Source organism: Nostoc sp. FACHB-888 (genome assembly GCF_014696655.1).
Classification (GTDB): Bacteria; Cyanobacteriota; Cyanobacteriia; order Cyanobacteriales; family Nostocaceae; genus Nostoc.
Window position 1 is genome coordinate 1 of sequence record NZ_JACJQM010000016.1, and the last position, 57,671, is coordinate 57,671.

The window sequence follows — 57,671 nt, forward strand, 5'->3', positions numbered from 1 at the left end:
AGCAACTAAAACGTCCGAATGTTCCCATGTTTATTGCCTAGTTGTTTGGCGCACGGCGCGGCTACACCGCGCCATTGCTTGTGACAGTTGCGTAAGTCCTGGCTAGGTGAACATAACTTGATACAAGAAGCAAGCTTGAGAGTTGATCGCTCTTATTATGTCACGCTTGTATTGGGGAATAGGGACTGGGAAGATTTGCTTGATATTAGCTCAATCTTGAATCCTTAATCCCCATTACCCTTATTCCCAAAAGGGGCATCGAGTTTCCCAATCGCTAATTTCCAGTCAAAATGCCTAATCAAATTTGGTTATCACAGTTGCAAAAACATCGGGTGATCGCAGTCATCCGCGCCCCTAAAATCGAAGTGGGACAGCAAATGGCAATGGCTGTAGCATCTGGGGGAATGCAGTTAATTGAGATTACCTGGAATAGCGATGGCGCTGGGGAATTAATCAGTCAATTACGTTCAGAATTACCAGCCTGTACCATTGGCACTGGTACGCTATTCAATGTGCAGCAGCTACAAAAAGCAATCGCATCTGGGGCGCAATTCCTCTTTACACCCCATGTTGACCCAGAAATGATTAGAGCAGCACAAAAAGAAGATGTACCCATCATCCCAGGAGCTATGACTCCTACAGAAATTGTTACCGCCTGGAGTCAGGGCGCTAGTTGTGTAAAAGTGTTTCCTGTGCAAGCAGTGGGAGGAGTAGACTATATCAAAAGTTTGCAAGGGCCACTAGGTCAGATTCCCTTAATTCCTACTGGCGGCGTGACTTTAGAAAATGCTAAAGAATTTTTACAAGCCGGAGCGATCGCTGTCGGTTTGAGCGGTGAATTATTTCCCAAAAAGCTTGTCACAGAGGAGAATTGGGAAGCGATCGCATCTGGAGCGAAAAAGCTGGTACAACAGTTAGGTTAACTTAGAATCAAATCATCAAAAGTTCACGTCTATTAAAGTAATAGATAGGGAAATAAAGGTGAAAACTGATAAGTTTCTCAAGACTTGATGATTTAAGTGTGAGTGTATCTAAAATGAAAAAACTGATTTATTCTGACTGGGTGCGTCGCTTACAAATCCTCCTCACTGGTACAGCACTGTCCGTAAGTGTTTTTACTACTACTGGAACCAGTGAAGTTTGGGCGAATTCTAAAAATCAAGTGATTGCACAAAAAATCCAGACATTACAACAATCGGATAAACGCTGGATTCAAATTGATCTTTCAAAGCAACGATTAATAGCTTGGCAAGGTGACAGAGTGGTTTATGGAAGTGCTATTTCCTCTGGCAAAAAATCCACTCCCACTCTTATTGGTACTTTTAATATTCAATCCAAGTTCAAAACTACACGGATGCGGGGAAGCGGCTATGACGTTCCCAATGTTCCTCATGCAATGTTTTACCAAGGTAATTACGGTATTCACGGAGCTTACTGGCATAAAAGGTTTGGCACTCCAGTCAGCCACGGCTGTGTAAATCTCGCACCGAAACATGCTAAATGGCTATTTGAGTGGGCATCGGTAGGAACACCAGTAGTAATTCAGAAATAGTAGGTGAAGCAACCAAAAAGCAATTTAGAGAAAATCATTAATAACAACAAATCAAGACAATTGAGTGATTCCCAGCAATATTTTATGCTGGGAATCTTCGGAGTCGGAATTACGGAATTTGAAATAAAATATAGAAAAGGGCATTTAACGATTTGCCCAATAAAATAAGCGTGAATCCTGACAATTACTGTGTGAAATTAAAAATGCAAATATAACTTTGGGGAAAGTTTGTATTTAGGCATTTAAATGACAGATTTTTGGTAAAGGTTGTCCTTTGTAATTAGTCATTAGTCATTGGTCATTAGTTAGAACTCATCATTTGATCAAGGACAAATGAAAAATGTGCAAATTGGATGCAGATTAGCTTAGGACTTGTTTTGAAAAGCATTAGCGGATGAATTGCGTAAATCCTCAACAGAAAGTGAGTAGCCGATCTGGAAATTTGTAATTTTCCAGAAAATTACTTCACTTCATAATTTTTGCGTAGTTTATAAGGCAAGGCATAATGCAATATTGGATTCGCAGTGGTAGGATTCGTTCTTCAGGAACTTTTTGTACAGGCGTGGCCCTGATGATGACAACTTTATTTTCTTGGTCACCACCTTTAGCAGGTACACCGAACTTTAGTACAGCAACAGCCGCGTCAACGAATGAAAACAACATCACTGCATCTAATATTAGGCAAACATCCCAAACTCGCTGGATTGAAATTGATTTGTCAGAGCAACGCTTACGTGCATGGGAAGGTAAAAGACTTGTTTATTCATATCGCATTTCTGGAGGCAAGCGATCGACCCCTACACCTATAGGTAGATTTCGGATTAATTCTAAGTATCGCACTCACCGGATGCGAGGCAGAGGCTACAATATTCCTGATGTTCCTTACACAATGTATTTCTACAGAGGCTATGCCATCCACGGCGCTTACTGGCATAATCGTTTTGGAACTCCAGTCAGCCACGGTTGCGTGAATTTACCCGTTAAGCAAGCACGCAATGTTTACAACTGGGCTAGGAATGGAACTTTAGTAGTGGTGCGGAAATAATTCGTAATTAAGAGTTGCAATTCTGCCTTTAATGTAGGGTGCGTTACACTCGGTAAACGCATCCTAAGCTAATCGTCATTTAAATTGCACCATTTTTAGGGTGATAAAAGCTGCAAACCCTCTCCCCTGCTCCCTGCCCCCTGCCCCCCTGCGATCTCAATGTGCAAATTAAATGCGTAACAGCTTACATCACTCCTAGACTAAAAACACATCTTCGAGGGATTTAGGAGCTATGAGCTACTCAACTACTCAACTACTTACCCTGGAGGAGTTTCTGAAGCTCCCAGAAACAAAGCCTGCAAGTGAATACATTAACGGTAAGATTCTTTCTAAGGCAATGCCAAAAGGGAGACACAGCCGCTTGCAAGGCAAACTCGGTGCTGTTGTTAATGAAGTCACAGAGAATCAGAAAATTGCCTATGCATTTCCCGAATTACGGTGTAGTTTTGGGGAACGGTCAATTGTACCTGATGTAGCTGTATTTCAGTGGGGACGCATACCGTTCACCGTTGATAATGAAGTACCTGATAATTTTGAACTTCCACCGGACTGGACGATTGAGATTCTTTCGCCAGAACAAAAACCCAACAAAGTAATTGGAAATATTCTCCACTGTCTAAAGTATGGTAGCCGCCTTGGATGGTTTCTTGATCCTGATGATTTCAGTATTTTGGTATTTCTACCAGAGCAACAACCAGTGTTACTCCAAGGAGAAGATTTTTTGCCTGTATTACCAGAAATTCAACTTGCATTAACCGTCAATCAAGTTTTTGGATGGTTAAAAATGGGTGGTTAGAAATAACTCGCCTGGAATGATAAGGTACGACGGCAAATAGCTCATCGTAGACATCGCTCTCTGGCGAAAAACAAATATAGATATAAATCATGTCTATAATAGACATGATTATGAATAAAAGAGGTAGGAGAATGAACTGGAGAATTGCAGAAGCGAAACAGAGGTTCTCCGAACTAATTCATGCCGTAACTAAAGAACCGCAACTCATCTATAACCAAAATGAACTGGTGGCTGTTGTTGTCGAAGCTGAGATGTTTGAAGAATTTTTGAAGTGGCGCAAGCAACGCGAAAAGTTTTCTTTAGCTGATGCCTTCAAAGAACTACGTCAGATAGCTGCCGAAGAAGATTATATTCTCGAAGTACCCTCCCGCCAAGACCGTCTTAAGCCTTTCGCTGATGCCATCGATAACTTTTCTCTGTGACACTAACATTATCAGCGAATTAGTAAGAGTACAACCTAACTCTGGTGTACTGAAATAGGCAGAAAGAGTTTCTTCAATAGTTCTGAGTGCAATCACTGTTGAAGAAATATTTTACGGACTGACATCCAAGCCTAACCCTAGAATTCAAATATGGTTTGAGAGTTTTTTAGAAAATAACTGTCAAGTATTGCCTATCACCATTGAAATTGCCAAGCGCTCCGGTGAATTGCGAGGTCAACTAAGATTAAGTGGGAAAACACATACCCAAGCAGATATGATAATTGCTGCTACTGCTCAAATTCATCAATTGACTTTAGTAACGCGCAACATCCGGGATTTTGATGGCTGCGGTATCCCACTTTTAAATCCTTTTAGTTAATTAACTCAACTGTGCCACAAGTTGATTTTCCAACAGCGTATCATTGGTTAACAAGTCTTCAACGGTGATTCGCAAAAAGCGCTGTTCATCAACTTGAAAGAGGATTTTTATACGATCGCTTCCAGGATATCCAGCTGGTGTCAGTTGGGCAATTGTCCTCGCACCTTCTTGATCGTTGAGGGGTTTGACGCTGGTTTCAGTATTGTCCATCCGGCGAGTAATTAAGCGATCGCCATCAAAATAAACTTCAGTACTACCCGTATCTGCTCCCAATTCTCCCATAATTAGTTCAATGCTGGGCTGATTTTCCACTGAAGCGCCTAAGACTAATTCCACTGGTTGACTCATCGGATATGCTTGCCCAGCTTTAATCAAAGAATGCCATTTGTGACGCTGATTGCGGTGATCCCAGTAGCGAATACCATAACTATGGTATAGAAAGTCTTTAATTTGTATCCCTTGTGCTAATTGTAATGCACCTTGAGCGATCGCTTCAAAGGGACGTTCACAACGGATTTTTTCTGGTTCAAAATACTGTTTGATCCATGTCTGCACTGCTGGTAATTGCGCTGTCCCACCAACTAACAAAACTGCATTAATATCAGGAAGTTCAATTCCTTGCCGTCTTGCTTGCTGCAACAGTGTCGTCATCGACTCATCTAGCAACTCAAAAAATGCGTGTTCTTTGAGGATATTTTCAAAAGTATCACGGTTTAATTCCAGTTCATAGCTTTCAAATGTCTCATCATCAAAATAAACTTCACTAGCTTGATTTTGAGTTGATAGCTGAATTTTTACCCGTTCTGCCAATCTTGTTGTCAAGGGACTTATCGCCAATTCCTGAGTTTTGGCAAAGTAATCTACCAACCAATTATCAATATCAGTACCGCCCAAATTTTGCCCAGCTTTCGCCAATACACGGGCAGTTTTGACTTTTTGCTTTGAATCTTCAGCCAGAGACTTATTACCCCACTTGAGGAGAAATCCGAGCGGCTTTGTGGTTGCTTGCACGCTTTGATCTAACCGGACAAGGGATAAATCTAAAGTTCCACCGCCAAAGTCAATCACTAAAAGAATTTCTTGATCTGCCAAGCCATAACCCAAGGCGGCGGCTGTGGGTTCATCTAGCATTCGCACCTGTTCGACCGGAAGGGCTTGACAAACTGTCCCCAACCAGTGACGATAAGCTTCAAAACTGTCTACAGGTACGGTTAACACAAGAGAATCTAACCCCCCTTCCAAGGGTGCTAGTTCTTCAATTACTTTGGTGAGGAACCATTGCCCTACTTGCTCAAAGGTGACAATTTGCCCATCTAATTCGGGTAAGAAACCTTGGATATCTGCACCGATACCGCGTTTGAAGCTGCGGAAAAATCGGGTTTCCCCTTTGAGGTCAAGACCGCGATCGCGTACTTGTTGCCCTACTAAGACTTGATTTTTTGTTGCGTCTTCAACATAAACCAAGCTGGGAATCAGTGGTGGATTGAGACTTTGTTTAATTGATAAACCTGGTAAATTCAGGGTTTCTGGCTGCTGGGTTACAGGGTTCCAACGAGCAATGACTGTGTTGCTAGTACCAAAATCGATTGCGATCGCCATATTTTATATTTATTCTCTTGCACGAAGAGGCCAAGATTACTTTATTTTTGATTATTCTCTATAAGCCATCAACAATGCAATTGATAATCCAACGGTCGTTTGGCAAAATTAAACAGGCGATGCTTACGGTGGCAAGCTACGCAAAAAATAATTTGATGCAAAATCAATAGTTTTGCTATAGCTACCACCACCTTTAAAGCTCTATTCCTAACTTTTAACTCAATCTTCATGCCGTAACTGCCATGCTGCGCCGCAAGCGGCCCCAGCCCCAGCTACCAATCCGGTACTCATTCCTAGTATAGTTTTTTGCATTGGATCTTGGGTTAGACATTCACTTGTAACCTTAGTGTCTTCCAAGCAGAGATTACTTTCTGCCCAAGCAGCAGTACCCCCTAAAATTACACCAGTTATGCTACAGCAAACAACTAGCAGCAAAAGACGTTGCGTTTTTCTAACCATAGATAGATGTGTCAAAAATTAGAGATAGTGATTCACTCTCAATTACTTTACACATACTTGCTAGCAAATGTCAGCTGGTTTTAAGAAAACTGGTTGCTGTTCAAAACCTAGACAACTATTAAAAAATCTGATTAGACATCGCATCTAAAAAAAATAACCCCTGGGGAAGGGATATCACCAGAAGTTTTTAATAAAGGCATTGGAATAGGCAACTATTATAAAAATAAATTTATCTTTTGCCAACACTGCTTTCTCCTTCTCAAAAACAGGTCAAAGTTAACTTTGCCTGTAATTAAGGATAAAAATTGGACTGATAAATCGCATAGCTGATATTTTTACCTCTTTTGAGGCACTAATACAGGTAGTTGATGGTCACCTGCTACGGATTTGGCGTGTTGTCCAACAGTCAAAACATTAAACTGACTGGATATAAGTTCTAAACTTTTGTTCACTATTGCTAGCTTCTTGTACGTGGGGAGACTCATTCCAGGGAAGAATGATAGCTCTGGCACATCCTCTTGACTTACAAAGTCTGTAGGATGGAATAGCAAAGAAGGCTGGACACGCATAAGTTTACACAGCCACAGGGCAATTCGCAGGTAGAGTAACGCTACTTCCGAAGAAAATGTACTTAGGTACATTATGTAACTGAAGTGAATTGGCACTTTAAAAATTGGCATCGTCGTAACGGGAATTTCAGTGAGTTTATCCTTACCCATGTTCCACTGATAAGGTTTCAGAGGCTGCAAACCCTCTTTGAAACCGCCAAATAGGGCTTCCCGTTTCTTCCGTTCTTCCTTGCTCAGTTTACAAGTCATCAAATAATACGCTCGTGCAATAGGCCCCAAAAATGTGGGAAAAGTTGAAGCATCATATTCGTATCCCCGTCGTGCTAAAACTTTCAATACCGCAGGAGAAAAACTGTATCCAGGCCCCCGGAAGCCGATAGGATGTTGATGAGTGACGCGCTTGATATGTTTCTCGGCCAAGGCGATTTCTTCTTCAATCTCATTCTCTGAATACAGATGTAGCCAAGGATCATGGTAGAATGAATGATTGCCAATTTCGTGGCCTGCGATCGCGATCGCTTGTAATGCCTTGGTGTTCTTTTCCAGCGCCGCATCCTGGCCCACAATGAATACTGTAATTGTCAAATCCCATTGCTGAAAAATATCTAAGAAACGAGGAACTGCAATATCTAAGTAAGAGGGGAAAGTCTCCCAACCCGGAGCGCCCTGATTTTTTAGAAAAGACCAAACATTATCCAAATCTAAAGAAAGACTAGCTATTGGTTTGTTTCCTTGTCGCTTGGTTTTCATCATGAGTTTAAGTATTTGGATAATTATTAAAGGTAAATATAGATAGTATTAGATTTGGGCTTTATCGCTCAAATTTTGTTCTTCGACCCAGCGCTGGTTTTAGGATAAATCTCAGGTCATCAATATATCATAACCAAGACACATTTAAAAGTATAAGTAAGTTTTAGCGTAGGCGTAGCCCGTCGCAGACATCGCACTAGATTATAGAAGTAATTGATGATTTGGATGCTCAATTTATATCATTACTTCCAATAAAAAGCGATCATACAAAAAATATTTTACACATTCTATATATTGATTTGTTGCCTCTGGGTAAAACACATTGCAATTCCCTTTTCGTAATAAGCTGCCTCATTAATAAAAATCGGCCAAACGGTAGATGCGCCTTCATAAACAATTGTTTTACCATCAAAAGTTATAAAAATCGGATCTCCTGGGTTCAAGGCTTGATAATCCTTATCCTGAAGCTCTGGATGAATCATCCCAAAGATTTTACCATCCTGTTGTTTTGGATAGTCCACAACTGATAAATGGTCATAGAGAATCAACGTTTCGTTAGTTGATGGAATTGCACCCTGGTTCAACCCTTCTATATAGTCCAGAACCGTAGAAATAAGTTCCTCTGTTTGTTGAAATAGCTCCGCTTTTAAGAGTCTTTGGGCAATGGGGCCAACCTCGATCGCAAAGCCTAATTCGCACAGGGAATTTACAAAGGGGTTTTCTTCAATTGATTTAAAAGAGCAACGATAAACCCTAACTAAAGGATTAATCTGGCTCAGATAAGCAGCCAATTTCAAGTTTAAGGGATGACTGTTTACCAAAATAATTGTCAGGCCCATATTAGCTGTACTGCTGTGTAAGTCTAAGATAAAATCTGCTTGTTTATCCCTGTTTGATGCTAGAGTATCCTGTATTGATTTAGCTTGTAATTCTTCATAACTGCTCAGAGTCGGATCTTGTAAATCTTGCTTGAGAAAACAGCGATTTAAATCCTTCTCTACATATCGTCTCCCCGCCGCAAAAGCGTTAGGATTTGCTAACAGAGTGACTGTCTCAAAACTTGGCCTAGCAATCAAGTCAGGAAACTGGGCAAATTTTTGGATTAAGTATGCCCCCGTAAACTCATTACCATGAGTTCCACCGACAATTGCAACTCGATTAATCTGGTTCACGATTACACCAACTCCAGAATACAGCCATCGAGGTATCAGTTCTCAATGTACCTTATGAAGCATTCACCGTACCGATGCGATCGCGCCCATGTGGTTGATAAAGATAAGACATATCAGGCCCATTGGGAATGATCCCGCCCGGATTGAGTGGGAATAGGTTTCCGTAGTAGTCTCGCTTTACACTCTCTACATCGCAGGTGTCAGCGACACCTGGAAGCTGATATACATCGCGTAAATAAGCTCCCAGGTTATGATAGTCTCGAATTCGCTGCCTATTGCACTTAAACAAGCCATAATAGGCGCTATCAAACCGAAATAACGTCGTGAATAAACGGACATCTGCAAGCGTGAGATTGTCTCCACACAGATATCGACTAGTGTGCAATACAATGTCAATCTCATCGAGAGTTGCAAACAGTTCATTACAGGCTTGATTGTACGCTTCCTGACTTTGGGCAAAGCCGCAGCGATACACACCATTATTTACCGCGTGATAAATCTTCTCATTCCACCAGTCAATTTTTTCTTTGAGTGCTTCTAGATAAAGATCGAGCGTGGGATTGTTGGCGAACTCGTTAAATTCAGAGTTCAGCATGACGATAATCTCTGAACTCTCATTATTGACAATAGTTTTTGTTTGGTTATCCCATAGGATTGGAACTGTAGAGCGTCCACTGTAACCAGGTTCTGCCAGTTGATAAAATTCAGCCAGTGTGCGACAACCTTCTTCTTCCTCGTTGAATATCCAACCGCCTTCAATGGGAGAAGGAGAGACGATACATACTGATATTACTGCTTCGAGTTTTTTGAGCGATCGCACAACTAAAGTTCGGTGCGCCCAAGGACAGCCCAGCCCAACATAAAGTTTGTAGCGCCCTGCTGCTGGTGGGTAAGGATTTCCTTCTTCTGTGCCAATGAACTTCCGAAACTGGCTATTAGGACGAATATAAGCTCCCGACTGATTACTAGGAGCAAGCTTTGACATCATGATCTGCCACATAGTCGTCCAGACAAACTTTCCCAGCCAAATGATCAGCTTGGGAGGGAGTGTCCTGCCCTTTTTTTTGGGACGATTTTTCTGGTCATTCATTGGAGTTGAGTTGTTCATGGCGACAATCTTGCTTTGGGAGCGATTGACGTTACCACTGTTTCTACTAAGTAGGTTTCGATTTTTACAACCCACTCTGAGCTTTACTACTCTACTTTACTATGCTTTGTATCATCCTGATTAGAAAAATCTCTCGCCTCTGAGCGTAATCATCTCAAATTTGCGTAGGCAAAGCCCATCGTACCCCTACGGGGAAGCAAGCTACGCGTAGCGTTCCGTAGGAAAGGTATCGCAGCCAAGAGCGATCGTCCCATCTAAAAAACCTACTTACTTTTCGCAGCTTAATTTGCTCATCTCCTGTAACAAATTGCCAATCTATTTAACAAAGACTTAAGGAGTGATGTCGCGATCCTCTTAATTCTATTAACTATGTATTTTGTAGTGTATTATACCTGTAATAAAGTTTTATCTAATTATTTTTTTGTCAACAAATAATAAACATAAAAATTTTAATTTACATCTTCCAAAAAATAAATCTCTTATGGGGTAGGCATTTTACCCTGCCTATTTGTCCAAATCAAATGCGCGACATCTGAGTGTTTAATTTAGTCACAAATCGAAGTCAAAAACACAAATTTTTAGCCATTAATGCCCAATATCAAGCTCTGAGAGGTATATACGTCATATTTAAAAGCATGGTTCCTCCTTTCCGAGAAAACACAGTACAAAGCTTAATTAGATACTCGCGTAATTACTAATAGAAAATCGGTATTTACCTGATCTTGTTATAAAAAACATTACATCTTAATATTAGAGAAGCCTAAAAAAGTATAGATATAATTTAGAAATAAGTTACTGAAACAAAGAACAAAAACAAAAAATTTACGTAGGAATAATTGTAAATAAAATGACTCAATCTTATAACAACCCTAACCTTCTAGAGGAAACGGATTTAGGGACTTTCATCGCTCAGGCTACTACCACAGACAAATGGCAAGTATTGTCGTACAATGCTCCAATCCTACCTATACATGCCGCTCTACTTCGTACTGGTAAAGTATTCTTTTTCTGCGGTTCAGGTAATGATCCTAGTCGGTTAAATACTCCCTATGACAGTGTGGTTTGGGATGTAAATAAAGGAACCTTTACCCGTCAGAAGGCTCCATTAAATAGTAACAATCAACCTATTGACCTTTTTTGCGCTGGTCACTCCTTCCGCCCTGATGGTCGGTTAGTGGTTGCGGGTGGAACTTTGCGCTACGACCCATTTTATGGTTCACCCTCTGGTCTGTTGTTTGATCCCATTACCGAGAAATGGGTCAAGATACCACCAATGAATAATGGTCGTTGGTATCCTACTGTGTTAACGCTAGGCAGTGGTCGGATTTTTGTAATATCTGGGGCGGACAAAGATGGCAATGTCAACAAACAACCAGAAATTTATTCTGCTCTCTTTCCAAATGGTTGGAACGCTTTTCCGACAACTCGTTCCTACCCAGAATACGCAAATCTGTTTCTACTCAATAGTGGAAAAATCTTTTATTCAGGTGCTCAGATGGGCGGTAACTTCGGAGCAGCGCCAACTATACTAACTCTGCCAGGGACATTTACCGAACCCATTGCAGAACAAGTTGTGCCAGGGCTACAAGACCCAAGTTTCGGTAACCAAGCTACCAGTGTGCTTTTACCACCTGCACAAGACCAAAAAGTGATGATTATCGGTGGGGGTAGTGGTAAAAACGCAACAAACAGGGTAAATATTGTAGATTTAAAAGCTAGTAACCCAACTTACGTAGCAGCACAGCCTCTAAACTATGCCCGGATGCATCACAACGCAGTTTTGTTACCCGATCGCACAGTGTTTGTTTGCAATGGGAGCAAAATGAATGAGGACCTAACACAATCAATGCTGCCAGCAGAAATCTACAATCCAGCCACAAAAACCTGGACAGTAGTAGCTAAACAAAATGTCCCCCGCGTATATCACTCAGTGGCCTTGCTCCTACCAGATGGTAGAGTAGCCACAGCTGGGGGGAACCCTAGGCGTACTATCAATGAACTGCGATTAGAAATTTACAGTCCTGCGTATATGTCGCGGTCACGACCAATTATTCAGAGTGCTCCTCAAGCATTAAAATATGGACAGCAATTTACTATTCAGACACCCCAGGCTGGCAATATTAAATGGGTTAGTCTGATTAGACCAATGGCAACTACTCATTCCTGCGATACAGAACAAAGGTTAGTGGATGTGCCGATTAATTCTAGGAACGCTACTTCTCTTAATGTCACGCTAAGAGCCAATCGAAACATAGCAGTACCAGGCTGGTACATGCTTTTCATCAGTGACAATAATGGAACACCCTCAGTAGCAACCTGGACGCAAGTATCATAGCCTTACCCGTTTATGTTCAATAGACTTCTTGCAAAAGTCTCTAATACCCGACCCTCAACTTCTGCCTGCGCTTGCGGGGCAGGGAGCGTTTGTACTCAAATGCGGGGTAGAGTTCTTTATTTTTGATTGATGCAAGAGGTCTAATACACTGCTACTTAACAAACGTCATTAATTCTAGGAGTAGAAATATGAGTTACAAGCTATCACGTCGGCAGTTTGGCCAGTTAGTACTTGGTGGAACTATAGTATCTGGGCTTAGTTATATAAGCAACAAAACTTTGGCGCAAGCACCAAGTTACAAAATTATAGGTATAGATTCTGGCTCTATCATCACCACCGACCAAACGGTTGTTCCAGAGGTAGATATCACTGAATTAGATAGCACTGTCCCAAACATTGTACCCACAGATATTAAGCCTCTAGGGCTAGGACTTGTTTTGGAATCCCTTGTTTTGCAATCCTTAAATACAGGAAAGGTTCAGCTTCTAAGTCCACTAGTTTCTCAGATACTTGCCGAGCGCGGTACAGCTTTAGTAGAGTCTAATGAGACATTGAGTAACTTCGCTTTTTTAAACGATAGCAGCATTGCCCAGCTTGGTACAGGTTTAATAGAGTCTAATGAGACATTGAATAGCCTCATTGCTCCAAGGAATGGCATAGTTGCTGATCAGGTTAAACCTTTAGTAGAAGCTAATGAGACATTGAGTGGCTTCACTTCTTTAAGCGATGGCACACTTGTCGTAGCTATTACTCCTGTTACCGTTGGTAAGAAACAGGCCGCACCTACTCGCATTACATTTTTGGGTACGCCTGTAAAAACTTTGATAGTCTCAGGACTTAAACAGAATCAACAGCTTGGGAGCTTGCTAGGCACTATTGATGGGCGGCTCATGGGTTTAGTAGGTAAGAATAACGGTACACCACCTATTACATTGGTAGATATTAACCTTGAAACAGGAGAGATAAGTTCTATTAGTAAGGTTAAATTCCCGAACGATGAGCGGGCTAATAATCTAGCACAATGCCCAGACGGAAAACTCTATACGTCCTTAGTTGGATTGAATGGTGAAACAACTCTGGTGCAGTTAGACTCAAATCAAAAAAGCCCGATCAGACTGGCACAATTGAAATTTAATGGCCAAGCATGGAATAATGGCTTACAAAGCTTAGTTTGCTCTGCAACAGGTCAACTCCTTGCCTTTGGAGCTATGAGGTATGAGACACCTAATGCTGTGTATAACGTAGATAAGCAAAGTGGAAACATGACTCGGCTACAAGACTTTAACGCTAGTCAGATTACGCTTGCTCGTGGGTAGAAGGGATTGAAGAATAGGGCATTGGGCATGGGTAAGAGGACTTAGGGACAAGGAGAATTGGGGACAAGGGAAAAGACTTGTTTCAAGTTCTCACCTCTTGTCCCCCTGCTCCCTGCTCCCTACTCCCTGTTCCCTGCCCTTTCCCTAAGAAACGCATCAAATGTAAACCTATCCGGTAGCGAAGTTTGTGCGCCTGGTTTTGTCGTCGCCAAAGCACCGGCGGCTGCACCCCAAACAACTGCCTGATGTAAAGAAAGTCCTTCAAAAAGTGCCGCCGTTAAGCCGCCGTTAAAAGCATCGCCAGCAGCTACTGTGTCAACCGCATGAACTGGAAACGCGGGTACAAAAAACTTTTCCTCAGCAGTAGCACAAAAAACACCTTTAGCACCCAGTTTGACGATCGCACATTTCACACCCCGTTCTAATAAAACTCCAGCTGCTTTGGCTGCAACTTCTTCTCCATCCACAGGAAAACCCACTAACTGCGCGGCTTCAACTTCATTTGGTGTAATAATGTCCACTAACGGGTAAAGTTCATCTGGAAAATCAGCTTGTGCGGGTGCAGGGTCGAGAATTACCCTTATTTTGGTTTTTCTTGCGGCTTTAGCGGCTGCAACCACGGCAGTAATCGGAATTTCTAATTGTAAAAGCAGTGCTGTCGCTTCTGGTAATAAGTGGGACAATCGTTCTACATCTTCTTGATTCACACACCCATTTGCACCAGGAATTACAATAATTTGATTTTCACCAGCATGATTTACAGCGATGATAGCGACTCCAGAACTAACAGTTTCGTCCACGAAAATATTGTCAATTTGGACACCAGATGCTTGTAAATTGTTGACGAGTTCCACACCAAAATTGTCTGCACCTACACGCCCCACCATTTGGGTAGGAATTCCCAATTTTGCTAATGCTACGGCTTGATTAGCTCCTTTACCTCCCGAAACTTTAAAAAAGTCTTCTCCTAGCAACGTTTCTCCTGCGACTGGCAACCGGGGCGCTGTTGCTACCAAGTCTATATTTATGCTGCCGAAGACGATAAGGCTCATGATGCTTATTGTGGTTGATATTAAAGTGATTCAGCCTAATATTACAGGAAGCGATCACTAGGGTTCAAACAACTAAATATCTATAAATAACAATACCTTGTCTAGTTACAGGTATCTATGTTTTGGCAAAATATCATCATTCATTTAATTCCATCAATTCTTTTGTTTTCAAATCAGCCGCTACAGGTTGAGAACATTGTTGAATTTGAGGAGAGATAGAGCAAATCGCATCTGTTGTTGTTTCAAAACAATTTGATAACCCAATTTTTTGTAACAATCCTGTCCGTTCTAATAGTTCTTTAACTTCGGTTTGTAAACCTGTGAGAATTAAGCGGCAATTGTGCCGTTCTAAGTCGTGGTAAATATCTTCTAAAGCGACTAACCCAGTGGTGTCCATATTTGGTACAAACCGTAACCGGAGAATTAAATATTTTACTTCCGGTTCATCGCGGAGGAAGGTAGCAAACCGTTCAGCAGCACCAAAAAATACGGGGCCATCTACGCGATAAACAGCAATTTCTTTTCCTAATTCCAGAGGAGTACCAGGGGGAAATACTTCGGTTTCAGGTATTTTAACTAAGCTTAAATCGCTCATGCGTTTGATGAACAATGCTCCGGCTGCAATCAATCCCACTTCTACAGCGAGAACTAAGTCAAACAAGATTGTTACTAGCCAGGTGAGAATCATCACCGCAAAATCAGAGTAGGTAGCACGCATCAATAAACCAATGGCTTCCCACTCAATCATCCGCACACTAACCACCATCAAAATGCCAGCAAGTGCTGCTAAAGGAATCTGTGCTGCTAGAGGTGCTAAAGTTAAAACAATAATGGCTAAGGCAACGCCGTGAATTACTCCAGATAGCCGGGTTTTGCCGCCAGAACGGACATTGACAACAGTCCGAGCGATCGCACCTGTTGCCGGGATGCCACCAAAAAATGGGACAATCATATTTGCCAATCCTTGACCAATTAATTCGCGATCGCTATTGTGTTTTTCGCTCACTGTCATCCCATCAGCCACCACCGCCGACAGCAACGATTCAATACTTCCCAGTGCAGCCAAAGCCAAAGCCGGATTAATCAGTTCTCGAATCAAGCCAAAATTATTCCAGTGGGGAATACCTTGGGGCATCGGTAAAGATTGCGGAATGCTGCCAATTGTGGGTACATGCAGATGGAAATAAGAAGCGATCGCTGTTGCCAACACCAACCCCATTAAAGAACCAGGTATTGTAGAATTAATCCTGGGCCACAAAACTGTGGTTGCTATCACCACTATTGCCAACCCAACAGCAGCCCAATTTAAAGCTTCTACATGAGTTACGCTTTGCCAAAGCCCCGGCGCAAAATGTTCACTGCGCGGTAGTTGTAAACCAAAGAAATTATTTAATTGTCCACAAAATATAATCACGGCAATACCATTAGTAAAGCCTGCCGTGACTGGATAGGGAATAAACTTCACTAGCTGTCCAAGTTTGGCAACCCCCAAGGCAATCTGGATAATCCCAGCCATCACCCCAGCAATCCAAACTTTCTCAATGCCGTACTTGGCGACAATTCCCACCAAAATTACAGCCATTGCACCTGTTGGCCCTGTAATCTGTACTGACGAACCACCAAAAATTGCTGCTACAATTCCCGCCACAATAGCCGTGTAAAGTCCAGCTTTTGGTTCTACTCCACTTGCTACCGCAAAGGCTAAAGCTAAAGGCAAGGCTACCACTGCTGCTGTCAGCCCTCCGGTAAAATCGCCACGCAGTCCCTTAAACAAGCCACTCAAAGGCTTTGGTTCTTGGAGGATATCAGATATTGCCATATTCCGTTTCAACTCTCATACAAACTTTGTTGATGCAAAGATAGATATCACATGATATGCGAGCAATTAAGCATAATACCCGGAACCTCAAAGATGCCTGGGGCAAAAGCCCTTTCATTATAAACATCTCCCAAAAAAGTCAAAATTATATTGTTATTAACTTGTACCCTGCGACATTTGGGTTTGAGATGAAGCTACCTCGGCAGTGGATAATGACATAGAAGCGGCAATCTAGCGATCGCTCAAACAGATTACAGTAGATAGAACTACAATTGCGATCGCGTAGCGTACCGTATAGGTAATCGCCCATCTTTAGACTCAAGACTCAAAACTTTTTTCCGTGGTAATATCAGTAGCACGAAACCGCAAAAAGCCGTGGCTACTGTATTAAAATCTCATCGGGCATCAAGAAGGCGTAAACATTCAACGCATCCTCTCCAGCGCTTGCTTGAGTATGGACACCAGTATCGTAAACAAATTTGGCTGGCGACTACTTATTCTACCCTCAATAAATTTTTCGACTTGGCACCACCGGCCCTAATTGGCGTCGCGGTGGATGTGGTAGTTAAACAGCAGGATTCCATAATTGCCCAGTTAGGGGTACGCGATGTCTTTCAACAATTTTTGATTATCTCCTTCCTGACAGTCATCATTTGGATACTAGAATCTGTTTTTGAGTACGCCTACGCTCGACTTTGGCGTAATTTGGGTCAGAATATTCAGCATGACTTGCGTTTGGATGCATACAAACATTTGCAAGAGTTGGAATTAGCTTACTTTGAAGAACGCAGCACTGGCGGTTTAATGTCTATCCTCAGTGATGATATTAACCAATTAGAGCGGTTTTTAGATGGAGGAGCAAATGATATTATCCAAGTTTCTGCAACTGTTCTAATTATTGGCGCTGCTTTTTTTATCTTGGCTCCTGATGTGGCGTGGATGGCTTTGTCACCGATGCCATTTATCCTCTGGGGTTCTTTTGCTTATCAACGACTACTTGCACCTCGCTACGCTGATGTAAGAGAAAAGGTAGGTTTCCTAAATTCACGTTTGTCAAACAATATTAGTGGTATTACTACTATTAAAAGTTTCACTGCCGAAACTTATGAAGCCTCTCGTTTGGAATTAGATAGTAATGCTTATCGACACAGCAACGCCAAGGCAATTACTCTTTCTGCTGCTTTTGTGCCGTTAATTCGGATGCTGATTTTGGTGGGTTTCACGGCATTATTGTTATATGGCGGGATGGCAGCAGTTTCTGGAAAAATGTCTGTAGGTACTTACAGCGTATTAGTATTTTTAATTCAGCGTTTGCTATGGCCTTTAACTAGATTAGGCGAAACTTTTGACCAATATCAACGCGCAATGGCTTCTACTAATCGAGTCATGAATTTGTTGGATACTCCTATTGCTATTCATACAGGCGATGTATCATTACCAGTCAATGAAGTGCGCGGTGAAGTCCAATTTAAAAATGTTTATTTTGCCTATAAAGATAGATTTCCAGTGATTAAAAACCTGTCTTTGGATATTCCGGCGGGAAAAACTATTGCAATTGTCGGTTCAACTGGTTCTGGTAAAAGTACTTTAGTCAAACTTTTGTTGCGGTTGTACGAAGTGCAAACGGGAAGCATTACTCTTGATGGCATTGATTTGCAAAATTTGAATTTACAAGATTTACGCCGTTGCATTGGTTTGGTTAGTCAAGATGTCTTTCTATTTCATGGCACTGTAGCAGAGAATATTGCTTATGGTAGCTTTGAGAATAGAGAGCAAGAAATTATCACGGCGGCGAAGATAGCCGAGGCACACGAATTTATTATTAACTTGCCCCAAGGTTATGAGACAATTGTGGGGGAAAGAGGACAAAAGTTATCTGGTGGACAAAGACAACGGATTGCGATCGCCCGTGCAGTTCTCAAAAATCCCCCCATTCTGATTTTAGATGAAGCGACCTCAGCAGTGGATAATGAGACAGAAGCAGCAATCCAGCGATCGCTCGACCGGATTACAGTAGATAGAACTACAATCGCGATCGCTCATCGTCTTTCTACCATCCGCAATGCCGATTGCATTTATGTCATGGAACATGGGAAATTAGTAGAGTCGGGAACCCATGAACAATTGCTAGAGAAAGATGGAATTTATTCCGGCCTCTGGCGTGTACAATCAGGTTTGAGGTGAGTTTCACTCATTATTTTGAAATTACGAATTACGAATTATTTATGTTTTTTGGCAATAGTCAACCAGAATCAGGTGATAACAAGTGGCGTCACCAGTTGAATAAGTTTGTAAAAGCAAATCAGCAGGAATTGGCAGCACTGTTTTGGGGATTGTGGTTAGCAAATGGTAACAGTCAGGGTACTGTTGGTATTGATTTGCAACCAACGCCGCATTTTGTTTATTGTCCAAAAGAGCAGATAGAAAATTTAAATATTAAAGTTGAAAATCGGCTGCAAGAAATTTTGGGAATTGTTGAGAATCATAAACCGGAAGTGGAAGTTGTGATGATTGGGATTGGTAAGGGTGAAATTATGTTAATTCAATTTGCACCGGAACCAGCGCCACCGATTTGTTTTGAGCAAGTTGGTAAGGATGTGGATGGGTTATTAGAAGTTTTGGAAGAGAGGATGAGTGAAACTTTGAATTTATGACTACCTAAATCTTCAAGTTGATTAATAGATGCAAGCAGAATTGATTTTTATAACAGTTTTTTTTTATCTTTAGGCTTTTCAATAATGAGTCGTAGCAAGTATTATTCTCATTGGCCCAATTAGTACAGGTAAAAGCACGCTTGGAAAACTCGTCGCCCAAAAACTAGGTATTCCCCACTGTTCTATGGACGATGTACGATTGGATTATTACAAAGAAATAAATTATGATGAGGAACTGGCAAACCAAATAAGAGAAAAAGAAGGACTCCAAGGTATTTATCGATACTGGAAACCCTTTGCAGGCTACGCGGTTGAAAGAGTACTTTCTGAATATGGCAATTGTGTGATTGATTTTGGCGCAGGTGATTCTGTTTATGAAAATGATCAGCTTTTTAAGTGGGTGCAACAAGTTTTAGAGCCATATATCAATGTCGTATTGATTCTTTCTTCGCCAGATTTAGAAGAATCTATCCAAATCCTCAACGAACGCAACAGTGGTATTGTTAGTAATGGATTTGATTTAAACGAACATTTTATTAAGCACCATTCAAATTACGATTTAGCAAAATTTGTTGTTTATACAAAAGGTAAGTTACCTGAAGAAACAGGAGATGAGATACTTAAAATTGTAAAGCTTTAAAATTGATTACTTGTTCTAAGATATGAAGTGCTTTTTTTAGAATCGTTAGATATCCCAAATTGCTATTACTTACGCACTTGACCACTAAATCCAGCTGCTTTAAACTGCTTCAGCTTCAACGGAGTAGGCTGATTTGCAGGTACAGAAATTCTCAATTCAAAATTGCTAATGCCTGGTGGTACCTCAGCAATAGAACCTAAGCGAGTGCGGTTTTGCATTACCGTGTCATTGTTGGCATCATAGATGCGTCCAAAAATATCTGCGTCGTAGACTGTTTTGTAAGTGCCATTTTCTGCCTTGCCAAAGACAAGAAAACAATTAGCAGCCCCACTACCACTACTGATAACAGCCCCTTGTGCTAGTTCTGGTGGACAATCTTTATAAGAAACATCAAATAATCTAATCTGTGTAAGTGCTACAGCAGGGGGAATGCTCACCCACGATAGAAAGGTGATGAGACAGGAAATAAAAACGACCGTGAGTGAGCGCAAGCGCATAAAAGACTCCGTGGCTTAATCTTACAATATGTAACTTATAATCTCAGCTTACCTGAATTTCACTACAAGGGATTGAAGACTTTAATTTAACCTTTGTAATAATTAGGAAAATAAACCCTCAATTGCTATTAACTTATGACTCCAGATGAGATTGAAGCATCTATGCTCGCAGCCTTTAATGATTGTGATGCAGCAAGCTGTCCTCTCACTGACACGCAGAAAGAGATATTACTGCAAGTCGTGGAGCAAATTCAGGGAAATTCTACCTCTAGAGCATCAGCTATTGCTAATCCCTTAGACGAACTTACCGCAGAGGAGTTAGAAGCATTTTTACAGTTTGTTAAAGATGAAGAACAACGCAACCGCACTTGGAAAGTGCAATTACTCAACGACTGGCTATTGCAAAATGACTCTGGAACAGTACAATTTATTCGGCAACGCTATGGTTTACAGTGGCTGAATCGTGTAGAGTCATATCATTTTGATAAGTATTCTTATTTTGAGGATGCACTAAAACTAAGAATAGGCGATCGCATTGAAGTTTCCAATGCACTATGGGAATGGGTGCAAGAAGATGGCCCTTGTAAGCGCGAATGGTTTCCCTGTATGGTGATCAAGGTCGAGGAAATTAACAACGGTGATGATTCCTCTACTAACTGCGTCGTCCGCTTCTTCAACGGCGCTGAGTATGAAATTCAAGGCATTTACGAATGGAACCGCTATAACTGGCGCTGGCCGCAGAAATAGTTAAGAGTAAATCTCATTGAGTCTTTGATACTCGCGCACGAGTCTTTGATACTCGTGAATGAGTCTTTGATACTCGTGGACGAGTCTTTGATATTCGCGGACGAGTCTTTGATATTCGCGGACGAGTCTTTAATACTCGCGGATGAGTCTTTGATACTCGCGGACGAGTCTTTGATACTCGCGGACGAGTCTTTTATACTCATGGACGAGTCTTTTATACTCGTGGACGAGCCTTTGATACTCGTGGACGAGTCTTTGATGCTCGCAGACGAGTCTTTTATACTCGTGGAAGAGTCTTTACACTCTAACTGCTGGTGTACGTCGATGAAATTATTGCTTGAACAACGCCCAAGCCAAAAACCTCTCAGTATGATATAAGGCTAATTGATTGCTCACACCATTGAAAACGGCATCAAAAGCGTGTTCTGCCCAAGGAATTTCTAAAAAAACCGCAGTATTGCCAGAGTTATGTAAACGTTCGTACATTTGTTTGCCAAATCGCGCTTCCACCAAATGGTCACGACTACCGTAAATTAATAAAGTTGGTGGTAAAGGGTGCGTTAGATAATTTATTGGCGAAGCAATTTTATATTGATTAGGCAATTCTTCTAATGAACCACCCATAAATGCTTTTAAAACAGCGCGGGTGTTGATAGGATCGGGAAATGGTGGTGTTTTGTATCCTCCAGGTAAGTTAACAGGGCCGTAATAGTTCACCACAGCCCGAATGGGTGGTGCATCTGGTTGATAAGCCGCTAACATTGCTAGATGCGCTCCCGCAGAACGTCCTATAAGTACCATACGTTCTGGATCGGCTTCATAAGCTGCTGCATTTTTGCGAATAAAATTCAAGGCTGTACGCACATCATCTAACTGAGATGGAAACCGATATTTAGGTGCGTGTCGATAGTCGATCGCAAATACTGTATATCCCTGATGAGCGATATATTGATTAAACTCGGCATTTGCATGAGGGTTACCATATTGCCAAGCTCCACCATAAATTGCTACCACTGCTGGATATTTACCTACCTCTGAGGGTTGGTAAACTTCCATTTTTAAAGGCACTCCCGCAGGAGAAGCAAAGATAATATCTTTTTGATGACGGGTTTTACCTAATGCAATACCCCGGAAGGAATTAACCAAATCAAAGGGATGGGTTTGCATCTTAGTCCTTACTTGGACTGGAATTTGCTCTAGATAATTTGCTCCCAATCCTTGTTTCATTGCTTTAGCCATCTGCATTTGAGTTGGTGGAATATTCACTAGCACCCATGCACAAATTAGCAGTCCTATTAAGCTGAAAATACAAGCTAAACGTTGTAATTTACGGCGACGGATGTAGAAAAAAGCAAGTGATAAAGAGAGCAAATTTAATAACAATAACCAAGGACTGACTTCTGGCGCTCCTACTGCTAGGTTGAGTAAAAACATATTTGGAGCCGGAAGAATAATCCAAGAACTAAGAAATAGGCTTGCCAAACTTAGTAAAAATACAAGCCATGATAAAACTATTTTGGGTTTAAGAAACATATATGAATTGACCTAATGCATAAATAAATCCCTCATTATCACTCAAAGTGAATTGAGAAAAACTTATATACAGCACTTTGCAACTAAATGAGGTACAGAACCAAGGATTCACAAATCAAATTATTCTTCTTCCTCCTGCCTCCTGCCTCAAAACCAGTGACTTTGTACTTCATGCAAAAGAAAACTGCTGTAGATTCCCGACTCAAAGCACCCAGCTATCCACGTCTAATCGGTAAAATACGCACCCTAGATTGAGCTTGATCAACGGAGATCAATGCACCTGACTCCAGTAAGGACTCAAACTGGTTCAGGGCTGAAATGACTAACTGTTCGATCCTGTTCGGTAAAATATCCTAGGTGCGAACCTGAATGACACTTGGAGTATTAGCACCTGTTGCAGCTAGCAGGGAGCCGAAATCTAAATTATGGGTAAATACGATATACCCATTAGTTCTTGCCCACTCCATAATTACCGAATCTTTTTCACGAGGGTCGCCAACACAAGACCAGTGGACAGAGGAAATATTGTACTTCTCAAAAACCTTAACCCAATCAGGGGAAAGATTCATATCAATCAAAATTTTCATGCACTTTGGAGCGGCACTTCAATCTCTTCAACTCGCCATGCAGCATAGGCAAGCGCTTCATAAATATCGGCTTCTTCGAGGTAAGGATATGCCTTGAGGATGTCACTATTACTGTGTCCAGATGCCATTAAGCCGACAATAGTACCAACGGTAACACGCATTCCACGGATGCAGGGTTTGCCTCCCATCACTTCTGGGTTGCGGGTAATTCTAGTGAGATTTTGCATGGCTGTTAAAGAGCGGGAACTATTTTATTGGATTGAGAAACCAAAAATGGCTGCGTCAATCAAATTCATTATCGAACTTTCTTTACCTTGCAGGCTGACTAATTGCCAATCGAACCTGATTTGACAAAGCAGAAAGGCAATCTAGCTCAGGATAACTATTTCTCCATCAACCTAAACCTAAATGCTTTTGCAATGTTTGGCGCATCACTTCTACAGGCACTACTTCCTGCTGTAACCAAATTTTTAATGCTGCTACCCCTTGCTGGACAAGCATTTCTAAGCCATCGATCGCAATTGCGCCTTGTTTTTCTGCCTGCTCTAGAAATTGCGTCGGTTTCGGAATATATATCAAATCATAAGCGATCGCACCCTTTGGTAAATTTGCTATTTCCTCTCCACTCAAAGGCGACTGATCAACCTTGGGATACATCCCTATGGGAGTTGTGTTTACCAGCAGATTAGCTTGGGGAATTAGCTTTGGTAATTCTTTCCATTGATGAATTTGTAAATTTTCACTGATAGGTGAATTGCTCCAACTATTGCCAAATTCTTGTAATGTCTGCACATTCCGCCCAACAACATGAATTTTCGCAAAACCTAGTTGGTGACAACCTGCTACAACTGCTCTAGCTGCGCCACCATTGCCTAAAATTACTGCTACCTTCTGACTCCAATCTTGCTTATACGTTGTCTGCAAAGGAGCGATAAATCCTTCTATATCTGTATTTGTCCCCACCCATTGATTATTTTGGCGACTAACAGTATTCACTGCGCCGATAGCTTGAGCAAGAGGGGTAATTTCTGAAAGCAGAGGCATGATTGCCTGTTTATGAGGTATTGTCACACTAAAACCGACAACCCCAATAGCTGCCAAACCTGCGATCGCTATTTCTAAATTCTCTGGTGCTATAGGAAAGGGAAGATAAACGTAATCTAATCCTAAATGAGCGATTGCAGCATTATGCATCGCTGGCGAGAGCGAATGCTCCACCGGATGTCCAATTACCCCTAATAGCTTAGTTTTGCCTGTAATTAATCTTTCTTTAGTCATTAGTTACTAGTTATTAGTTATTAGTGATTTCCCCCAACCTCCCCTGCTCCCCCACTCTTCCAACTAGCCTACAATTATTAAAGCTACTTAACAATTCTTTGAATCATGCAGGCAACTACAGCCTCCTCTACAACCCCAATTCCTGGTAAATATTGGCAGTGGCGCGGGCACAACGTTTACTATGTGCGTGCGGGAGAGAAGCAAGCGCAACGTCCGCCCTTGCTTTTGATACATGGATTTGGTGCTTCCACAGACCACTGGCGCAAGAATATCACAGGATTGTGTCAAGATTTTGAAGTATTTGCGATCGATCTTTTAGGATTCGGGCGATCGGCAAAACCAACATTGCAGTATAGCGCCGACTTGTGGCGTGACCAACTCCATGATTTTATCAGTGAAGTAATTGGTCAAAAAGCGGTATTAGCTGGTAATTCTCTTGGTGGCTACGCTGGCTTGTGTGTTGCAGCGCAACGTCCCGACAGTGCGGCTGGTTTAGTTTTGCTCAATAGTGCAGGGCCTTTTAGCGAAAGCCAGCCTACACCTGAGCCTGAAGCTTTACAATCAGAAATTCAGCCTCCTAAACAACCCGCTACTTTGCAGAAACTTCTTGGTGACGGCACTAAATGGATTTTTCAACAACCTTTAGCCCAGTCTTTGTTATTTCAATACGTGCGACAAGGTTGGGTAATTCGCCAAACTTTAGAAAAAGTTTATCTTGACAAAAGTGCAATTACAGATCAGTTAGTAGAAGAAATTGCTCGCCCTGCTTACGATCCTGGTGCAATGGAAGTATTTGTGTCAGTCTTTAGCACTCCTCAAGGGGAAAAAGTTGATGTGCTACTAAAGCAATTAACTTGTCCATTGTTGATGTTGTGGGGAGAAGCTGATCCTTGGATGAATGCTAGAGAACGTTCCCAAAAGTTTCGTCAATATTATCCTGAACTCACAGAACATTTCCTAACAGCCGGTCATTGTCCCCATGATGAAGTACCCGATAAAGTAAACCAACTTTTAGGCGATTGGGCTTTGTCTATTCCCAAGTGATACGAACCTTTGCTGCCTTGAACTAAACTTCAAGTCTGTCCCTCTCCAATTCAAAGTTACGGTGTAGACACAAGTTATGTAATTAGCCAAAAGTCCTCCAAAACCTCACCCTGTCCTATTGGACATCCCTCTTTTTAGTAAGGAGAGGGACAGGTTTTACTTAAGTATTACCAGGGTGAGGTATCTCAGTGGCTCTGAGACTTAACCGGAAATTACGTTCACAAAGACTTGTGTGTACACCGTAGCCGACTCAGAGAGGAACAGATTTTGCGTAGTAAAACCTGTTAGAGGTCTTTTTATCTTTGGAAAATAACAGACTGGCTCCCTTTTTCCTTGTTTATAACAATCCCTCAAATTCGGCGAATTTACGCAAACGCGGTAAACATTGGCGCTGATAAAAACTGCTTAATGTTGGAATTGACAACCCAAATTCCTCAGATAATTCTTTCCAGCTAACTTCCGGGGGTAAGCGTTTGAGAATTAACACCTGACAATTAACATCTGGACGCCCTTTTATGTAAGTACCGCACAGTTCTCCTTCGGAATCTGTCTTAGCCCATATCTCCAATTCTTCCAAAATGGGAGGTGCTTGGGGCATAGCTGGGAGGTTATCTACAGGATCAATGGGTTCTCTTGTTCCACCTGATATAGATTGACGAACCCGAAGGGGAACTGTCGTGGATTGTTCCCGATTCTGGTTAATGTAAAAGTCTTGTAATCTCCGTTTTAGGTAAGCATTTAGCCAGGTGATTACACTGCCACAACTGGGATCATAGGTTTGACCAGTCAAACCTTCACAAACATTGCGGCAGAAATACAACCAAGTTTGTTGTAATGCATCTTGATAGTAGAGAGTATTTTCTCTCCAGAGTCTATTTGCTGTCAAGCGAATAATTTGCGTGAGCAGCTTCTGACGCTGAGGACTTCCAAGTGGGTGTCCACAGGCTTCGGTAACTAAGCGGCGTAGCTGTTCATCGAATTGAACCATGACAATCTTGGCGAAGAAAGCAAGAATATCTTAGTATTGCCTATAACAACGCCTTAAAAAACACCTTTCGTCAAGATGGTGTCTCTTTTGTCAAAGGGATTGAAGATTTAATCATTTTTTCCAAGTGCAGCCTCTCCAAGAGTTGGGCACAGTCGAAGTAGCTCTTTGGGGGTCTTGCTAGGCGTAGCGTCCCGTACGGAGTGCCCCCACTACTCTAACCTCCTCAATCAAATTCCAAACCAGGAAACTAAATTTTCCCACCAGGAATATGTCAAATTACCAACACTCAGTTTCATCTTGTTGCGAATATCTTGAATATTCCAGTTGGTTAGTTTAGCTAGAGTTTGCGCCTCTTGTTCAAAACGCTTGGGCAAAGACTGTTTGTATTTTTTACCCGCCTCACACTTAACTTCCCCTTCAAATGGATATTGCAAAATATAACGCCCTTGGAAAGATTCACGGTTGGCAGTTTGTAGGAACATCAAGTCCTCAGGGAATGTGTCGCGGGTGTAGCGGACATGCAAACGGGAGATGAAGACGTTACTGCTAAAAAAGGTAGGAACAAACTTGCGGGATGTTGGCAGATCACTTGGAGAATTATCATTTAGCCAAAATACGCCTGCTTCCTTGAGTTCCTCTGGAGTCAGAGGATCGGCAGCACACGGATCGCAACTACCCATATCCCAAGCGTATTCCAAAAAACCCACTCTTTTACCTTCTTTGGTGTAAGCGTTTTGGAAGAGGGATTTGTAAAATTCACCAAATTCATTTTTGATAAACACTGGAATATTGGCGTTGGTGGGGATTTTTACCGTCCGGTAGTTAGTGATTTCTGCTCCTCCTTGAGGCGAGAGGATATAGACAATTAAATCTTGCTCTGTCGTGGCATTGATCATGCCTAAACGAATTGGCAGCATGAACTTGGGTGATTGATAGGAAATTTGTAGCGGACGCAGGAACTGGTAGCCAGATTCCTCAAATTTATCTAAGTTGACTTTGGCAACAAAGAATTTCATTGAGGAACGGATATAGGGCTGAAGTAACTGTTTTGCCCCTTGAGGGATTTTGTAGCCGTTGCGTGTGAGCCAAGTCTCTAGTCCACCAGATTCTTTAGCACTGAGGATCACGATGTCGTATTCGCCCACGTTGAAACGCGCTTCGACTGTCACACCCAAACTGCGATCGCTTATCTGAGGTGCTGGGGCACTATTTTCTGCTACTGCTAAGGATCTTTTGCTAGAAAATATTGGTAGTGGGGCACAAGGATCTGGGTCAAAATATTCTACTAATCGTGGCGCACTAAAAGCATCTAAACGCTCCATAATCTTGGGTTCAGTCACACGAACTTGCTCTTTTTGCAGCACTGTTGGCACAGGTACTACTATTGCAAAATCTTTGACTTCGCCTTGGAAGTCGTTTGCCATTGTCAGGACGGTGCGATCGCCATTTCGCGCTATCACTACCTGAGAAGCTTTGTTATACAGCTTCGTATCAGCTTTAGCTACATAAAATCCACAAAATGCCCAAGCTGCGGGTGCAAAGCAAAATACAGCTACTATTGTCAATAGCAATGGTGTTAAAAGTCGAAAAATCTTCATTTTATAGCTCTACTTTTTTAATGCTGATTTTTTAGTGCTGAGTTAAGAGTTAGGAGTTCTCCCCCTGTTCCCACCCTGTGGGAAGCTAAAGCTACATCTCCCTCTTGCCAAGAAAATCGTGGTGCTAACCAGAGAACATCTAGCAGAATAGTCAATGGCGCAAGAACAAATAACGCCCAAAAGACTGCGGTAGAAACAAAGAAGTAATTTCGCAGGATAAAAGTTAATCCGGCGATGCAAAATGCCCAAACTACCCGCCCAATTCGGGAATTGGGAATTGATCGCGGATCTGTAATCATAAATAGGGCAAACAGCAGTAAAGACCCGCTCATCAGTCGGTGCCAATAAACATCCCAAGTCCAACCCAGCCAGAGATTACGAATCGCTTCTAATAAGGAATAGCTACCCAAAAAAGCTGCTGTGGTGTCCCAACGACCAACGCGCTGCAAAATCATGCCGCCAGTTCCGGCAAATAAGAGTGCATACCACCACTCTTCACCCCATTGTCCCGGCGAAACCCAGGCATCGGGAGTCAAAATTAAGGCAGATATGATGCCAAAATTAGCAGGATTGAAGAAATGCTTATCACCGAATTTGAAGAGAAATTTGCTAGCGATCGCACTTACTGCGGCTATTGCCATTGTCGTCCAATGATCAGCCCGCAACAGCAGACTTAGTCCCAGCGAGGTAATTAAAGCACTGCGAAGATTAAGCATTTGTTCTTTGCCTGTTACCCATGAAAATATCCATTGGCTTACAAGACTTGTAGCAATCAATACTCCAATCAACTCTGGTCGCAACGTCCAATCTCGTGTACCGATTCCCACGACTAGGAACAAGCCCAGAAATGAAATTTGATAATCTCGTATATCTTTGAACAACATTAACTTCTCATGCAGTGTTTATTCGTAGATTTATCACCAATTTAGATGAGTGCTAACTCAAACAGTATTGTTGTTACAGATTTTGTTACAAAATAAAGCAGTCAGTCTAAAAACCCCTGTGTCTGACTTTTGGGTGTCGATTATCATATCAAAGCGATCGCTCTGATGTTTGAAGCTATAAAGGAGTGCTTGTATCTAGAACTCTCTATTTTTACAATGGTTAAATTTTAGATATAAGAGAGTTAAGCTGTGATTCCCACCGCTTAACAGTCTCATATTAAGTAATCAGTGTAGTTATGCAAGATTACGCAAAAAAGACAAAACTTTATGCAGCTAGCTCCCCTGTTCCCAATTTTCTACCGCATTCTCCAGCCGAGTTTTACCAACTGCCTTTGGGCTGGAAATCCCAATTCTAAAGCGATCGCCCTAACCTTTGATGATGGGCCACATCCTCAATACACACCCGAAGTCTTGGCAGTGTTAGACCGTTATCAGATTACAGCAAGCTTTTTTTGGTTGGGTGTTTGCGTTAACCGTTCACCAGACATTGCCAAAGCCGTTAGCGATCGCGGACACTGGATCGGATTGCATGGCTATGATCATCGCTCTTTTCCGATGCTTTCCCCAAATGACCTGAAGGACAGTTTAGAAAAAACTCAAGTTGCCATTTACAATGCCTGCAATCTGCAACCTGAACAAGTGCGAGATGTCCGCCCCCCCAATGGTTTATTTACACCTGCTACTTTAAAATTGTTTTTGCAGTGGAATTACCGCCCAGTTATGTGGAGCGTTGTACCAGAAGATTGGGTACGACCAGGGGTAAACACTGTGGTAGAGCGAATTATGCAGCAGGTCAAAAATGGTTCGTTGATTGTTTTACATGATGGTGCTTGTGGTGGACAAGATGTTACTGCCACGCTTAAAATCCTCATTCCGAAACTACTACAACAAGGCTATGAGTTTGTGACTGTTGATACTCTATGGCAGCAAGCTAATGAGCGAAGGATTGCTCTCGATAGGTTGGGCGATCGCTAAATTATTAGGACTTACGCGATTAAATTGTCACGTACGAACCAACAGGTATTGGCCGTTACCAAGAATTTCACCATTACAACCGTCAAAATACTGTATGCACAAGAGCAAATAAAGCCTCCACATCCGGCAGAACTTGCTATAGTTCATGCCATAATTTAAATCTTTGATTTTTGCTTGATTTTGATCAAAATTTATCAACCAATTGCTGAGGGTATTTGAGTAATTAGCACCATTTAAATACCATTGATTAATGGTTTTTAGGTCTCTATTAATCTTTGGTATAACATCATAATTCCATACCCGCATATTGGGGAAAATATATTTATTGATAAAAGGATGGGTTATATTGTAAGGTAGTTTGGTTGTGATTATGTGAATTAAAATCTTACCATCCTCTTTGAGAATAGAAGCCAGTTTTGTGAATGATTTTGTTAAATTACCTACATGTTCAAACACCCCAATCGTCATAATTTTATCAAACTTAGTCTCCAAATTAATATCATTAAAGTCCTCTTCATATAAAGTGAATCTATCTGAACTGAGGTAACTGTTAGGGTCTTGCATTTTTCTCCGCATATACTCGCATTGTTGATGGCTCAAATTAACAGCCGTTACTTTCACACGCGGAAACCGGGAAAGAATGTAATTTGATGCAGAACCCCAACCGCATCCCAAATCTAGGATTTCGTCTCCATCTTCGATGCCTGCTTTTGCAATTAAATCGTCGAGCATATCCATTTGAGCTTGCTCAAGGTTAGATGCTCCTTTCTCCCATAAAGCCATACTGTATTTGGGATATAAAAGTTCTGTCTCTTTCAACATCAGACTGAACATTTCTTCGGGTAGGTTGTATTGAACCTTCATTAGTTCGTGTGATCCTTCTGCAAGGCGATCGCTTTCTTGTAACAGCCATTCATAGGGAACTAAAAGAGAAGGAAAATACTTGTAGCTGATTTGGATAGATAGATTTAAAAGGATTTTAAGCAGAGGATCGGGGATTTTTAGCCCATTGATATAAGCCTCTGCTGCTGCCATTACGATTCCATTGAATCCAGCGAGCGCTGTGCGACTTGCTTGGTAAGTAATTCGACTTTTTTTATTCACATCTCCTACTAAAGGAGTATGTATTTTGATATCTTTTGGAATGCTGGAAGTCATGTATACAGCCCCCATATTTCTATTAAAATTTTTGATTATCAGATTTTGGAGATCAATGACGTGCTGGTTAAGGCAGAAGGCAGTCCCAATGAAATAAGTTTCACCGCCAAGTATGAAAATGTCTTTCTCTCCCTCTGCTCTTTAAAGTCAGAAGTTAGAAGTCAGAAGGTTTAAGAAATAAAACTCCATCATTTTTTGCGGTGCAAGGGGTGCAGAACCTATGCATCACAATCTCGTCTTAAAGTTGAATCTGAGTTTTTGCCACAAGTTCCACGAATACAGGCAGTTTAAACCTTTTTCCCCTGTGTTTCATGCCCTAAAGCGAGTAACCTTTAATCATTGCCAAAGGTTGCCAATAACTTCTGTTAGGCCTATGATAAAACTAAATAAAATTGAGATTTATAAAACTAATTTATTGTATTAAAAATTAATATATTTTTATCTAAAGCTTGATAAAGGCTCCAAACTAAATTCCCCAGAGGGCGTGTGCAAAAGTATTATGTTCCTTACTTTTGGCTGAAGTGTTTGCACCCAATGGAAAAGTGTTTCTCTTAGGGTTTTAAAACTATTTAATAAGCAGAATGGGATGACGATTTTCGTCCATTTTCTAGTGGGAAGTATCCAATACGGTTCGGATAAGCAGGGGAGGGAAGAGAATTATTATTGAGCAATTTCTCTTCCCCTGCTTCTCTTCTCCCCCTGCTCAAGAACAGCTCGCCTCAACAGATAACTTTGTTAACCGAACCGTATTAGGGGAGTATCAGCCTGTGGTGGCTGATATCCCAGTGACTTATGTTAGTTCCTAGAGTTGATGTGTGGCGAGAAAAGCTTCGACTTCAGCAGCAGTCGGTTGGGAAGCGATCGCACCTGCTTTAATGGTAGTCAGCGCTCCAACAGCACTGGCATAAGTGACAATACGCTTTACTGTTTCTGCATCCCGCAAGCTGTGGATGCCGTGCTGACTCAATTGATGGATGAATCCTGCCAAAAAGCTATCTCCTGCACCAGTTGTATCAACTACTGGCATGGAAAAGGAAGGTAATTTGCCTTCATTCTCACCCAAACAGTAGGCACAACCGTTTTCTCCATCTGTTACTAGTACTCCTTCAATTGAAGCCAGACGGTAAGTGATGGCTCCAGGATCTGCGGTTTCAAATAGCCATTCAGCTTCTTCTTTGGAGAGTTTAAGAAAATCGACTCGCTTAAATAATTCTGGAATTTTTTGATGAGCGATATTTGGCTCGTCCCAAAATACAGGCCGCCAGTTGACATCCAGCATAATTTTCAGATCATAATGTTCTGCTAACTCTAGAGCGTAGTGAATTGCCTGTTCACTTTCAGGATAAGCCAATTCCAAAGTACCCAAAACCAGAAAATCTGCATCTTCAAACAGCGAATTTGGCAATTGTTTGGCTTGCAGGCGAGTATCGGCAAATTCTGCGGTGTCATACTGACCAAATCCGGCGAAGGTGCGATCGCCAGCCAGATCACGTGTAACATAAACTTGCCGCGTTGGTGCTGTAGGATGGCGTTGTACCCCTGTTGTCTCTACACCTACATCTTGCAATAGCTTAACCAGTTCATTTCCTGGTTCATCTTCACCAACGGCTCCGATAAATCCTGCTGGTGTCCCCAGCTTGACTAAAGCACAGGCTACGTTAGCTGGTGCTCCTCCTGGGTAGGGAGTCCAGGATTTGACTTCTTCCAGCTTTAGCCCTAATTGATCGGCTAAACAATCAAACAAAACTTCGCCGAGGCACAAAACACGGGGATTGCTCATTTCATTTTAGATTTTAGATTTCGATTTTGGATTAGAAATTTACAGTATAAAATCTACAACAATTTTTGCTAATCTGTCGCCAGTCCTTCATAGAATTAAATAGCAATTTTTACTACTCCATAACATCTATATGCTTCTGAATATCAACTAAATAATATAAGTGTTTACACTAAATGCGTCGCAATAGTTTAGTATATTAAAATACTCAAATCTCTTTGTGCTTTATATTTTTGCTAACTTTAAATCCAAAGAAAATATTGACAATTGGATTACTGCTAACACTTGAAACCCCTCCCAACAAAAGAATCTTCTAGAATTAGAAAGAGCGATTAAGTACATATACCAAGGGAGGATAGAAATAGTCATGGCTGGTGGCAAGTCTGAGACCCCCGTTAGTCTGTCAGACAGAGAACTGCAAATTATCGATTTAGTAGCTGCTGGCTTAACTAACCAAGAAATTGCAGGAAAACTGGAGATTAGCAAGCGTACAGTTGATAACCATATCAGTAACATTCTTACCAAAACCGAGACAGAAAATCGAGTAGCTCTTGTCCGCTGGGCGTTACAGTGGGGCAAAGTCTGTTTGAATGATGTCAATTGCTGTCTTCTGCCTAACCAGATCGAATAAATAATTTACTAGTAGCAAAGTAATTGCTCTGGTCTGGTATAATGGCAAGCTAACTTTGAGGTTTACTGATTGTTTCCTTCTTCACGCCTAAGTTTTCAGTGTGAACATTCTACCAAAAGTTCCGAGTCCTTCATTCAGCCGGAGTTTATGTTAGTGAAGCCAGCTGACCCTCGGACTCGGAAACTATAAAAGATCAGAATTTCTTATTAAGCAGAACAGATGTAGAAATGATGCAGGTTCTTTTTCCCCTTTTCTCCCTGCCCCCTGCCCCTTGTCCTCTTTCCCCATGCCCCATGCCCAAACTCAACAATCATCTACAAAAATTAGCAACAATTCAGTGGTGCAAGCGTTACATTTGAAAGAAATCTATGTTGCTCCATCGGCTTGGAGAGCAGTGTTCCAATGAATACTTCTGCTTCTTTTCAGGGTGGCTCGTCTCCCTTTGAATTTTTTAACTTTGATTTTACGACACCTGTATCTGAGAAAGTTACGGCCCCACAATACCGACCCTTAGACTTTCCACAACCCACACAAGATGCCGACTTACTTAGACAGCTATCGTTTATTCCAGGGTTGAAAGAAATTCTAATGATACGGCAGGTTCACGCTTTAGAACATGCTACTGTTTGGGTTCTTAGCGAATCAAAAAGTGCTTATCTTCCTAAAGGAAAACCTACTAACGTTCAACTAGATAATGAACTATTAGGCGGTTTGTCTACTGAGCTGGGATTTTACCTCTATGGTGAGGTGAATATTAGTGATTTGCGGCGTGCGGTCATACTTGCTCGACATCGCCTCACCAGTGGAGAATGGGATTTGGCTGTACATCCCCGTTGCGGCACAAATTTATCAGTAGCAATGCTCTTAACAGCTGGACTAGCTGTCGGTGTGCATTTGTTACTACCATTTCGACCAATCGAGCAACTTATCGGTTTGGGGTTAGCAGCAACGACAGCCGCCGAACTCGCACCTGATTTAGGTTCTATGGCACAGCGTTACCTAACAACTGCCATTCCTTTTAACCTAACAATTGAAAATATTACCTGTACACGCGACGTTTGGGGAAAGCAGGGACATTTTGTAAAGGTAAACTGGCGAGAATAAAAAGTGAAAAGTAAAGGAACCCATCATGCATTTTGAAACCAGTATCACCCTTAAGGAAGTGTTTCGTAACCAGCAGCGACCAGGCTTTTCCGAGCCGTTCCATAAAGTTGTGTTCAAGGTAGAATCTGATGGAATAGATTCCTTAGAGATTGGCCTATGGGTACATCCCTCTTGTCCAGAGAACGATCTCATCAAAGTTGGTCGTTCGTTTCTTGCTGGACGCCTCGCGGATATGACAACGGTTGCGTCGGAAACTGCATACACGCCATCTGAGGTTGATGCTCTCTGGCAAACGGTGAAGCCAGTCTAAATACTTTTTGTCTCCTCATTCCTAGTGTATTAAATGTAGGTTTGTAGAGCAAAGTAAAACTTAACAATCACTGGAATTTTATGTTTCATATTTCAAGCCAATCTACAAAATTTATTGCACTAATTTAGAGTAGACAAGCTACTACAAATTTAAGATTTACTTGATAAATCAGTTCTTAGAAAAGAGTGTAATGAGAAAGCTTTACTTTTTACTTCCCGGTACAGATGGCAAATTTGCGTGTGGTGGTCTTTGGGCTGAGTTAAAAGCACTTAATCTAGTTCAACAGTTCTGTAGTGCTGATGTTGTAACTTACCGTCAACGGGAAAAAGATAAGCTTTTTATTGATGATTTGCTAAAAGAGAATAGTTTAAGTGATGTAATTTTTGTCATCAGTTGGGGATTTGATGTAGCTCAACTTGTAGCTAAACTTAAGCAATACAATGTCGTTTACCATGCACATAGTGCAGGTTATCCATTTAGACTACCTGCGAGTATTCCGATCATCACTGTTAGCCGCTATACAATGGGATATTGGGGAGAAAAATCGCCCAATTCTCTCATTTATTATTTGCCCAATCAAATTTCTGATGAATTTCAAAATTTAGGTCAAGAACGGGATATTGATGTTTTAGTGCAGGCTCGGAAATCTTCTGAGTATTTAATTAAAGAATTAATTCCAGCGTTACAAAAACGTTGTAAAGTATTGGTTGTTGACTCTTATGTAGAAGATTTACCCGGATTATTCAACCGAGCTAAGGTTTACCTCTATGATTCGGCTGAGTACTGGGCACAACAGCGTGTTAGTGAAGGATTTGGTCTGCAACCAATGGAAGCCCTTGCTTGTGGTTGTCAAGTATTTTCTAGTGTCAACGGTGGACTAGCTGATTACTTAGATCCGGGGTTTAATTGTTATAAAATTGCTGGATATTCACAAGAATACGATGTCCAACGTATTCTGAAGGTCATTGATTCTTCAGGAGCTTTTAGTTTGTCTGAGGAGTTTTTGGCTGAATATCGAACTGAAAATATTATTAAACGTTTCCAAGTTATTCTGAATGAGTTAAATGAGTTTTTTGATCACAAAATTCAGCAGCCATCTAATATTAAAAGTTTGACTAAAATACGTGTGGCAAAATTACTCGCTCAAAGGATATACGGTAAGCTGAGGAAGAAATACTTTAAGTAATAGAAACGTAGACGCGTAGCAGCTTGCCACAGGCTATCGCAGAGGCGCTAAGAACACAGAGAGAAAAGAGGAAATGGGATGATTCGGCGGTTATTAGTTACTGGGGGTGCAGGGTTTATCGGGGCAAATTTTGTGCATCACTGGTGTCAGGTTTATCCGGATGACCGAGTGGTGGTATTGGATGCGCTTACGTACGCGGGAAATCGTCTGAATTTGGCGCTAGTTGAGGGAAGAGAGAATTTTCGTTTTGTGCAGGGGGATATTTGCGATCGCACCATCATAGACGAGTTATTATCAACCGAAAATATAGATACCATCGCCCATTTTGCTGCTGAATCTCATGTTGATCGTTCGATTCTTGGGCCAGCTGCTTTTGTTCAAACTAATGTCGTAGGAACTTTCACGCTGCTAGAAGGTTTTCGGAAACATTGGGAAGCAAAAGCACAGCCATCTGATTATCGTTTTCTACACGTTTCTACTGATGAAGTCTACGGTAGTTTGGGCCCAGATGATGCAGGTTTTTGTGAAACTACACCTTACGCTCCCAATAGTCCCTATTCAGCTTCAAAAGCTGGTAGCGATCACTTAGTGCGTGCTTATTACCATACTTATAAACTCCCGACAATTATCACGAATTGTTCTAATAATTACGGCCCTTATCAGTTCCCCGAAAAGCTAATTCCTCTGATGTGCATCAACACTTTGATAGGTAAACCATTACCTGTTTATGGTGATGGTAAAAATGTGCGCGATTGGCTTTATGTGGGCGATCATTGTGGTGCTTTAGATGTGGTAATTAATCACGGCCAACCAGGGGAAACATACAATATTGGTGGAAACAATGAGGTGGAAAATCTCAACCTGGTGCAACTTTTGTGTCAGATGATGGATGAATTAGCACCTGATTTACCAGTGCATCCGGCAAAGCATTTGATTACTTTTGTCAAGGATAGACCTGGACATGATCGGAGATATGCAATTAATGCGAACAAGATTAAAACTCAGCTTGGTTGGACACCTTCAGTAACAATTGCTGAGGGTTTACGTTTAACTGTTGAATGGTATCTCAATCATCGTGATTGGTGGGAACCTTTACTGTCTGCGGAATATCAAGCTTATTATCGTAAAAATTATCTTTAACCCATATTCTGCAATAATGTCACAATCGATAATTTCTGTTGTGATTCACTCTGTCACTGGAGGCATAATTTTTTGCGGCGTAAGACAATATCCCAGCGCCTTCATAATGGAATTGACGTTTTCAAGGCGCGGGTTGCCATTGCTGGATAAGGCTTTTTGTAATCCTCGGCGTGTCATGCCTGCTTGCTCGGCTATCTCACTAATTCCGCGTACACAAGCAACGACGCGCAAGGATGCCAATAATGCGCCGGAATCGTTGTCTTCTGCATATTCCTGAAATATCTCGGTCAAATAATCGTCGATTTCTTCCGGGTGGTTGCGGAAGTACTCTTCTTCAAATTCATAGAGTGTTCTAAATTTCCTCACTGCTTAGATACTCCTTCCAGTAAGCTTTTGCGTCCTCAATGTCCTCAACCTATGTGCTTTTGTCGCCTCCACACAGTACGACAACAATATTTTCAGCATCTTTGCCAAAATAGACGCGATAACCGGAACCAAAGAACATTCGCAACTCGCTCAAACCATCTCCTCTCGGCGCTACATCAATTGCCTTGTTCAAGTCGGCGTAGGCGTTGCAAAATGCGTCATTTTCCTTGTTGGTCACGTAAATTATTCATCCACTGTGCAAACGGCTTGTAGCCGTCTTGATTGGCATAGATGATAATCCGTTTTGGTTGTGCTGTTATTTATAACATATGCGAATTATTATTCGCACCAATCTTTTAAGAAAACTCAAAATTGAAATCTTCAACTGGTTTTAGTCAATTATCTGGCTCCCACAGTTTCTCTAGATAATGACTATCCTTAAATAGTAAGGGAATCAGATTATCGTAAACTGCTAGCAGGTGTAAGATGCTGCAACCAGAAGAGATATTACAAGATCGTTATCAAATCCAACGCCAACTCGGCAATAATGGAATTCGTCAAACTTGGCTAGCTAAGGATTTACAAGCCTCTAGTGGCGAAAATTCGACCGTTGTGGTCAAACTTTTGGCCTTTGGCGGTACTGTACAGTGGGATGACTTGAAACTTTTTGAGAGGGAAGCACAAATTCTCAAACAGCTAAATCATCCCCGCATCCCTCAATATATAGATTATTTTTGTATCGACGATCGCACCCTCTGGTTTGCCTTAATACAAGAATATATCCCTGGTGAGTCGCTTAAGGAAAAACTTGCTGATGGCAAAAGGTTTACTGAAAAGCGAACTAGAAAAATTGCTATTGAGGTTTTAAATATTCTCACGTATCTACATGATTTAAATCCAGGGGTCTTGCATAGAGATATTAAACCGAGTAATTTAATCTGGGGCGAAGATAATCGGATTTATTTAGTTGATTTCGGTGCAGTTCAGGACAAAGCGGCAAGAGAGGGCGTTACTTTTACTGTTGTTGGTACTTATGGTTATGCCCCAATGGAACAATTTGGTGGTCGAGCGGTTCCAGCTTCAGACCTCTATGCACTGGGTGCGACTTTAATTCATTTGCTAACTGGAACTTCGCCCTCTGATTTACCCCAGCAGGATTTGCGGCTGCAATTTACCGACCGAGTTAATCTCAGTCCCAGTTTTGTCAGTTGGCTACAAAAGTTGATAGAACCTGCTCCAGAACAACGATTTACTAATGCTCGCCAAGCGCTGAATGCTCTCAAATCTGGTCTGGCTGTCAAATCTGCAAACAAGAATCAACTTTTGCCGCTAAAAGAAATAATCAACAATTCTGGATGTGGGATAAATAATTACAATGAAACAGTCCCAGAGGAAATTCTTGGTTGGAATTGGGGCGCATTCCTAATGCCTTGGTTGTGGATGTGGCCAAATCAAGTGTGGTATGGGCTATTCTGTTTTATACCCCACGGTTGGTGGTTAATGGCGATCGCTCTTGGTGCTAAGGGCAATGAATGGGCTTGGAAAAGTAGACCGTGGCGCAGTATTGAACAATTCAAAGCGCACCAGAGAGGCTGGGCGATCGCTGGGATTTTACTTGGAGCGCCTATTAGTCTTATGCTGTGGCTTCGAGCGATCGCTGTACTAAAATCTGTATTTTAAGTAGAAGCGCACAGATGTGCGCCCCTACTCTATTTTTAACTACTAACTTGGGATTCAACTACACCGACGGGACAAGATACGTTTGTCCCTCCTAAACCACAATACCCATTAGGATTTTTAGCCAAGTATTGCTGATGGTAAGCTTCGGCATAATAAAATTCCGGCGCATCCAAGATTTCTGTAGTAATCTTGCCATAACCTGCACCGTTGAGGGCTTGCTGATAAGCTTCCCGTGATGCTTCTGCTTGCTGCTTTTGACTTTCAGAATATACATAAATTCCCGAACGATACTGAGTGCCAGCATCATTACCTTGGCGCATCCCTTGGGTGGGATTGTGGCTTTCCCAGAAGACTTTGAGCAGTTCGGAATAACTAATTACTTTGGGATCAAACACAACCAACACCACTTCATTGTGACCAGTTCGCCCACTACATACCTCTTCATAGGTTGGGTTAGGTGTGAATCCAGCAGCGTAACCTACTGCGGTGGTGTAAACTCCTTTAAGTTGCCAGAATTTGCGTTCTGCACCCCAAAAACAGCCCAAGCCAAAGATTGCCTTCTCTAATCCATCGGGGTAAGGAGCTTTTAAAGGATTCTTGTTGACATAATGAGCCGCAGGTACTGAGATAGATTGTGCCCTTCCTGACAAAGCTTCTTCAGGCGTGGGCATAACTGACTTTTTGCCAAATCCGAATAGTCCCATTGATTTTGATGATATATATCTTTACCTTATTTACTATTCTAAAGATTCTGGCGATCGCTTGGGGTTTTCTCAGAGTTCTAAGTACAGATTTTTACTTCAATGCACTTTGTTAACCTTATGGCGCTAGTCAATGTTATTTATCAATGTTATGAATACTTTTTAGGGGTAAATTGGCGTTAGAAGATACTCATGGATAAAATACCAAAAATTGATCGTCAAAGGGAGCATCAAGCAAACGAACGTACTTTTCTTGCTTGGCTACGCACTTCTATTGCATTGATTAGCTTTGGTTTTGCGATCGCGCGATTTGGTATATTTCTGCGCCAGTTGAATATTGCTATTACTCAACAGGAACCTCCGGTAAATCCATTATCCACTTCGGAAAATTTGGGTTTGGCTTTGGTAATTTTTGGAATTTTGACTGTTGCGTTAGCTGCGTGGCGATACAATCAAGTTTTCTGGCAAATTGAACAAGCAGATTATAAACCAAATAGGTTAATGGTTTGGATAATGACCGGAGTCGTAATTATTTTGGGACTTTTCAGTATTCCTTTGCTCTTAAGGCGTGATCAAGTCCCTGCTCGTTTTCCTGTTCCAATTCAACCACATTCCCGAAATTTGCAAAGATCAACCCCAAACCTCAATGTTAAAAAAGGGACAATTACTACTCAATACAAACAAATATTTTACAACAATATCCCCGACTTTTTAAAAAAGTTGGGGATCTGAGCTTTACTTAGCAGTAGCCTCAGAAATAACCGTTACACAAGCATTCACTAAGGGTAACAGCGGCCCTAGTTGTTCTTGTCCATTTACGGCTAAATCGCTGTGACACAAATAAACTCTCTCTGATACACGAGACAGTAAATCTGTCAAAATTCTTCGCAGTCTTTGTTCTTCTGCCAATTTTTCATCTTCTGCTGTCCAAGGTTCGCCTAATCTGTCTCGCAGGAAAAACGGCGCACCAAACAAAGTTGCTGCACCACCTTTAGCCCACAGGGGTGAACCAGCATCCAGCCAAAAATGCCAACGGTGCGATCGCCTACTAGATCGGTATTGAAATATAGTTGCTAAGGTAACGGCCTTCCTTGCTCCACCTATGGGACGCACGGGGTAAGGGTTGGCGGTAATCGTACCACGTCGCAGTAATTGAATGAATTCGATAATAGTTGTGTGAGGCGTTGTCTCAACTGGGGCAATTTGTCGTAATCTGGTGTCAATTTCCCAGTAGTGTTGGGCGGTTTCTAATAATTCGCGCAATGCTGCTAGTTGTTCATAGGGGAGATTGCTACCATTCCACAAAAAGCGTTGAATTGCTCTGTCTAAGAGGGAAATGGGGCTGGGAATTAAACGCAGTTCTTGTTGCGATCGCTGCTGTTCTAACCACTGTAATATCTCATTATAGGCTGTAGTAGCCGCATAGCCGATTCTATCCCAACGCTCGAAGGCTGACACTGGCAACAAGTTGGGGTGGTCGGGATGTGGTACAAAGCAGTAATCTGCAATCAAACCAGCACGTACCGGGTCAATATCGGTGGTAAGTGAGGAGTTAGGAGTTAGAAGTGAGGAGCTTTCTGGTGCTTGCTGTTTCCTGCTCAATACAACTAGCATTTCTGCCACGGCATCCCGGTCTACGAGGCGCCCTAAGCCGGGATAAACTAGTGCCAACATGGTGAGTAATGCGCGAATGACGGGTGAGCTAATTAGGGGACGTTGGTCATTGAGCGATTGGACTTGGATATTTTGCTTGATGAGGATTTCTACTAGAGTATAACGAGCGATCGCATCTAAACCCGGTGCAATAATCGCCACTTCTTGTGCTTCTACTTGCTGTGATTGGATGGCATTAGCAATTACCTCGGCTGTTTGTCGCAATAGTTGGGCGCGGGAGGTGGTTTGAATTGAATGCACAATCTCAGGTAAGCTAAACAGCACCATTGGCTCTGTGACTAATTCCACCATCTGTTTAGCTTGCTCACCAAGAGACTCTGGAGGCGGCCCAGTCAAGATTTCTACTCGACAGCGTTCTGCTAGCCCTTCTAGGTAGTTCGGGTCTGCTCCTAACCCTAATCGCACTGCACCATCGGGATTGTAGCTAAACGCCCCGACTGCACCTTGATCTAATAGCAACTCAAACAAAAGACGCGCTACGCTAGGATAATCATCTACATCATCTGCTAATACCGCCTGATAGCGTTTAACTAGATGCTGTTGGTAATTGCGATCGCTTAACAAATATTGACTATAGAGTTCGGTAATAATGCCATAAGTTAGTAACCCCCTTTCTAAACACCAGTTACGCCAATCTAGCAGCAAAGATGCCAAAAATTCCGGCTCTAAAGTTGTAGTATTCTCCCCCAGACCCCTTGTCAAAATCTGGGCAATATCTTCGCAATGTACACCACTATAAGCAGCTAGTTGCAACAAGTCTAGAATGCGACGCACCAAGCGAGACTCATTCACTCCCGCAATCCTTAAAATTTCTTCGTCTAATTGGGGACGCCAGAGTTTAGTTGCTAACTCCTGCTCTGTTTCTGGCCGCAATCTTACCGGAAACTGTGCTTTTAAATTCAACGAGTTAATTAGCAACGGCCAAAATAAAATAACTTCATCTTGGAAAAAACCTAACGGTGTCTTGGCACGCACCGGATATTTCCCTAATGTTGATGTAACAATTATATCTCCCAATTCTCTACGATTATCATCATTGGCAGCTAAGACTAAAACTCCTGGCTCTGTTTGTTTAAGATATAAAAATTCGGGTATATGAACGCCTTTTTTACGTTCTTGCTTTTTAGTATAAAATGATTCACTGTAATGTTTGTCAGGTTGTACCCAACTACAAAATTGCTCTACCAAGCGAGTCGTCTTACCACTGCGGCTATTGCCAACAATCCAAACCGAATGAGAAATCACAAACTTTCTCCTTGTAGATTTGTTAATATACCTCGTGCGTTAACTTAAGGTTAAGAATCACCAAACAATGCTGGATGATTGTCTCCAATGAAAAACTCTGTTTTTAGCCAAAAAATCTATTCTTTTCTACTTGATACTTACCGATGGTACTTACAGACTCCTGAACGTTCTTTACATCAAGCTTACGATGCAGCATTAAAGATTAAGGAAATAGAAAATAAGCATTTCAATGGTAATAAAATAGACATTGACTCAGCCATGTACAGCAACAGCGTAATGGATTATTTTGAGTCAGACCTAAATAAGTTATTAAAGACTGCCAAAATGCGGCTAACAGAGTTTAGAGCAAGCCGTTGGTTTTTAAATGAAGAGAATCAAAAAGCTGCTCAGAAAGCAGGTATCGAGCATGCCAGCCCTTCTTTGGTTTTGGAAAAGCTAAACTTTATCGATCAAGTTATATCCAAATACACAACAACTTCTGCTCAAATAAGTTCTAAAACTTTAGTAGTCAAACCTCCAAATCTACCAGCTAATGTGATATCTGATGACAATTCGTTGCTCGTCAATACTCCAACAGTACCGCCCAAAATACCAACTCTAGACTCGGGTAAGAAACCAAAATCAAAGCTTAAAGCCGATACAATGGGCGTTTTACCCCGCTCTATTTTAAGTACTATTACTCGCCTGCAAGTTGAATTAGACCCTAATTCTGAACAAGAGGTAATTCATAATTTTCGTCAAGCTCAAAGAAGAACAATTATATCTATCAGGTTTATTTTACTATTAGTTATCGTACCACTTCTAACGCATCAAATAGCAAAAGCTTTCGTAGTAGGGCCACTTGTTGAGGAGTTTAGAGACAATGAGCAAATACAGATATTCCTCAATCCCGAAATGGAAGAAGAAGCTCTTGTAGAATTACATAGATTTGAAGAAAAGCTCAAGTTTGAAAATCTCATTAGAAATGCCCCCCCGTTGCTACCTGATCAGATTGAAGTTGAACTGAAAAAGAGGGCTATTGGGCTTGCTGAAGAATTTCGCCACGAAAGCTCTAATGCTATCAAAAATGTTTTTGCAGATATGTTCTCGGTGGTTGCTTTTATCTGGCTTTTAGTCGTCAGTAAATCTTCTATTGCTGTGATCAAAGATTTCTTTGATCATATTGTCTATGGACTTAGTGATAGTGCCAAAGCATTTATCATTATTTTGTTTACTGATATATTTGTAGGTTTTCACTCTCCTCATGGCTGGGAAGTACTCCTAGAAGGTGTATCGCGTCATTGGGGATTACCAGCAAATCGGGATTTTATCTTCTTATTTATTGCTACATTTCCAGTGATTTTAGATACAATTTTTAAATACTGGATATTCCGGTATTTAAACAGAATATCGCCTTCAGCAGTTGCTACTTATCGTAATATGAATGAATAGGGATTGTGCATGGGGCCTTGAAAATTGCGGAAACATCTTGGTGGTGTAAAACAAGTAAATTATTTTTGGTTTTTGATTTTTGAATTTGAGCGAAGTAGATAATCTCAAAAGTTTTGGATTTTGATGAAAGAGGTACTTGCTGAGTTAAAAAAGTTTAATAAAGTTATTGCTATCAGCTTACCTATAGTTTTGTCGGTTTTGCTGGTACGAATGCAATCTTTAGCGTATCAGGAACTTAGCCCGCCAGAATGCCGCGTGAAAAAGTGGGATATACCAATATCATTGATTGATGAAAATCAAAAAGTACCATTAATTCAGAGGCTACCAGTTACTTGTTGTCAAAGTGATACGTCTTGTTTGGATGAGGTTATCTATGGAGAAATACCAGACAAAAAGGCACTGGTGAGTGCGATCGCTCAGAGTCTCCAATACCTGCAAACGGCTAATGCTGGAGCTGCTTATCAAAATTATCAGGTGGCTGGGATTACGCGCGATCGCGTCTTTAAAAGCTTGAAAAGATTCCGCGAACTCCTATTAACAACTAATTCTGCAACAGAATTACACCAAGCCATTGAGCGGGAATTTGTTCTTTACCAGTCAGTTGGTAAAGACACTAAAGGTTCCGTTTTATTCACCGCCTATTATGAACCCCTTTACGCAGCCAGTCGCGTCCCCACAGCAGAATATCGTTATCCTGTTTATCGATTACCTCCTGATTTAAACTCTTGGAGTAAGCCTCATCCTACCCGCGAAGAGTTAGAAGGAGCAGATGGTTTACAAGGCGCAAAAGGGAAGTTGCAAGGATTAGAGTTGTTTTGGTTTCGCGATCGCCTTGAACCATATCTAGCTCAAATTCAAGGTTCAGCCCGACTTCAGCTTCCCGATGGTACTCAGACAACAATCGGTTATGCGGGTAATATCGCTTATAACTACAAAAGTATTGGGCGAGAATTAGCGAATGATGGCAAATTACCATTAGAAGGTATGACTATGCCGATTATTCTCGACTATTTCCAAAAATATCCCCAAGAATTAAATATTTATGTTCCGCGCGATCGCAGTTTTGTTTTTTTTCAAGAAAATCACGGGAAACCAGCGCAAGGTTCTATCAACGTACCACTAACAGCAGAGCGTTCTATCGCTACAGATAAATCTCTCATGCCTCCTGGTGCTTTAGCGTTGATTCGCGCTTCTATTCCCTTTACTAATCTTACCGGAAAGATGGAGGAGCGCATCGTTAGCCGCTATGTTCTTGACCAAGATGCCGGAGGCGCAATTAAAGGTGCAGGTAGGGTAGATTATTTTTTAGGTACTGGTAAAATAGCAGGCGATCGCGCTGGTGTCACAGTTAGCAATGGACAATTATTTTATCTATTACTCAAGTCCAATAATTAAACAAACTTGCATTTTAATACTAAGAATCCCAACTTCTTTAAAAAGTCGGCATTCTTAGCCTTTCAGCGTAAATAAATTACACATTCCAAATCAATGAAACGTTTGGAGTAAGTAACTACAAATTACGAATTACGTTAGCGTAGCGGGGCGTAGCCCATTACGAATTACGCTACTAGGCTTCTATATCAATATCACCATCATCATCGTCATGATCATAAGGGATATCGTCAAGGTCTATCATTTCTGAAATTTCTTCTACTTCATTTAAATACTCAGATTCTTGATGTTCCCGCTCTATTAGACGACCAGTTGACTTTAACCATTCCAAGAGAATAAATTCATTACTTGTACGAATTACAGGCGCTCGTTGGTTACGAGGTTCTTCACGCAAAGGACTTGTAGGCATAAAAAAAACTCACTTTGAATTATGGATCACTATGCAAAAACAGGAAAATTGTCCACTAGGGTTAAAAGTCTTGTGTAACAAGCCTTTTCTCAATAGATAAAATATGAACCATTGAGTTTTTTATTCTCTTGTCCGTCTAGTTACTTACCATTAAAATGTCTTTACGTCAGTCCTAAAAAATAAATCTTCAAGCGGACGGCATCTCACAAGGCATTTGGCAGCTTGGCGAGAGTTTCATACATATTAGAGGGTAATGCAGACAATCTGTTCGCTACAGCGACTGCATCAGCTAAGTTGCTAAATTGACACCGGACAATTTCTTGTCCATTTCCTGACGGGAATCGCTTCCTAGCTTTATTAGATACTGCACAAATAATCGCTAAAGCTTTGGCGAACCCATCTTTTGTCAATATTGTTTCTTTAGCGAACCCTTCAACAGGGATAAGACAGACCTCAAATCGATAGCCTGGTCTGGGAGAAACAGCTATATCGATATAGGGTTTATCTTCTTTCCTGATTTTGCGTAAATATTGGGCAGTCAAATTAGTATCGTGCAAATCAGTCCCAAGGGCATAAGTAAAAAAGCAATCTTCTGTGAGTGACTCAGGACGCGTAATTATCTCCGTTGGCATAAGTTCAAGTACTAACTGTATATTATCTGGGCTTGTGACACACTAAACTTGTCCGTTCTTATAGCACATTTTTGGGCAGTCACATGTATGAGTTTTACAGGAAATATTCCAATAAAGTTGTGCTAACTCAAAATTTCCGTTTTCGCAATCAATTTTGAAGACTCTCATCTCTAAAGGCATAAATTGGCAATAGCAACTGACATAAAACACCTCTAGAATCAAAGGGTGTAGAGATTTAGATTCGGAGAAGCGTCTATATATAGTCAGTTACATGACCGAAAATATTTCTCAACCATACTAATTATAACATACTTGACGAGTGAAACTTTTTTAACTATTCTGACCTATGATATTACGGGTATTAGCGTCGAGCCTAGAGAGGTAGAGGCTGGTACTAAAATTGCGATCGCTGTCAAACACCGCGCCGATAATTATATTGATATACCGCCGTTAATATTTTTCATTGCTGTCTGAGGAGTCAACGCTCTTAATTCTGTTGATAACAAAGCTCTCTATTTGAATGAGATAAATTTATAAAATACTTGACGATAGACTGCTGAAGATACCCTATTTTTGCTAGATATTCAGGGGAATAATATTCCTGGATTTAGATATGTTTTAAAAGTAAGTGGTTTTTGTGGCGTTTTTATTATCTCATCAGGGGGAAACTAAAAAATTTCGCCTATATATGTTTGTTCTTAATTAAGCTTTTTTTAGAGGTTTTAATAAGTATTTAGCAGAGTGTATACACTTTACAAACATTTCTAATATTTCGAGCTTAATCCAAGCTTATTGAGGCTGGATGGGTTGGATGCCTTTAATTTGACAAGGGGCTAATTTAATTGCCTAGTGCGATCGCACTGCTTGCGGGGAGGCGGTTGGAGGTGGGGTTCTTCTACCTAACAAGGGTCGAGAACCCCTATACCATAGATAGTAATAATTCTATTCAGGATAAACCCCTCTTAATTTCTATCTGGAGGGGATTTTATTCCTTAAATGACCTCGTTGCGTTAACAAAACTCTTCCTGGGCAATGGATTCAGATTTTACTCTGGTCATATCAATTAAAGAGCCGTATGCTACCAAGCATTGTCTAGCATTTATACTGGATTACTCAAACTGATAATTGATAGTATGGAGATATAGTACTCATATTGGGTTTTTGAAAAAACCCCGTACAACTCGAAAAGGCTGATTTCCTACTGCGTACTCCCCACTTGCTGCCTATCGCGCTTCTCTGCGAGACGCTTCTCTTTGCACAGAGGCTTCTCTTTCAGAGACGCTAACGCCAACGCGAACGCGCACCACGCAAATAAGTATGGCTACGCAGCGCTGCGCGAACAGAAATCAAAGCAGATTCCTATAGTATGGAAAAACTTAAGGAAGAATGTAGCAGTTCTGGTTAAAAAGCTCGAAACCTAGTTTCTATAACCATAAATACCTAATTAAAGAAATATTAATGTTTTGTTAACTTAAATTAATACAAATTTATGTATAGTATAGAACTTTGCTAAACTTCATAATTTGAGGAAAAATAAATGTTAAATCATGTAAGATCGGAATGCTTGTAAAATTGGAAACAACTAACGCCCACAGTACACCATAGGAAAATTAGAAAATGTCTAGGCAAAGTTCTCACGAGAGAAACTTTTTCAAAGCTTTAATTGGTAACGCTATCAAAGGATCTCATAAGTTAAGACTGGGACTCAAATCTAGCTTGATTATTCTGATTGAATCTGTACCTTTTTTGATTGCTTGTGCTGTACTTGTAAGCGTTATCAGCCTAAAAAGTCCTATCCTGCTTTTTTGTTTACTAGTTGGTAGTTTAATTGCAGTCATCATCCAAGAAATTGGGCAGCAATTGAATTTACCAAAGCGATCGCTAATAATATTACAAATTTTAGCCGCAGCCGTAATTCTGAGTTTATATTGGTTAGACTGGTTTGCAGCCCCCGCACAAGCACAGTTTTTTGGGGAAGCTGAAAGGTTTTTCAAAAGAAACTTAGGTGGTGGAACAGGAGTTGGTGGTGGTAGTGAGGCAGCAATAAGTTTGATATTTAATGTGTTGCGGGCCATTTACTTACTCTATATTGCAATCTCTTTGGTTGGTGTGATTAACGCAGTCCGTAAAGATGAAGATTGGCAAAGCATTGCCAGAACTCCCCTATTAGTCGTTGTTGCTGTTACCATTGCTGATGTACTCACACGCTTTGTAATTGGCCCACAACAGCAGTAAATAATTCAAATATTTCATATTTCATCAAATGTCTCAAGAGCGGGAACAAGAATTTCGTCCAGTCAATCAGGTTCTGGGAAGCCAACCGTCATTAGGGCCAATTCCTGCCGATCAAATTCTTCCTTGGACGGTAATTGCCTTAGCCTCTTACTTTATTATCAATGGAATTTTTGGTGGAATTTTCCAAGAAGAGTTTCAAAAATGGTTGTGGACAATACTAATGACTGGTTGGGGAATAGGAACTTGGTGGATTTTAACTGGTGGTAGGAGTTGGAGTTTTTTAAGTAAATTTATTGGCGTTCCCGCTTGGACAAGAGGCTTTGCTCGTTATCAAAGCTTATTGGAAGTTAACCATGAAGCAAAAAATCGGAAAACAAAGCGTCGGCGTCGCCGGAAATGAAAGTAGATTAACACCATTTGAAGATGCCTTACACTTGGCGACAATGCTACGTGTAGCATTGAATGGGCGTGATATTGGTGCTTACCTTTTGACAAAAGGCAATCAAAGAGATCGGTTTTGCTTTGTTTTTGGTTTTGACTGTAAGGGAATTCATACCACTTTAAGACCCGAACAAATCGATACACTTTTTAATAACATTGAAGCCGGATTAAAAGATATCCCTAGCGGTGAAAGAATGACACTGCATTTGGGATCTTTTAGTTCTGATAAAGAACGTCAAAAAGAATTAGTATCGCTAATAAGAAATGCGCCATCACGAGATATTAAATATTTGTTGATGGCAGAGAGAGCCAGAATCAAAGAATTGACTATTTCTGGTATTCGTAAGCCTAAATTTTTGCGTATTTATGTAACTTACACCGTTGAATCCAACTCGGCAAATGCAGATGATTGGATAGAGAAACTTTTAGTTAAAGCCGAATCTTGGTGGTTGAAATTTAAAGGTGAACTCTCAGAAGTAGAAAACCAGCGCATTGAAACCCTGATAACAAATGCTTATAAACAGGGTTTTCTGCGCTGGGAACAAATTTTATCTAACCAAATGGGATTGGATGTCAAGCCTTTGAAAGCAGATGAACTCTGGGAGGGCATCTGGAAAAGGTTTAATGATACGCAGCCAATAGAAATTCCCCAGTTGATGACTTTAGATGAAGAAGGGCTACACGAACAAGTTAATTCAGATTTAGCTAGTACTAAATTGCTGATAGACAATATCCACGGCACAACTTTGCTGATGGAGTCTAGCGTACCTTGTGCCGATCGCCGCTGGGTTAATGTTAACAATCGTTATATCGGCGTACTATCATTTCTCGAAAAACCCGGAGGTTGGCCAAATAAATCTACTCAACTGCGATATTTATGGGAACTATTGGCCAGAGAAAGAGTAGTAGATACAGAAGTTTTTTGTGAGTTGACTGCGGCAAATCCAGCATTGGTGAAAACTACTTTGCAACGAGTGCTGAAGCAGTCAAACATGACGACAATCATGGCTCAAGAAAAAAGTAAAACTATTGATGTCAACGCTCAATTAAAGTTGAAGAAATCGGTAGCAGCACAAGAACAATTGTTTGAAGGTGCAGTCCCGATTTATACGAGTATCGCTATTTTGGTACATCGTCCAACTGTAGAAAAATTAGATGAGGCGACAAGATATATTGAAAACTGTTTTCAACGTCCAGCAAGGGTAATTAGGGAAACTGAGTATGCCTGGAAAACATGGCTGCAAACTCTACCAATAGTTTGGGAGGGTTTGTTGGCAACCCCCTTTAACCGTCGCCAGCTATATTTAACAAGTGAAGTTCCCGGATTAATGCCTTTAGTTTTAACTAAACGGGGTGATAAAGAAGGCTTTGAGTTGATTGCCGAAGAAGGCGGAACACCCGTACATTTAGATTTGTTTAATCAACACAAAAATTTAGCTTTATTTGCTACAACTCGTGCTGGTAAATCGGTTTTGGTATCTGGGATTCTAACTCAGGCTTTGGCGCATGGTATTCCGGTTGTGGCGTTAGATTTTCCTAAACCTGATGGGACATCTACCTTTACTGACTACACTGAGTTTATGGGGGTCAATGGAGCTTACTTTGATATCTCCAAACAATCGAATAACTTATTTGAACAGCCAGACTTACGATCGCTAGATCCAGAACAACAGCGCGATCGCTTTAACGATTATACTGCTTTCCTAGAATCAGCTTTAATGACAATGGTTTTAGGATCATCCACGGAAAGTCAAATTTTATCGCAAACCGTGCGATCGCTGCTCAACTTAGCATTAGAAGCCTTCTTTGCTGATGAGGGCATACAAGAGCGATATCGACAGGCGATGGCGGGAGGATTTGGCACTCTTGCTTGGCAAAAAACCCCTACCTTAAAAGATTTTCTGTATTTCTGTTCATCAGAACACTTGCAGCTAAGTACTTTAACTGGCAGAGTAGAAGACGCTCTCAGTCAAATTCAGCTGCGCTTACGATTTTGGCTTTCTAGCCGGGTGGGACAAGCCATTTCTGCACCATCTAGCTTTCCTACCGATGCACAACTTTTAGTTTTTGCTCTCAGAAATCTATCAGATAGTGAAGATGCAGCCGTACTATCTCTGAGTGCCTATTCAGCAGCATTACGACGCGCATTAAGTAGTCCAGCCTCGATATTCTTCATTGACGAAGCACCAATTCTATTTGAATTCGAGCAGATTTCTGACTTAGTTGGAAGAGTTTGTGCAAACGGTGCTAAGGCTGGTATCAGAGTCATCTTATCAGGGCAAGATCCTGATACTATTGCTAAATCTAAAGCTGCATCTAAGATTTTGCAAAACTTAACAACACGATTGATTGGACGCATTCAGCCGGTTGCAGTCGATAGTTTTGCAGATATCTTAAAATATCCCCGCCACATTATTTCTCGTAATGCTTCAGAAAGCTTTTTTCCCCGGAAAGAAGGCGTTTATAGCCAATGGCTGTTAGATGATAACGGTATTTATACATTCTGTCGTTATTATCCAGGTTACGAGCAATTAGCAGCAGTTGCTAATAACCCTGCTGAACAAACTGCACGCAGTAAGATGATGCAAGTTCATAGCGATAAATATGAAGCAATTTCTGCATTTGCACGTCAGTTAGTGGCTACACTACGTAGTAGTTAATCTGGTTGTGTAAGCAGTTAAGAGCGATTCCAAAAGTTATCAATCATAGTTAATTAAAAAACTAAATTACCTTTTTCAGGCACAAATGTATGCGAAAAACTACCATTTTTACTTTTACGTTGCTATCCCTGGCAATCTTACCAGCAATGGCACAAGTTAACACGGAATTAGGCCAGGTTTGGAATGATATTAAATTGTATTCCGCAGAAATGGAAAAATACTTTCAAAATAATCTGAGCGAGAACTTAAAGCCTTTAGAAGCACAGAGTCGAAATGCTCTTGATAGTGCCAAGGGAGATAGAGAATTGAAGATACCTAGCCCTGTAGCTGCGGGAAAAAAGATTCGTGATAATATTATCAACGAATCTTATCGTTCACAGTCTAGAGAAAGCCGCTTTGAAAATAATGCAGCAGTACGGGGAAATATAGCTAGTAATGAACTCAATCGTTTTATTACTCGTGGAGCAGCGGAAGGTCTTCTTGGTAAAGATGGACAAAATCGGACACAAGAAAAGTTAGAAAATACTGAAAATACGTTAGAAGAAATTACCAGTTCTGCCGGACAGTTAGAGGGAGCGAAAAGCACATACATTCAAAATATTCAGACTGCTCTTTCTAGTGCTAATCAAATTAATAGTGGAGCTAATAGTCCAGTTGTTAAGGGTATTTTGAATTTAGCACAACTAATAGGTGTCGCTCAATTACAAACTATCAGAATTCAAGAGGCACAATCACAATTTTTAGGCGAAACATTTGCTCAGACAATACAAACGAATCAGTCTTTACAATATTCTAATTTAAATTTGGCAAACATTTCTCAGCAGGCAGAAGAGGCAAATCGCGCTCGGAGAGTAGATACATCTACAGAAGCAGCGCGACTTTTACGAGCTACTTCTCAACTAGATTTGTTTGGTAGAGAAATTGATAAGTAGGATTTTAGAAGAAAAAACTCTAATTTCCTATACAATTTTTGAAATCCATAAACTTTTTACAAACCAACAACAAATCTAAAAAACAGTTTGCAGTGGTGCGTTATCGACAGCCTAAGCATAACGCACCTCAAGTATGTGGGATAGTGCGTTAGGTTCCTAATGCACCCTAGAAAATCTAAAAAACAGCCTATCAACTCAAAATGCAACTTGCTATTCAATTAATTTTTGCTCAACTAGGTTCCCAAGCAGCAGGCATTGATGAGCTTCTCGATGATGGTGCCGCAACTTCCCAAAGTATTGCTGAAGGATGGGACAATCAATGGCAGAATTTATTACAGAATACCAGCAGTAATAGCTTGTATGGAGCGCTGACAACTCTGGGTATTTTTTTTGCAGTAGGAACCCTGTTATTTTTTATGATACAATTCCTCAAAGACTTAATATCCTACGAATATAGTCGTCCAATATCAGCTTTAATCTGGCCTTTTGTGGTGGTCATCCTCTTAAGTAATACGGGCAATGGAAGTATGCTTTCTAGCCTGACACTGGGAGTGCGTAACTTTATAAACACTGTCAATCAGCAAGTATTAGTAACAGCAGATGCGGATAAAATGTATCAGCAAGCATTGAGTATGAGTGTTGCTGAAGAAATAGCTGGTTCTTTTCTGCGTCCTTGCCAATCGCTAACTGGTGAACAACAAAGCCGATGCTTTACTGAGGCTGCCGAAAAAGTTAATCTTCTCTTGCAGAGATATAGAAATACATATAGGAATCAAAACTGGATAATTAGGCTACAAACTAGGGTAGATGATATTAGATATGACAAAGGCTTTGTATCAGAAACCTCATTTAATTCTTTGTTAGGTTCTACAGTCCAAACAAGCATCAAAAACTTTTTAATTTCCTTGCAATATGCCTTCCAGAATTTGATAGAAGCAACTATGTTGCTGATAGCAGCTTTAGGGCCAATAGCCGTAGGTGCGTCTTTACTGCCTGTAGCTGGTAAACCAATTTTTGCATGGCTGACCGGATTTTTATCTATTGGAATCGCCAAGATTTCATTCAATATTATTGCTGTGGTGACTGCCGCAGTTATTGTAAATGGGCCAGGTCAAGATGTTAGTGTTGATCCAGACTTAATGTGGTTCATAATTTTTCTAGGGATTTTAGCACCAATTTTGTCGTTAGTTGTGGCTGCTGCTGGAGGTTTTGCAGTATTCAGTGCTATTAGCAATACGGCTTCTTTAGTAAAAGCGAGGATATAAAAAATTCAAAATGAATAAAACTGTTGAAACTATGCTGACTGCTGAATTATATGCAAATCATAATTAATATAGAATAACTGAAGTTTTTTGCAGAAGAGGTGATAAAATGGTGCGTTTACTGGAAAAAAGACAAACAATAGCAAGTGTTTTGACACTTTTTGCGATCGCAACCTTCGGTTTACATCTATTAGTTTTATTTTTATTCTTATTGCAAGGGCTAAATATTCGCCAACTCAGTGTGAGAAAAGCTCCCAACTTTGTGCAATTAATAGACGGTAAAGCAGTAGCTAATATTGATGATTTAGCAAGAGAACCAGAAGCAATTCGCCAATTCATCAGCAAAACAATGATATCAATGTTTAGCTGGTCTGGAAACTTACCACCACAAAGGATTGAAGAAGTTGCAAACCCCAAACCAGATTTAGGAATTGTTATTCCAACACCTCAAGGAGGTAGCCAAAAAGTTAGTACCAGCAGTTGGATAGCTAGTTTTGCCTTATCCGAAGACTTTCGCAAAGGTTTCTTGAGGACAGTTGCAGAAATGACACCACCAGAAGTTTTCTCTGAAGATCCAAAGCTTGCTATGACATCAGAATTAGTTATTAAGCGGGTTGATCCACCAAAACAAATTGCACCAGGTAAGTGGCAAGTGGGTATGGTAGCCGACTTAATTCAACAAAACCGAGTTGGTGGTGCAAAAGTCATCACTCCTTTTAATAAAGATTTCCTTATACGTGCAGCAGATTATTTCGGTAATCCCCAAGCAGGTAATAGCACAGACCTGCAAAAGGCAATTTACAGTGTCCGGGCTGATAAACTAGAAATTTATGAAATTCGTAACTTATGTTTGCTAGATGGCAACAACAACCTTAATCAAAATAACTTAACACAATGTGGGGCTGGACAAACATCTGATAGCTTTATCAGATAAAAGGTTTCTCATTTACTGGCTCATAGTTCAATTTATATAATTAATTATTAATGCAATTACTCAAACCAGAAAATAGGAAAAATAACCCATTGCCACTGTTGGCAGTAGGAACATTTGGTTTACATGTATTTACCTTGCTTTTACTAATATTTAACGGGTCTATGTTACAACAATTAGGTCAGCAACTTACACCTCAAACTTTAGTGCAACTTGTTGATGGTCGCACTATAACTGTAGACCCCCAACCAAATTTAGAGCGACAGCCAGAGGCTATTCGGCGTTTTGTGGGTGAAACTATGAGTTTAATGCTTACCTGGTCACAGCAACAGCCACCAACACAAGTTTGGGAAATTACTTCCCAACTGGTAGCTGATGATTTTAAAGAAAAATTTAAGTCAGAAGTTACCAATTTAAATCCAGATAGCCAATTTGAAAATGTTAATCGAGGAGCAGAGAATGTATTAGTAATCCAAAAAATTTCTCAACCTAAAGAAATAGGTAATGGAAAGTGGGAAGTGGAGATGCTTGCGAATCAATTAGTTTTTAGCGGTTATGATAGATTGGGAAAATCAACTTCCTTTAATAAAAAAATTTTAGTTAGAGCAATAGATGAACCAGCAAGTTCGCTACCCAATGCTCCACTACCTTCGCACTTTGCAGCTTACCGCCTTGGTGAAGCCAGACTAGAAATTTATAATGTATGTGAAATCCAAGATAAAAATTGTTCTGGGAATCCAAACCAAGCTTTACCATGACTAGATACTCAACTCCTGCGGAAACTCCTCCCCAAAATGAATTTACTTTAACCACCGATGATCACCAACAACAATCTGTAGAATCTTTCGATTGGGAATCGCGGATGTCAAGGTTGGTCGGCTTTGAAGAAGAATCTTCTACCGATACCCAAGGTTCAGAAGACTCTGCAACACCGCAAGAGTCGTTTTCTCAACCACAAGAAGTTCAGACTAAGCAACCCCTCTCATCTAATCCCTTTGCAAAGTTAGGCTTGGTAGGGGCTGCTACCTTAGCGATTGTTTTGGTGGGTGGTGTATTTTTGTCTCAGTTGATGAGTGGCAGCAATCAACAGCCAAAAGATATTGTTCCTCCACAAGCCCCTGAGCAGCCAACTAATGAGTCTAGCTCTCAACAGCTAGAAGGCGAAGTAGATACTCTCAAAACGAAATTAGCCCTGACTGAACAAGCGCAGATGGTGAAAGCTGCTCAAGAACAGCTCAGAACGGCAAAATCAAGGCAGACAGCAGCCTTACAAGAACCGTCAGTTTCTTCTAGAGGGAGACAGAGAATGATACCAACACCCCCACCAACAGTTAATGTGCCTCGAACAGTAACAGTTGAGCGCATTGTTCAAGTACCTGCTTCTCAACCTTTGCCATCACCTCAGCTACCAGTTGTGAAGCCAAACACTCAACCTCAACCTGTAGTCAATATAACTCCACCATCTCCACCAAACCCATTTGAAGAGTGGAGGAGGTTAGCAAAGTTAGGTAGCTACGGTCAAGTTAATGCTACCAATCAACCTAATAACGTCGCAGCTGCTCCTGAACCTGCAAACAATCCGCAACCACAGGAAGAGACACCACCACCGGAAACTCCTGCTCCTGCGGTGAGCCAAGCGCAACCTTTGGGACAAAAATCCTTAGCAGTAGGGACTAGTGCTAAAGCTGTGTTAGCAACAGCGATATTTGGTGAAACTACTACTAGGTCAGGCGGTGGTGATGAAGGAGGCGATGCGAAAAACGTATTTGTGATCCGATTAAAAGAAGCACTCAAATCCAAGGACGGTGCGATCGCTTTCCCTGCAAACAGCGAATTCCTAGCTGAAATTAGTTCCATTAACGAACAAGGTCTTTTGCAGATGAACGTAACTAAAGTTATCTCGCAAAATGATGGCAACCCTACCGAACAAAGCTTACCCAACAATGCAATTATTGTTCGTGGTACCCAAGGTAAACCTTTAATGGCAGGTAAATTTCCCGGTCAAAGTTCGTCCATAGCATCAATGGATCTAGGACTATTCGTTTTGGGTGGTCTTGGTAAAGCGGCAGAGTTAGTAAATCGCCCTGATACCAAACTCGTGCCTTATTCTATAACATCAACATCTTCCAACCCTACCGAAAACAACCCGGACAATACCACCACCAACACCTCCACTGGTCTTATTAGTGAGACTGAGAACAGACGCAACATTGCAGCTGGGATTGTAGAAGGTGGTTTCAACTCTGTAGTACCCCAAATTGCCCAACGTAATCAACAGGCGATCGCCCAAATGTCACAACCAACGAATGTTTGGTTTATGCGAGCTGGCACAACTGTTGAATTATATGTTAATCAAGCAATCTAATTTTAGGAGATAAAATCTATACCAATTTTAGTTTTTAGATTAGGTAATGGTAATTGGTAATTAGTTTTCTTTCCATCTTTCGGATGCCCCTTATTATCTCTACCAATCTCCTCCATTTGCAACCATGAAAAAGAATACTAAATTATCAGGA

The 57,671-nt window shown here is 41.1% G+C and carries 56 protein-coding genes and 1 pseudogene (1 of these 57 running past the window's edge); 33 read left to right on the top strand and 24 right to left on the bottom strand.

The features are described from left to right. The first annotated feature begins 290 nt into the window (after window positions 1-290). The 6 genes from H6G26_RS12420 (at window position 291) to H6G26_RS12445 (ending at window position 4,194) form a co-directional block, all read left to right on the top strand. A complete protein-coding gene (locus H6G26_RS12420) occupies window positions 291-923 on the top strand; it encodes a bifunctional 4-hydroxy-2-oxoglutarate aldolase/2-dehydro-3-deoxy-phosphogluconate aldolase (protein WP_190729553.1) in 633 nt (210 codons plus the stop codon). 113 nt (window positions 924-1,036) lie between these two features. Beyond that, window positions 1,037-1,552, top strand: coding sequence for a L,D-transpeptidase (locus H6G26_RS12425; RefSeq protein WP_190729554.1), 516 nt, complete (start codon window positions 1,037-1,039; stop codon window positions 1,550-1,552). A gap of 505 nt (window positions 1,553-2,057) precedes the next feature. Beyond that, window positions 2,058-2,597 carry a L,D-transpeptidase gene (locus tag H6G26_RS12430; protein ID WP_190729555.1) on the top strand — a complete coding sequence of 180 codons (540 nt, stop codon included), beginning with the start codon at window positions 2,058-2,060 and terminating at the stop codon, window positions 2,595-2,597. A gap of 232 nt (window positions 2,598-2,829) precedes the next feature. Further along, window positions 2,830-3,393: a Uma2 family endonuclease gene (locus H6G26_RS12435; protein ID WP_190729556.1), complete on the top strand. Its 564-nt coding sequence runs from the start codon at window positions 2,830-2,832 to the stop codon at window positions 3,391-3,393. A gap of 131 nt (window positions 3,394-3,524) precedes the next feature. Then, window positions 3,525-3,815: a type II toxin-antitoxin system prevent-host-death family antitoxin gene (locus H6G26_RS12440; RefSeq protein ID WP_190729557.1), complete on the top strand. Its 291-nt coding sequence runs from the start codon at window positions 3,525-3,527 to the stop codon at window positions 3,813-3,815. An 82-nt stretch (window positions 3,816-3,897) separates the two neighbouring features. Continuing rightward, window positions 3,898-4,194 (top strand): PIN domain-containing protein, encoded by a 297-nt coding sequence (locus tag H6G26_RS12445; protein WP_199326833.1) that lies wholly within the window; start codon window positions 3,898-3,900, stop codon window positions 4,192-4,194. Here H6G26_RS12445 and H6G26_RS12450 read toward each other — a convergent pair whose 3' ends face one another. The 5 genes from H6G26_RS12450 to H6G26_RS12470 form a co-directional block, all read right to left on the bottom strand. After that, a complete protein-coding gene (locus H6G26_RS12450) occupies window positions 4,195-5,793 on the bottom strand; it encodes an Hsp70 family protein (RefSeq protein ID WP_190729558.1) in 1,599 nt (532 codons plus the stop codon). It abuts the gene before it with no gap. Window positions 5,794-6,012: 219 nt separating this feature from the next. Further along, a complete protein-coding gene (locus tag H6G26_RS12455; RefSeq protein ID WP_190729559.1) occupies window positions 6,013-6,252 on the bottom strand; it encodes a hypothetical protein in 240 nt (79 codons plus the stop codon). 335 nt (window positions 6,253-6,587) lie between these two features. Beyond that, window positions 6,588-7,574, bottom strand: coding sequence for a polysaccharide deacetylase family protein (locus H6G26_RS12460; protein WP_242053691.1), 987 nt, complete (start codon window positions 7,572-7,574; stop codon window positions 6,588-6,590). Between the two features lie 284 nt (window positions 7,575-7,858). Next, window positions 7,859-8,743 (bottom strand): aspartoacylase, encoded by an 885-nt coding sequence (locus H6G26_RS12465; protein ID WP_190729560.1) that lies wholly within the window; start codon window positions 8,741-8,743, stop codon window positions 7,859-7,861. Between the two features lie 52 nt (window positions 8,744-8,795). Further along, window positions 8,796-9,851 carry a glutathione S-transferase family protein gene (locus tag H6G26_RS12470; protein ID WP_190729561.1) on the bottom strand — a complete coding sequence of 352 codons (1,056 nt, stop codon included), beginning with the start codon at window positions 9,849-9,851 and terminating at the stop codon, window positions 8,796-8,798. A gap of 847 nt (window positions 9,852-10,698) precedes the next feature. Here H6G26_RS12470 and H6G26_RS12475 point away from each other — a divergent pair. Continuing rightward, entirely contained in the window at window positions 10,699-12,186 is a 1,488-nt protein-coding gene (locus tag H6G26_RS12475) for a galactose oxidase-like domain-containing protein (RefSeq protein WP_190729562.1), read from the top strand. Between the two features lie 188 nt (window positions 12,187-12,374). Further along, window positions 12,375-13,502: a hypothetical protein gene (locus H6G26_RS12480; protein WP_190729563.1), complete on the top strand. Its 1,128-nt coding sequence runs from the start codon at window positions 12,375-12,377 to the stop codon at window positions 13,500-13,502. A 119-nt stretch (window positions 13,503-13,621) separates the two neighbouring features. On the opposite strand, the gene rbsK is transcribed toward H6G26_RS12480, so the two are convergent. The 3 genes from rbsK to H6G26_RS12495 all read right to left on the bottom strand — a co-directional run bounded on the left by rbsK (window position 13,622) and on the right by H6G26_RS12495 (window position 16,683). Next, window positions 13,622-14,554, bottom strand: coding sequence for a ribokinase (gene rbsK, locus H6G26_RS12485; RefSeq protein WP_190729564.1), 933 nt, complete (start codon window positions 14,552-14,554; stop codon window positions 13,622-13,624). Window positions 14,555-14,690: 136 nt separating this feature from the next. Next, entirely contained in the window at window positions 14,691-16,373 is a 1,683-nt protein-coding gene (locus H6G26_RS12490; protein ID WP_190729565.1) for a SulP family inorganic anion transporter, read from the bottom strand. A 145-nt stretch (window positions 16,374-16,518) separates the two neighbouring features. Next, window positions 16,519-16,683 carry a hypothetical protein gene (locus tag H6G26_RS12495; RefSeq protein ID WP_190729566.1) on the bottom strand — a complete coding sequence of 55 codons (165 nt, stop codon included), beginning with the start codon at window positions 16,681-16,683 and terminating at the stop codon, window positions 16,519-16,521. Window positions 16,684-16,748: 65 nt separating this feature from the next. Between H6G26_RS12495 and H6G26_RS12500 the strand changes: the two genes are divergently transcribed. The 3 genes from H6G26_RS12500 (at window position 16,749) to H6G26_RS12510 (ending at window position 19,667) form a co-directional block, all read left to right on the top strand. After that, a complete protein-coding gene (locus tag H6G26_RS12500; RefSeq protein WP_190729567.1) occupies window positions 16,749-18,557 on the top strand; it encodes an ABC transporter ATP-binding protein in 1,809 nt (602 codons plus the stop codon). Between the two features lie 41 nt (window positions 18,558-18,598). Beyond that, the gene (locus H6G26_RS12505; RefSeq protein ID WP_190729568.1) at window positions 18,599-19,027 is read left to right on the top strand and encodes a hypothetical protein; all 429 of its coding nucleotides are present in this window, start codon (window positions 18,599-18,601) and stop codon (window positions 19,025-19,027) included. 199 nt (window positions 19,028-19,226) lie between these two features. Next, window positions 19,227-19,667 carry a shikimate kinase gene (locus tag H6G26_RS12510; RefSeq protein ID WP_347242460.1) on the top strand — a complete coding sequence of 147 codons (441 nt, stop codon included), beginning with the start codon at window positions 19,227-19,229 and terminating at the stop codon, window positions 19,665-19,667. Window positions 19,668-19,732: 65 nt separating this feature from the next. Here H6G26_RS12510 and H6G26_RS12515 read toward each other — a convergent pair whose 3' ends face one another. Beyond that, window positions 19,733-20,164, bottom strand: a complete 432-nt coding sequence (locus tag H6G26_RS12515; protein ID WP_190729569.1) for a biotin carboxylase — start codon at window positions 20,162-20,164, stop codon at window positions 19,733-19,735. A 135-nt stretch (window positions 20,165-20,299) separates the two neighbouring features. Between H6G26_RS12515 and H6G26_RS12520 the strand changes: the two genes are divergently transcribed. After that, the gene (locus tag H6G26_RS12520) at window positions 20,300-20,911 is read left to right on the top strand and encodes a hypothetical protein (protein ID WP_190729570.1); all 612 of its coding nucleotides are present in this window, start codon (window positions 20,300-20,302) and stop codon (window positions 20,909-20,911) included. 330 nt (window positions 20,912-21,241) lie between these two features. On the opposite strand, the gene H6G26_RS12525 is transcribed toward H6G26_RS12520, so the two are convergent. The 4 genes from H6G26_RS12525 to H6G26_RS12540 form a co-directional block, all read right to left on the bottom strand. Next, window positions 21,242-22,444: an alpha/beta hydrolase gene (locus H6G26_RS12525; protein WP_190729571.1), complete on the bottom strand. Its 1,203-nt coding sequence runs from the start codon at window positions 22,442-22,444 to the stop codon at window positions 21,242-21,244. 353 nt (window positions 22,445-22,797) lie between these two features. Continuing rightward, window positions 22,798-23,013, bottom strand: coding sequence for a DUF5615 family PIN-like protein (locus H6G26_RS42530; RefSeq protein WP_242053693.1), 216 nt, complete (start codon window positions 23,011-23,013; stop codon window positions 22,798-22,800). Between the two features lie 14 nt (window positions 23,014-23,027). Further along, entirely contained in the window at window positions 23,028-23,258 is a 231-nt protein-coding gene (locus tag H6G26_RS12535) for a DUF433 domain-containing protein (protein ID WP_190729572.1), read from the bottom strand. Window positions 23,259-23,424: 166 nt separating this feature from the next. Beyond that, window positions 23,425-24,309, bottom strand: a complete 885-nt coding sequence (locus tag H6G26_RS12540; RefSeq protein WP_190729573.1) for a shikimate dehydrogenase — start codon at window positions 24,307-24,309, stop codon at window positions 23,425-23,427. 105 nt (window positions 24,310-24,414) lie between these two features. Between H6G26_RS12540 and H6G26_RS12545 the strand changes: the two genes are divergently transcribed. Further along, complete coding sequence (locus H6G26_RS12545; RefSeq protein WP_190729574.1) at window positions 24,415-25,353, top strand: alpha/beta fold hydrolase; 939 nt, start codon at window positions 24,415-24,417, stop codon at window positions 25,351-25,353. Between the two features lie 337 nt (window positions 25,354-25,690). On the opposite strand, the gene H6G26_RS12550 is transcribed toward H6G26_RS12545, so the two are convergent. The 3 genes from H6G26_RS12550 to H6G26_RS12560 form a co-directional block, all read right to left on the bottom strand. Further along, the gene (locus tag H6G26_RS12550) at window positions 25,691-26,341 is read right to left on the bottom strand and encodes a sigma-70 family RNA polymerase sigma factor (protein ID WP_190729575.1); all 651 of its coding nucleotides are present in this window, start codon (window positions 26,339-26,341) and stop codon (window positions 25,691-25,693) included. A gap of 227 nt (window positions 26,342-26,568) precedes the next feature. Next, window positions 26,569-27,939 (bottom strand): DUF2330 domain-containing protein, encoded by a 1,371-nt coding sequence (locus H6G26_RS12555; RefSeq protein WP_190729576.1) that lies wholly within the window; start codon window positions 27,937-27,939, stop codon window positions 26,569-26,571. A 17-nt stretch (window positions 27,940-27,956) separates the two neighbouring features. Then, the gene (locus H6G26_RS12560; protein ID WP_190729577.1) at window positions 27,957-28,823 is read right to left on the bottom strand and encodes an RnfABCDGE type electron transport complex subunit D; all 867 of its coding nucleotides are present in this window, start codon (window positions 28,821-28,823) and stop codon (window positions 27,957-27,959) included. Window positions 28,824-29,150: 327 nt separating this feature from the next. On the opposite strand from H6G26_RS12560, the gene H6G26_RS12565 reads away from it, so the two are divergent. After that, window positions 29,151-29,858 (top strand): polysaccharide deacetylase family protein, encoded by a 708-nt coding sequence (locus tag H6G26_RS12565; protein ID WP_190729578.1) that lies wholly within the window; start codon window positions 29,151-29,153, stop codon window positions 29,856-29,858. A gap of 27 nt (window positions 29,859-29,885) precedes the next feature. Here the strand turns inward: H6G26_RS12565 and H6G26_RS12570 are convergent, their stop codons facing one another. Together H6G26_RS12570 and H6G26_RS12575 are read right to left on the bottom strand one after the other, a co-directional pair. Beyond that, window positions 29,886-31,016 (bottom strand): class I SAM-dependent methyltransferase, encoded by a 1,131-nt coding sequence (locus H6G26_RS12570; RefSeq protein ID WP_190729579.1) that lies wholly within the window; start codon window positions 31,014-31,016, stop codon window positions 29,886-29,888. A gap of 802 nt (window positions 31,017-31,818) precedes the next feature. After that, window positions 31,819-32,796, bottom strand: a complete 978-nt coding sequence (locus H6G26_RS12575) for a carbohydrate kinase (protein WP_190729580.1) — start codon at window positions 32,794-32,796, stop codon at window positions 31,819-31,821. A 364-nt stretch (window positions 32,797-33,160) separates the two neighbouring features. Between H6G26_RS12575 and H6G26_RS12580 the strand changes: the two genes are divergently transcribed. The 5 genes from H6G26_RS12580 (at window position 33,161) to rfbB (ending at window position 37,164) form a co-directional block, all read left to right on the top strand. Continuing rightward, window positions 33,161-33,424 (top strand): helix-turn-helix transcriptional regulator, encoded by a 264-nt coding sequence (locus H6G26_RS12580; RefSeq protein WP_012410583.1) that lies wholly within the window; start codon window positions 33,161-33,163, stop codon window positions 33,422-33,424. 402 nt (window positions 33,425-33,826) lie between these two features. Further along, window positions 33,827-34,528 carry a DUF6391 domain-containing protein gene (locus H6G26_RS12585; protein ID WP_190729581.1) on the top strand — a complete coding sequence of 234 codons (702 nt, stop codon included), beginning with the start codon at window positions 33,827-33,829 and terminating at the stop codon, window positions 34,526-34,528. 109 nt (window positions 34,529-34,637) lie between these two features. After that, on the top strand, window positions 34,638-34,838 hold the full coding sequence (locus H6G26_RS12590; RefSeq protein ID WP_242053694.1) for a hypothetical protein: 201 nt from the start codon (window positions 34,638-34,640) through the stop codon (window positions 34,836-34,838). Between the two features lie 190 nt (window positions 34,839-35,028). Continuing rightward, the gene (locus H6G26_RS12595) at window positions 35,029-36,024 is read left to right on the top strand and encodes a glycosyltransferase (RefSeq protein WP_190729583.1); all 996 of its coding nucleotides are present in this window, start codon (window positions 35,029-35,031) and stop codon (window positions 36,022-36,024) included. Window positions 36,025-36,102: 78 nt separating this feature from the next. After that, window positions 36,103-37,164, top strand: a complete 1,062-nt coding sequence (rfbB, locus tag H6G26_RS12600) for a dTDP-glucose 4,6-dehydratase (protein ID WP_190729584.1) — start codon at window positions 36,103-36,105, stop codon at window positions 37,162-37,164. A gap of 45 nt (window positions 37,165-37,209) precedes the next feature. Here the strand turns inward: rfbB and H6G26_RS12605 are convergent, their stop codons facing one another. Together H6G26_RS12605 and H6G26_RS12610 are read right to left on the bottom strand one after the other, a co-directional pair. Beyond that, complete coding sequence (locus tag H6G26_RS12605) at window positions 37,210-37,530, bottom strand: addiction module antidote protein (protein WP_190729585.1); 321 nt, start codon at window positions 37,528-37,530, stop codon at window positions 37,210-37,212. 49 nt (window positions 37,531-37,579) lie between these two features. After that, window positions 37,580-37,768, bottom strand: a complete 189-nt coding sequence (locus tag H6G26_RS12610; RefSeq protein WP_242053695.1) for a hypothetical protein — start codon at window positions 37,766-37,768, stop codon at window positions 37,580-37,582. Between the two features lie 248 nt (window positions 37,769-38,016). Between H6G26_RS12610 and H6G26_RS12615 the strand changes: the two genes are divergently transcribed. Continuing rightward, entirely contained in the window at window positions 38,017-39,210 is a 1,194-nt protein-coding gene (locus H6G26_RS12615) for a serine/threonine-protein kinase (RefSeq protein WP_190729586.1), read from the top strand. A gap of 35 nt (window positions 39,211-39,245) precedes the next feature. On the opposite strand, the gene msrA is transcribed toward H6G26_RS12615, so the two are convergent. Further along, on the bottom strand, window positions 39,246-39,914 hold the full coding sequence (msrA, locus tag H6G26_RS12620) for a peptide-methionine (S)-S-oxide reductase MsrA (RefSeq protein WP_190729587.1): 669 nt from the start codon (window positions 39,912-39,914) through the stop codon (window positions 39,246-39,248). 189 nt (window positions 39,915-40,103) lie between these two features. On the opposite strand from msrA, the pseudogene H6G26_RS12625 reads away from it, so the two are divergent. Further along, window positions 40,104-40,493: pseudogene (locus H6G26_RS12625) on the top strand (DUF202 domain-containing protein); the annotation flags it as partial. Between the two features lie 153 nt (window positions 40,494-40,646). Here H6G26_RS12625 and H6G26_RS12630 read toward each other — a convergent pair. Next, window positions 40,647-42,830, bottom strand: coding sequence for a recombinase family protein (locus H6G26_RS12630; protein WP_190729589.1), 2,184 nt, complete (start codon window positions 42,828-42,830; stop codon window positions 40,647-40,649). 78 nt (window positions 42,831-42,908) lie between these two features. Between H6G26_RS12630 and H6G26_RS12635 the strand changes: the two genes are divergently transcribed. Together H6G26_RS12635 and H6G26_RS12640 are read left to right on the top strand one after the other, a co-directional pair. Then, entirely contained in the window at window positions 42,909-44,261 is a 1,353-nt protein-coding gene (locus H6G26_RS12635; protein WP_190729590.1) for a proton extrusion protein PcxA, read from the top strand. 123 nt (window positions 44,262-44,384) lie between these two features. After that, window positions 44,385-45,656, top strand: coding sequence for an MltA domain-containing protein (locus tag H6G26_RS12640; protein ID WP_190729591.1), 1,272 nt, complete (start codon window positions 44,385-44,387; stop codon window positions 45,654-45,656). Between the two features lie 172 nt (window positions 45,657-45,828). Here H6G26_RS12640 and H6G26_RS12645 read toward each other — a convergent pair whose 3' ends face one another. Further along, window positions 45,829-46,062: a DUF3134 domain-containing protein gene (locus tag H6G26_RS12645; RefSeq protein WP_190729592.1), complete on the bottom strand. Its 234-nt coding sequence runs from the start codon at window positions 46,060-46,062 to the stop codon at window positions 45,829-45,831. 203 nt (window positions 46,063-46,265) lie between these two features. Beyond that, window positions 46,266-46,694 (bottom strand): hypothetical protein, encoded by a 429-nt coding sequence (locus H6G26_RS12650; RefSeq protein ID WP_190729593.1) that lies wholly within the window; start codon window positions 46,692-46,694, stop codon window positions 46,266-46,268. 312 nt (window positions 46,695-47,006) lie between these two features. Here H6G26_RS12650 and H6G26_RS12655 point away from each other — a divergent pair, with 312 nt between their 5' ends. The 10 genes from H6G26_RS12655 to H6G26_RS12700 form a co-directional block, all read left to right on the top strand. Then, window positions 47,007-47,168 (top strand): hypothetical protein, encoded by a 162-nt coding sequence (locus H6G26_RS12655; RefSeq protein WP_190729594.1) that lies wholly within the window; start codon window positions 47,007-47,009, stop codon window positions 47,166-47,168. A 1,143-nt stretch (window positions 47,169-48,311) separates the two neighbouring features. Further along, complete coding sequence (locus H6G26_RS12660) at window positions 48,312-48,929, top strand: hypothetical protein (protein ID WP_190729595.1); 618 nt, start codon at window positions 48,312-48,314, stop codon at window positions 48,927-48,929. Between the two features lie 28 nt (window positions 48,930-48,957). Further along, window positions 48,958-49,329 (top strand): hypothetical protein, encoded by a 372-nt coding sequence (locus H6G26_RS12665; protein WP_190729596.1) that lies wholly within the window; start codon window positions 48,958-48,960, stop codon window positions 49,327-49,329. Further along, window positions 49,283-52,030, top strand: coding sequence for a hypothetical protein (locus tag H6G26_RS12670; RefSeq protein ID WP_190729597.1), 2,748 nt, complete (start codon window positions 49,283-49,285; stop codon window positions 52,028-52,030). The genes H6G26_RS12665 and H6G26_RS12670 overlap by 47 nt, the downstream gene beginning before the upstream one ends. Window positions 52,031-52,119: 89 nt before the next feature. Next, window positions 52,120-52,962, top strand: a complete 843-nt coding sequence (locus H6G26_RS12675) for a hypothetical protein (RefSeq protein ID WP_190729598.1) — start codon at window positions 52,120-52,122, stop codon at window positions 52,960-52,962. 200 nt (window positions 52,963-53,162) lie between these two features. Next, window positions 53,163-54,227, top strand: coding sequence for a hypothetical protein (locus tag H6G26_RS12680; protein ID WP_190729599.1), 1,065 nt, complete (start codon window positions 53,163-53,165; stop codon window positions 54,225-54,227). A gap of 106 nt (window positions 54,228-54,333) precedes the next feature. Then, the gene (locus H6G26_RS12685; protein ID WP_190729600.1) at window positions 54,334-55,158 is read left to right on the top strand and encodes a hypothetical protein; all 825 of its coding nucleotides are present in this window, start codon (window positions 54,334-54,336) and stop codon (window positions 55,156-55,158) included. 50 nt (window positions 55,159-55,208) lie between these two features. Then, window positions 55,209-55,913, top strand: a complete 705-nt coding sequence (locus H6G26_RS12690) for a hypothetical protein (RefSeq protein ID WP_190729601.1) — start codon at window positions 55,209-55,211, stop codon at window positions 55,911-55,913. Next, the gene (locus tag H6G26_RS12695) at window positions 55,910-57,520 is read left to right on the top strand and encodes a TrbI/VirB10 family protein (protein ID WP_190729602.1); all 1,611 of its coding nucleotides are present in this window, start codon (window positions 55,910-55,912) and stop codon (window positions 57,518-57,520) included. Before H6G26_RS12690 ends, H6G26_RS12695 begins: the two co-directional genes overlap by 4 nt. Window positions 57,521-57,644: 124 nt before the next feature. Continuing rightward, a protein-coding gene (locus H6G26_RS12700; RefSeq protein ID WP_190729603.1) for a hypothetical protein crosses the window boundary here: on the top strand, window positions 57,645-57,671 show its start. It continues 546 nt past the right edge of the window; the window shows 27 of its 573 coding nt (coding positions 1-27); it begins with the start codon at window positions 57,645-57,647; the stop codon falls past the right edge of the window.

Bases quoted from the DNA above. Each gene is read 5' to 3' on its own strand.
- H6G26_RS12420 (WP_190729553.1), top strand. From the start codon at position 291: ATGCCTAATCAAATTTGGTTATCACAGTTGCAAAAACATCGGGTGATC.
- H6G26_RS12425 (WP_190729554.1), top strand. From the start codon at position 1,037: ATGAAAAAACTGATTTATTCTGACTGGGTGCGTCGCTTACAAATCCTC.
- H6G26_RS12430 (WP_190729555.1), top strand. From the start codon at position 2,058: ATGCAATATTGGATTCGCAGTGGTAGGATTCGTTCTTCAGGAACTTTT.
- H6G26_RS12435 (WP_190729556.1), top strand. From the start codon at position 2,830: ATGAGCTACTCAACTACTCAACTACTTACCCTGGAGGAGTTTCTGAAG.
- H6G26_RS12440 (WP_190729557.1), top strand. From the start codon at position 3,525: ATGAACTGGAGAATTGCAGAAGCGAAACAGAGGTTCTCCGAACTAATT.
- H6G26_RS12450 (WP_190729558.1), bottom strand. From the start codon at position 5,793: ATGGCGATCGCAATCGATTTTGGTACTAGCAACACAGTCATTGCTCGT.
- H6G26_RS12455 (WP_190729559.1), bottom strand. From the start codon at position 6,252: ATGGTTAGAAAAACGCAACGTCTTTTGCTGCTAGTTGTTTGCTGTAGC.
- H6G26_RS12460 (WP_242053691.1), bottom strand. From the start codon at position 7,574: ATGATGAAAACCAAGCGACAAGGAAACAAACCAATAGCTAGTCTTTCT.
- H6G26_RS12470 (WP_190729561.1), bottom strand. From the start codon at position 9,851: ATGAACAACTCAACTCCAATGAATGACCAGAAAAATCGTCCCAAAAAA.
- H6G26_RS12475 (WP_190729562.1), top strand. From the start codon at position 10,699: ATGACTCAATCTTATAACAACCCTAACCTTCTAGAGGAAACGGATTTA.
- H6G26_RS12480 (WP_190729563.1), top strand. From the start codon at position 12,375: ATGAGTTACAAGCTATCACGTCGGCAGTTTGGCCAGTTAGTACTTGGT.
- rbsK (WP_190729564.1), bottom strand. From the start codon at position 14,554: ATGAGCCTTATCGTCTTCGGCAGCATAAATATAGACTTGGTAGCAACA.
- H6G26_RS12490 (WP_190729565.1), bottom strand. From the start codon at position 16,373: ATGGCAATATCTGATATCCTCCAAGAACCAAAGCCTTTGAGTGGCTTG.
- H6G26_RS12495 (WP_190729566.1), bottom strand. From the start codon at position 16,683: ATGGGCGATTACCTATACGGTACGCTACGCGATCGCAATTGTAGTTCT.
- H6G26_RS12505 (WP_190729568.1), top strand. From the start codon at position 18,599: ATGTTTTTTGGCAATAGTCAACCAGAATCAGGTGATAACAAGTGGCGT.
- H6G26_RS12515 (WP_190729569.1), bottom strand. From the start codon at position 20,164: ATGCGCTTGCGCTCACTCACGGTCGTTTTTATTTCCTGTCTCATCACC.
- H6G26_RS12520 (WP_190729570.1), top strand. From the start codon at position 20,300: ATGACTCCAGATGAGATTGAAGCATCTATGCTCGCAGCCTTTAATGAT.
- H6G26_RS12525 (WP_190729571.1), bottom strand. From the start codon at position 22,444: ATGTTTCTTAAACCCAAAATAGTTTTATCATGGCTTGTATTTTTACTA.
- H6G26_RS42530 (WP_242053693.1), bottom strand. From the start codon at position 23,013: ATGAATCTTTCCCCTGATTGGGTTAAGGTTTTTGAGAAGTACAATATT.
- H6G26_RS12535 (WP_190729572.1), bottom strand. From the start codon at position 23,258: ATGCAAAATCTCACTAGAATTACCCGCAACCCAGAAGTGATGGGAGGC.
- H6G26_RS12540 (WP_190729573.1), bottom strand. From the start codon at position 24,309: ATGACTAAAGAAAGATTAATTACAGGCAAAACTAAGCTATTAGGGGTA.
- H6G26_RS12545 (WP_190729574.1), top strand. From the start codon at position 24,415: ATGCAGGCAACTACAGCCTCCTCTACAACCCCAATTCCTGGTAAATAT.
- H6G26_RS12550 (WP_190729575.1), bottom strand. From the start codon at position 26,341: ATGGTTCAATTCGATGAACAGCTACGCCGCTTAGTTACCGAAGCCTGT.
- H6G26_RS12555 (WP_190729576.1), bottom strand. From the start codon at position 27,939: ATGAAGATTTTTCGACTTTTAACACCATTGCTATTGACAATAGTAGCT.
- H6G26_RS12560 (WP_190729577.1), bottom strand. From the start codon at position 28,823: ATGTTGTTCAAAGATATACGAGATTATCAAATTTCATTTCTGGGCTTG.
- H6G26_RS12565 (WP_190729578.1), top strand. From the start codon at position 29,151: ATGCAGCTAGCTCCCCTGTTCCCAATTTTCTACCGCATTCTCCAGCCG.
- H6G26_RS12570 (WP_190729579.1), bottom strand. From the start codon at position 31,016: ATGACTTCCAGCATTCCAAAAGATATCAAAATACATACTCCTTTAGTA.
- H6G26_RS12575 (WP_190729580.1), bottom strand. From the start codon at position 32,796: ATGAGCAATCCCCGTGTTTTGTGCCTCGGCGAAGTTTTGTTTGATTGT.
- H6G26_RS12580 (WP_012410583.1), top strand. From the start codon at position 33,161: ATGGCTGGTGGCAAGTCTGAGACCCCCGTTAGTCTGTCAGACAGAGAA.
- H6G26_RS12585 (WP_190729581.1), top strand. From the start codon at position 33,827: ATGAATACTTCTGCTTCTTTTCAGGGTGGCTCGTCTCCCTTTGAATTT.
- H6G26_RS12595 (WP_190729583.1), top strand. From the start codon at position 35,029: ATGAGAAAGCTTTACTTTTTACTTCCCGGTACAGATGGCAAATTTGCG.
- rfbB (WP_190729584.1), top strand. From the start codon at position 36,103: ATGATTCGGCGGTTATTAGTTACTGGGGGTGCAGGGTTTATCGGGGCA.
- H6G26_RS12615 (WP_190729586.1), top strand. From the start codon at position 38,017: ATGCTGCAACCAGAAGAGATATTACAAGATCGTTATCAAATCCAACGC.
- msrA (WP_190729587.1), bottom strand. From the start codon at position 39,914: ATGGGACTATTCGGATTTGGCAAAAAGTCAGTTATGCCCACGCCTGAA.
- H6G26_RS12640 (WP_190729591.1), top strand. From the start codon at position 44,385: ATGAAAGAGGTACTTGCTGAGTTAAAAAAGTTTAATAAAGTTATTGCT.
- H6G26_RS12645 (WP_190729592.1), bottom strand. From the start codon at position 46,062: ATGCCTACAAGTCCTTTGCGTGAAGAACCTCGTAACCAACGAGCGCCT.
- H6G26_RS12650 (WP_190729593.1), bottom strand. From the start codon at position 46,694: ATGCCAACGGAGATAATTACGCGTCCTGAGTCACTCACAGAAGATTGC.
- H6G26_RS12660 (WP_190729595.1), top strand. From the start codon at position 48,312: ATGTCTAGGCAAAGTTCTCACGAGAGAAACTTTTTCAAAGCTTTAATT.
- H6G26_RS12665 (WP_190729596.1), top strand. From the start codon at position 48,958: ATGTCTCAAGAGCGGGAACAAGAATTTCGTCCAGTCAATCAGGTTCTG.
- H6G26_RS12670 (WP_190729597.1), top strand. From the start codon at position 49,283: ATGAAGCAAAAAATCGGAAAACAAAGCGTCGGCGTCGCCGGAAATGAA.
- H6G26_RS12675 (WP_190729598.1), top strand. From the start codon at position 52,120: ATGCGAAAAACTACCATTTTTACTTTTACGTTGCTATCCCTGGCAATC.
- H6G26_RS12680 (WP_190729599.1), top strand. From the start codon at position 53,163: ATGCAACTTGCTATTCAATTAATTTTTGCTCAACTAGGTTCCCAAGCA.
- H6G26_RS12685 (WP_190729600.1), top strand. From the start codon at position 54,334: ATGGTGCGTTTACTGGAAAAAAGACAAACAATAGCAAGTGTTTTGACA.
- H6G26_RS12690 (WP_190729601.1), top strand. From the start codon at position 55,209: ATGCAATTACTCAAACCAGAAAATAGGAAAAATAACCCATTGCCACTG.
- H6G26_RS12695 (WP_190729602.1), top strand. From the start codon at position 55,910: ATGACTAGATACTCAACTCCTGCGGAAACTCCTCCCCAAAATGAATTT.